Origin of the sequence: Paenibacillus sp. FSL K6-2862 (assembly GCF_038005125.1) — a bacterium.
Classification (GTDB): Bacteria; Bacillota; Bacilli; order Paenibacillales; family Paenibacillaceae; genus Paenibacillus; species Paenibacillus illinoisensis_A.
On sequence record NZ_JBBOSN010000001.1, the window covers coordinates 5,650,580 to 5,708,250 of the forward strand.

Here is a 57,671-nt window from a genome sequence, read left to right on the forward strand (position 1 = left end):
ATTTCACCTCATTATTCTCGTCGAGTATTCCGCCATAGACGAGCGGGGCCTCCTTCATGGTCTTGAAGTGCCATTCTGCCGCAGCCAGCTTCTCCGGCTGGTATTTGGCCAGAAACTTGCCCGAGGAGTCGCCGAGCATGACTGTACTAACCGCAAACACTAGGGCACATACCGTGGTGAGCTTAAGTGCCTTTTTGTAATAAACATGGTCACGCCCACGCAGCAGACTGAACGCAGCAATACCTGCAAGAACACCGGCACTGAGCGTATATGAGGATCCCAGCACATGAGAAACCTTGGTTGGCGTAGCAGGGTTCAACATGGCTGCAATCGGATGAATGTCCTTCATGATGCCGTTAATCAAGGTAAATCCTTGAGGCTGATTCATGAAGGAGTTCACAGTTGTAATGAATATTGCCGAAGCGGATGATCCCAGTGCTACCGGAATGAGCAGCAGCATGTGTGTGTATTTCTTCTTGAACCGATCCCAGGTATACAGGTAAATTCCCAGAAAGATTGCTTCCACGAAAAAGGCGAACGTCTCCATAAACAGCGGCAGGGCAATCGCCTGGCCCGCGACCCGCATAAACATTGGCCACAGCAGGCTAAGCTGCAGACCGATGGAAGTTCCGGTGACGACACCTACAGCCACGGTGATGACAAATCCCCGTGCCCATCTGCGTGCCAGCAAAGTGTAATGGATATCGTTCGTTCGCAGCCCCCGCCATTCGGCCAGCGCAATCATTAGCGGAACGCCTACGCCGATGGAGGCAAATATAATATGTACAGCCAGGGTCAGACCGGTCAGAATCCGGCTGAGCAGAACAGGGTCCAGCGATGACATGGGTGACACTCCTCTTCATCATGATTTACAGCTTCATGTATCTGCTTGTCCTAATAGCTCAATAACTCATGATACGCATGATACTTTTCACAACGGCATACAGTACGACCACTGCTGCGACCAGGCAGACAATAATGAGCGTTTTCTCCTGTTTGCGAAACATATACCTGCCATCCTCCTTTTGATCCGATGCAAATTATGGCGCTATAGACAGTTTGCAAAAGTTCATGGTTTTTTATCCTGAAAATTTGAAAAACAAAAAAAGCCTTTATCCTTCAGTACATGGTTCACTGAAAAATAAAGACTTAGTGATGTGTATTCCGGCAATCAGCTACATGGCACCTCTGAACAACTCCCCTGCCTAGAGGAGATCCTCCTGCTTGGGCAAACGTACTTTGAAGGTACTTCCTTTGCCAACTGCGGATATAAACGTAATGGTTCCATGATGATCTTCGACAATTTTGCGTGAGATATACAGTCCAAGTCCGGTTCCACCGATCTGTCGGTGATCTGAGTTATCCACACGGTAAAACTTCGTAAACAGCTGGTCCTGCACATTCTCCGGAATGCCGATTCCGTAGTCGCGTACGTCAATGCATATCCACTCATTTTCTTCCCACATGGTAATGTCTATCCGTTCGGTTCCTGGCGAGTATTTCACTGCATTGCCAATCAGATTATGAAGCACCTGGGTCATCCGATTCTGGTCTGCATAAGCAAAGAAATCGCCGTTAAAGGCATGTACATAGATACGCTGGATGGATTTGATATTCCATTGTTCGGCAACACCTTCCACTAATTCCAGCAGCGGTACATAGGTCATATGATAAGTCATGCCGTCGTTGTCCAGACGCTGGATGTCCAATACATCCTCAAGCAGGCTGCTAAGCCGGCTGCCCTCCGACGAGATCGTTTCCATAAACTCCTGTCGCTGTGAAGCAGGTAAATCATACATCATCATTAATTCTACATAACCCATAATGGTTGCTACTGGGGTCCTCAGCTCATGGGACACCACGCTGATCAACTCGTTTTTCATTCGATTCAGCCGTTCTTCTTCCGTACGGTCACGGAACACAAGCAGGAACCCATGGTTTTTGCCAGGCACATCCACTTGTTTAATGTAGAGGGAAAACACACTCTTCTCCTTGTTATTGAAACTGAATTCCATCTCCACGAAAGCACGTTCTCCATGCAAAAATGCCCTCGTTTGATCCACCAGATTGAAGTCATCCGTCAGAACAACCTTATCCATGGCTTGGGCAAATTCTTCGATGGATCTGCCCAGGAAGTTACCAAGGCCGAACATTTCCTCGACCCTTCGGTTAACGATGGTAATCATGCCAGAGCGATCGGACATGACCAGCCCTTCCCGAACGGATTCAATAAAGTGTTCACTGATATCGCGCTGTTCCTGAATCGCAATTTTTTCATTAAACAATTCTGCATTCAGTTTCTCGAGCGCGAGTGCATGACGCACACGTTCTTCTTCTGCTCGTGTTTTATCCGTAATATCTTTGATAAACAAGTTATAGAGCTTCTCATTATTGCCGAGCTGAATCTCCACAATTCTGTATTCTATCGGGAAAACCGAACCATCTCTGCGAATGCCTGATATCTCCTCGACATTGGCATGCCGCTTGCCACGGATATATTCGTATCGCTCCAGCATTCCCTTGATTTCCACGCAACTCGCCCCCTGAAAAAGGGACGGAGCATCGGTCTCAAGAACGACCTCTTCCCGTTTTAGCCCAAACATTCTTTCGGCTTCGGGATTGAACTCAATGATCAGTCCGTTGGAATCCACAGCAATAATGGCATCAATAGATGAATCGATGATGGCGCGTTTGATTTCCTCACTATTTTTCAGTTCCTTGGTCCGTGCACGAACCCTGTCCTCCAGTGTTAATTTATCCTGGCGGATCTGTTCGAATTGTTCAAGCAGAACATCTGCCATTTTGCGCAGATTGCCAATCAAAATTTGAACTTCCATGACATGGCTTGTTGGCCAATCCATTTTGCCTTTACGAAATAATAATCTCGGGAGTAAACCAGTCATCCGAGTAAGCCTGATCAGAGGACTCACCACCTTTCGGCTTAATGGAGCAGCCACAACCATCGACGTTACAAAAATGAGAAACAGACTCTGAAGGGTCGTCAGATAGATCCTTTCAATTCGTGAATAATAATTGGCTGAACTTGTCTCCACAAAAACACGGTAAGAAGTATCTGACTCAACATCTGCTTTATAGATAAATGAAGCATGCTTCCAGTAGGTGAGCGCATCGCTGTAATAAGCGTCTCCTGAACGGAAGATAATGGAGGACTCCCCCTCTTTCAGGTAACGATAATTGCTTGTATTTAAATATTCGCCAATGATTACGGTATCCAGTCCGGAAGCAATCACGCGATCATTCTTATCCAGAATAATGACGTTTACATCCAATAGATGATGATAGCGCTCCATGCCCCGCTGCATATTTTGAACCGTCAAGAATCGTTCATCCAGATCCTTCGTCACTGCATTCGCTGCGTGTTTCATATTTAATATAATCGTTTCATGAATTTGACTTAACTGTCTGCGGCTATCAGCTGATAAAAGAAATAGGGAGACCACAACAACAAACACGACCACATATTTAAAAGCAATTCGGCTAAGCGGGATGGTGCCTGTCCTTTTCGATGGAAGCTCGCCGTTGGTGATCCAGAAGTCTACTATGATTCCGGCGATTAGCGCGTTAACCATACTGACCACGGCAATATGCATGTATGCATACTTTACTTCATCCAGATTCATGTTCAGGATATAATGCCCATACCCCAAGACAGGTAATAACATCACGACCCAAAACACGGCATTGGCCTTCATAATGCTTCCGTTCTTCCAGCGCATCTGCCAGCCCAGCATCCAGAGCAACTCAATAAAATGACCAAAGACCATGTAGAGACAATGTGAAGTTGGCCCATTATAAAGCAGATGTATTCCACTAATTGCAGCAAGGGTGATAAAACCATACATTCCGCCATGCAAGCGTAGGGCAACAAGGACAGCAGCACTGCCGAACATCAACTGGACGCCATAAAACAAGGTAAGTGGGTATATGCTTCCAATGGCTCCAAGCACAATAAGAATCACAGTTCCTATCCAAGCGATTCGCAATTTCTCTACAATCCATACCAGCATTTTGGCGGCCATTATTCGAAGCATGGATTACAATCCTCTTGGCCTAGTTCTATATCCGTATTCAACAACAACGTTGGTACCTCCTATAAATGAAAGCCGTTCTACCTACTTTTCTTCCCTCAAATCCCTCTGATACATTATACTGTATATATTAAAAGGTTTTTCTGTTGGAAAAATTTGATTGATCGGCAAAATAGCCACAGCTATGGTAAAATACTGAAGCTCTTCTCAAGTTTGTACTCCCCTACATATACATCCTATATATTGGAATATAAACATTAAAAAATTTGTGGTATTTCTACACTAAACTCAGCTTTTTTTTAGTAATTTCTTAACAAATTCTTTTCATCAGGAGTGTGACCTCTATGTCTATCAAAGTACTTCTTATAGAAGATGAGAAAAATCTGGCTGACATGATTGCTTTCTTTCTTGAGGAGGAAGGATACATAACAGAACGGGTTCATCACGCCCGTGAGGCACTTCAACTATTCCCGCAGTTCGGGCCGGATATTGTTGTGACTGATCTGATGCTGCCCGAAATGGATGGAAATGATCTGGTAGATGCGTTTCGCCAGCATTCCACTGTACCGATTCTCATGATTTCAGCAAGTACAATGCTGAATGACCGGCTCCGAGCATTACATAACGGCGCTGATGATTTTCTATGTAAGCCCTTTAGTCTGAAGGAGCTGGACGCAAGGATCAAGGCACTGCTGCGCAGATCCGCTATTTCTTATCCTGATAAACCAGCAAAAGAGGATAAACCATCAGAACATACGGGACATGTGAGTGTGAATGAATATAGACGGACACTGTTCGTCAACGGGGTAGAAATCGAAGTCACTCATATTGAATTTGAGATTATGAAAGAATTGTACAAATATCCGGGTAAGGTATTTACCCGTAATGAGCTTATGGACCGAATTAAAGGATCGGAACGAGCCTACCTGGACCGTACCATTGATGTTCATATCTCCAGCTTGCGTAAGAAAATCGAACCTGACCCCAAAAATCCACGCTATATCAAGACCGTTTGGGGAACAGGTTATAAGTACGTGACTTAATTCAATATTCCTTAATTAGTGGCTATGCCCTCTCCGTGTGTATTTCTGTATCGACATGACAGAGGGCATAGCTTTTTCTTGATCCTGCAATGTGGAGTACAGCCATTTCTGAATGTCCAAATAAAGCTGATGCGGTTCGCTCTGATTCCACAGCATCATCTTAATGACACCGTTACCTGTAATCTGCTGCACATGCTGTCTGCGAATCGACGATTGGAAATCGGTAATGACCAGCAGTGGAAGCTGTGGCAAAAAGGCACGAATGGCATTGGATGCCGAGACCGCCTGGCTTGCATCCATGTAATCGACAATGCAATAACATGATCGGCCCCAAGTAGACCTTGAACCCAGCTTCTGGTTTTGTTCCTCGCTTCGGATGCGTTCTTCTTGCTCTTCCTCCATCCACTCGTTAAACAATTCGATAATATGCTCATAAGCAATACCACGGCTTCCGTCCGAAAGTACTGTTATACGTTCCATAGTTGTAACCTCCAGTTGTTTCATTCTACTTATTGTGCCGATCTTCATTTAAAAATGTTTGTGATTGAACATGAAAGAAGTGTTAACTATCTTAGTACTTCTCACACAACTATGTAAGGTTTTTCATCCATTTCGCAGTTTGCCTCCATTCATGTAAAATAGGGATATACCCGTTGCTATCACGGGAACTTAAATGATGAATCCGGTACAGGAGGTTATGAACCGATGAATATTGTTTCCATTGAACCAACACCCAGTCCCAATACGATGATGCTTCATCTCGATGAGCGTCTCGAAGACGGGATCCGCAGAACCTACACGCTGGATAATGAACGCTCTGCTCCAGCGTTTATCCGCCAGATGCTCCATATTCCTGGCGTTAAAAGTGTGTTTCATACCACGGACTTCGTTGCGCTGGATCGCAAGGGAAATGCCGACTGGTCCGTCATTCTGGGGGAAGTCCAGAACCGTCTGGGCCAACAAGGAATTGACCTTGACTGGATTGAATCAGAGGATGCGTCAGGCGAGCACTTTGGCGAAGCACAGGTATTTGTACAGTTTTTCCGTGGGGTTCCGATGCAGATTCGGGTTAAGGCCGGTGCAAAGGAAGAACGAATCTCTCTCTCCGATCGATTCGTTAAGGCCGTTACCGAAGTGGCCAGTGCAACGCTGATCAAAGAACGTAAGTTAAGTGATTACGGCGTACGGTACGGCGAACTGCCGGATATTGCCCGTGAGGTTGAGCAGGAGCTGGAGGCAGCCTATCCTCCGGAGCGTCTGAAGCAGGTCATTGAACAGGCCATTGCGCACGGAACCAATACAGAAGAGTTTGTGGAACGCCGCCGCAAGCTGGAAGGTGCCGAGCTGGAAGCGGCACTGAGCAGTGAAGATTGGAATGTACGCTATGCAGCTTTTGACGGTATGGAACCTACAGAAGAGAGATTGCCGCTTATTGCCCGCGCCCTGCATGACAGTAAAATGCAGATACGCCGGTTGGCGGTAGTCTATCTTGGAGATATCAAAACGCCGGAAGCCATGGAATTGCTGTATGAAGCACTCAAAGACAGCTCCCCTGCCGTACGTCGTACCGCTGGAGACACCTTGTCCGATATCGGCGACCCGGCTGCAACCGCTGCGATGACGGCTACGCTCACCGACAGCAGCAAACTCGTGCGCTGGCGGGCAGCCCGTTTCTTATATGAAGTGGGAACCGAAGAAGCAGAACCAGCTCTGCGGAAGGCAGCGGACGATCCTGAATTTGAAGTTAGCCTGCAGGCCAAGATGGCACTGGAGCGAATTGAATCCGGTGAACAGGCAGCAGGTACCGTATGGCAGCAAATGGCCGGACGCAACAAAAAGACGGAATAGTCCTTGTTAAGAGAACATCCAACTTTTGTTATTGCATGATGAAACAAGGAAAGGTATACTGAATGTCTGTTTGAGCAACAGAACATGGTATGTAACGTTCTGCTATTCAATAATTTCATAGACAATAGATACACCTCATCCACGATGATGAGGTAGAGGTCGCGGGTGCGATCAGTAAGCTGAAGGAGGCGCTAAGGAGCCGCTCATGAGATCAGCCGAAAGGTGCACCCGCCGAAGCTTGCTGGACGGTTCCTTATATTGTCCAGTATGGTTGGGGCTGCTGCCGAAAGGTACAGAACTGTCACAGAGATACACACCAGCCCGCATGGGTGGGTATGAATTCTTCTGTGTTGAGCTATCTTATAACATCTGGGACAGGTGCGGACAATGGATAATAAGACCGCAGGCTGAAGCCTGCGGTCTTTTGTGTGTATAGTGCCATTGATCCATATCATCAGTACGCTGAATGAAGGAGTGTTTTCATTGCAAGACCGCAACAAGCAAACAACAGCAGGAAACGGTTCTCTGAAAAAAGGATTGCGTGCACGGCATATGACGATGATTGCCCTCGGTGGGTCCATCGGTACAGGGCTGTTCCTCGCAAGTGGTACCGCCATCTCCACAGCAGGACCGGGTGGTGCTTTGATTGCATATGCCGCCGTCGGTATCATGGTTTACTTTCTGATGACAAGCCTTGGAGAACTGGCTACATTTATGCCTGACTCCGGTTCATTCAATACGTATGCCGCTCGTTTCGTCGATCCCGCACTTGGCTTCGCCATGGGCTGGAATTTCTGGTACAACTGGGCCGTTACCATTGCGGCTGAACTTGCTGCAGCTACAGTACTCATCAAGTATTGGTTCCCTGACAGCTCGTCCATGTTATGGAGCCTGCTATTTCTCGTTTTAATCTTTGCTCTGAATGTGCTGTCTGTTAAAGGTTATGGTGAATCGGAATATTGGTTTGCCATCATCAAAGTGGCTACTGTCATTATCTTTTTGACCGTAGGTGTGCTGATGATCTTCGGTATTATGGGCGGAGAAGCCGTAGGTTTCAGCAACTTTACAGTGGGTGATGCGCCCATCCATGGCGGATTCTTCGCCGTACTGGGTGTGTTCATGGCTGCAGGATTCTCCTTCCAGGGAACCGAGCTCATTGGTGTAGCTGCGGGTGAGAGTGAAAATCCGCGTGAGAATGTGCCTCGTGCCATTCGGCAGGTATTCTGGCGGATTCTGATCTTCTATATTTTGGCCATCACGGTAATCAGTTTGATCATCCCGTATACGCATCCGAACCTGCTCAAAGGTGATCTGAACAATATCGGTGTCAGTCCATTTACGCTAGTATTTGAAAAAGCCGGGCTTGCCATTGCAGCTTCGGTAATGAATGCAGTCATTCTGACCTCTGTGCTGTCTGCCGGTAACTCTGGCATGTATGCTTCAAGCCGAGTTCTCTATGCTCTTGCCCGTGATGGCAAGGCGCCGCGTTTCCTTGGACGTTTGAACAAAAAAGGCATTCCGATGAATGCTCTGCTCGTAACTACAGCTGTCGGCATGCTGGCGTTTCTCGCCTCCCTGTTCGGTGACGGTATTGTGTATACCTGGCTGCTGAATGCCTCCGGTATGTGCGGATTTATCACCTGGCTAGGTATCGCAATCAGCCATTATCGCTTCCGCCGGGCTTATGTTGCCCAGGGTAGGGATTTAAAAGACCTGCCTTATCGCGCACGCTGGTTCCCGTTCGGACCGATATTCGCTTTTGTACTCTGTATCATCGTCATTATCGGTCAGAACTACCAGGCGTTTACGGGCGACCAGATCGATTGGAGCGGAGCGCTTGTTGCCTACCTGAGTGTACCGCTGTTCCTGATTCTATGGCTAGGTTACAAATGGATCAAGAAAACCAAAGTGGTACCGCTGCAGGAATGCGACTTCTCCCCTACGGATTCCTCTGTGCAGTAAACGTATAGAAAATCCCCCTGCTTCTGACCGCTCTCTACGGTTTAGAAGCAGGGGGATTTTGTTTTGTATACCATTAAGGCGTTATTTCATCCGCCTTGATTCATAACGTCCAATTGATCTTCACACGCAGATCAGTTGTATCCTCCATTTTGGACACATAATACGATATTGATTTCATCCCAAGCTGATACAAATTCTGCAAATCTTCAACCAGACTGGTCTCGGTACCTTTGTATCTGAAAGTCAGTGTGGTTCCACCTTCCTTCAGCACACTCTGCACCTTGGTTTCCAGTGCGGAATGTCCACTAACCGCATCTTTCTCGTCATAGAGCGAATATTCCAGCGCATGGTACAGCTTCTGATACGCAGGTGCCTTGCTGCCGCCGCTTTGTATCAAGGTTTGCAGGGCCTCCCGGTAGGGAGCTGGTGCAGTCGGATATTTGCCTTTGCCCGTCCAGATATGATCACGTGCCATCTCGTCGTCGCTGAGCAAATAGTAGTTATGGCTAACTTTCCCTTTGCGGTCAGGTGTCGGATCATCCCAGGTCGTGTCCATGTGGTACCATTTGCCGTCCAGCTTAACGATATTCCACGCATGCAGCTGATCACCTGCCGTACCTTCCACAATCCGGTTCTCAATGCCAACCTGTTCCAGCATGCGGTACGCAAGCAGGGAATATCCCTGACATACGGTGCTGCCCGTGACAAGTCCATCATAGGCCGTGTATTTCTGAAGAGAAGTATCGTAGGCAAGATGGAGAACAATCCAGTCATGGATCGCTTTCACCTTTTCATGATTCGTCATGCCTGGTGTGATAATCTCTTTTAAAACATGGGTTACTTTGCGGTTAACGTAATCGGTCTGTTCCTTCGTCTCCCGGTAGGACAGATTCACATGGACCTCGGCCGAAACGTTGGAACCTTTATAATTAAAAGCATAACTTTTGACGGTATATTGGATATAGGGGTCACTGGTCATTGCTTCATCAATGGAGCTCTGGAGCTGCTTTTTGAGTCCTTTCACATCGCCCTTGTATGTAAATACAAGCTCCTCCGTTCGCTGTGACATGGCTGTAAGCAACGTCTGACGTAAATCCTTGGTTGTGGAAATATCTGATGTGTCCGATGCAGCATACAGTTGATCCAGGTCAACCGCACGAGGTAAAGCCACCGCAATCAGACAGCCTGCCAGCAATATGGTGATCACTCGTTTTCCGTTTTTGCCCATGAAAGGATACCACCTCTCTTTGCAACATTCTCATGCCTCATTGTATCACAAAAGGATCTGACGTCAGGCTTCTAGTTTTGTCGAAAAGCATCAAAAGAGACCTTCCGCAGAAGGTCTCCCTTGTCTTCAGCAAAATAACACATACCCGCTATATCCAGCCTATGACTTACCAGATAGGGTTATGCAAGAATACCTCTTAATACAGACGACTGCCTGTCATAAATGAATCTGTCTTGCCTTGCAGCTTGGCCAATCGCTCCAGCACCTGTGACGCTTCAGCTACAGTCACTTTGCGTGCCGGCATGAAACGTCCTTCAATGGAAGGAAGCAATCCCAGCTTCATGCTAAGAGATACGGCACCTTTATTGGTAATCGAATTCGCATCTACAAGATTCGGCAGATCCGATGGCATGGTGTAGAAACCAGCCAGCTTCTCGTAACGAAGGATACGGACAAGTAATACAGCCAGTTCTTCCCGAGTCATCTCATCCTGTGGATTCAGACTGACCTCTGGATCAGCGCCAGCGAGCCAGCGCTGGTCAATTAATGTACGCACCGCCTGATAGTAAGGGCTATCGGGCGAAATGTCCGCAAACAGCTTGTCATCCCCGTTCACCGTGTAATAGATGTCCAGATTCGGATTAACTGCTCTGGCGAGATAGTTAAACCAATCTCCTCGGGTAATCACCCGATCCGGGAAGACACGTCCCTGCTCATCAGGAACCAGGACGCTATGCTGGGTCATATTAAGAATTGCCTCTTCAGCCACATGACCTGCAATATCACTAGGTGCAGCTTGAGGTGCTGTGCTGGAAGTGTTGTACAAAGACGTCCATTCGCCTGTATTGGCATCAAGTACTTCATAGCTACCGTAGATCGATTGATCATCCCGTGTAGGCATATACGCAAGATTGATCCCCGACGGAGTGACTTGGCCACTGCTCGTACCATGTCCACCGTAACGGGAGTATGCCAGAACCAGCTTGAATTCTTCGAGGTAGGCCGCTTTTGCCTCTTCGTAGCTGATCGCCGGCACCTTGCTTGCAGGCAGCTGCTCAGGCGTTGCAGCAAGATTGGCATAAAATTCGCCTATCGTTCCATCCTTCAGGACCTGTACCTGCACCAGATCATCCTTAACCGCAATTCCATTCAGGTAGCGCTGAAAAATGAATGTACGTGCGTCCTCTACCTCAAGCACGTTGGACAGCTTAAATTGTTCCGTAGCATCCGGCACAAGTGCAATAACCGAATTGATCGCAAGTTTCTCGGCTTGTGTACGGGTTAAGGATTTGCCTTCATTTTTCTCATCCGGTTTCTCTTGTGCGGCATCCGGACCCATTCGCTGATACAGGCTATAGCTGTAAATTTGTCCGGTGGTGGCATCCACTTGTGCTGAAATGTCCCGCATGAACATATAGGACATATTCGCGTTTCGGTTGCTCCAGCTCAGACTCCAAACCTGATTGTTTGGACTCCAGTAGCTGCCTTTATTTAACTGGCTGTAATCCAGCTTGTATCCTTCCGGAATGTCAAAGCTCTTTTTCACCAGGCTCTCTGCCTTCTGAGCATTCAGTCTCAGTCCTTTCGCTGGAACAAAAGCGGCCACACTGCCTTTCAGCGGTTTGTCCTGTTGTACGGTATCCTCGGTAATGACTTTTCCAGTCATAGCGTCGAACCGTTCCAACGTATTTGCCTCAAGCGGAACCATGCTGGAATCCTTCGGCGTATATCCAAGATAATACTGCTGACCTTGCTTGGAAGACAGGCGGTTTTTCGAAATGTAGGCGAGTTCTACATCGAACTGGTCTTCGAATTGCTGCCTTGCCTTCTCTGCAGACACAGCCGGTTTCGATGAAGGATATTCCGCCGCAGTCGTCATTCGTGAATATCCTGTGACCAGGCCACTTTGATCCACACTTATGTAAACCGTCTCCGCCTCAGATAACAAACCGTCATGCTTCAGTTGGTATGCAAATTGATATTCGGTTCTGCCGAACAACGATTGCTGTCCCGCCGTTTGGTACAGGTCTCCCAAAGATGCGTATGCGCCTTCCTTCAAACCAGGGATGGCCTTGTACAGAAAGTCCACAGCCTGCTCTTCCACTTCATCCTTGGTCAGTTTGGCTTCTGACCCAGATAACTGCTTATCCAGTAAATCAGATGGCAAATGTACACTCAGGACTTCCCCTGTCCCTGCATGTACAGATGCGCCGAACCCCATGGAATGATTCCCCTCGGTAATCTGAAACCCGATATCCCATGTTTTGTACTCCAGCGGAGGAAAACGGTTGTTCGGATCAAATTGCGACGAGGTGATGGTCGCTTTTTTCAACATCGGAAACAGTTTCAATATATTCTCACTGGCTTGCTTGGAGGAGATTTTAGCCCCCTCAGGCACGTCATTGCTAGTCACGTCTAGTTGTTCATTTTCCCCCGGTACAGCTTCTGTTACCTGTTCTGCTTGTGCTGCCGACACGCTGCCTGCAAACCCTGGAGTCTGCGATGCCAGAAGCAATGCCGCCATGGCTGCTGAAGCAGCTCTGGCTGTCATCATTTTGAATCGAATCTGAAAACTCAAATCTGGACCTCTCCCTTCAATTTCATACATGGATGCATGCGAAATAACCCTGCATGAATATTGCCAGTCTATTCTATGATACCATAAGCTTCCTTTTTAATCGTCGTTTTCCCAACAATTTTACAAATGAGAATTTTTGCATAATGGTTAGAACAGACCAAAAAACGCCAACCTGGTTGGCGTTTTCACGGTTAGCCCGATTGTCATGCAGGCTGACGGTTATTTAGATTTATTAGAGGTTATGTCCGAATTGTGCGGTGGAGCCTGAACCTGAACATGTTTTTTCAAGAAAGGAATGACGGTCTCCCAGAAGACAGGGTCTTCTTCTGAGCAGCTGTGTCCGCCGCTATTCACCCACAGATGTTCTACAGGCGGGTCAGCCTTGGACATGAAGTATTCCAGCTCACTTGGCGGGATAAAATTATCTCCCTTGGAATGCACCATAAGCATTGGCAGCTGCATACCCTTACGCCGTTCATTCAGCAGCAGGACCGGATCGCGCTGGCGGTACGTTTTCAGTGATTCACCGAGCCTCCAGAACCAGATTCGCGGAATCAACTGCGCCAGTGGGAACAGCGGCAATCGCCGACGTTTCAGCTCCGAACTGACGATTACTTCAAACTGGGATGGCATCGAATCCGTGATGACTGCCGATACCGGAATATGTTCTGTTACCGCCATGATCGTTCCCAGACCTCCAAGGGAATGGCCGAGCACACCGATGGCACCCGGATCGATCTCCGGCCGAGAGGTGGTGTAGCGTAGTGCCGAGAGCAGATCGTCACGGAACAGATAGGCAGACGCTGCTTTTACCGGATCACTGGCCCCATGACTCCGGACATCATACATGAAGAGAGCATATCCGGCTTCCCAGATGGGACGTGCGTAACGGAGCACACGTGATCGGTTGGAACCCCAGCCATGGGCGATAATGATTAGCGGCCATGGTTTGGGAACATGGGCGCCAGCCGGAATAAACCATCCATGAACCCGTCCTCCTCCACTCTCGAAGGTGACATCTTCGAATGGCATGGGCGGAGTAATCGTGATGGGGATCTTTTTGGGTGTCTGACTCTTCACCGCTGCCTTCCATAAGCCACCTGCCGTTACGGCAGCAACCGCAATAACTCCACCAATCATCGTTCTGGCTTTCACTGTGCATTTCTCCTCTCCGGCCTTTGTCATACACCTATTCTACGCCAACACCATTAACGCCCTGTTAAATAGCTACATCTTTTATATATACCCAAATATACATATTGTTGATTGAGTTTTTACTTTTTGACTCTCGCTGCTTCCACAAATGCATGTGTACATGCTGCAACCTGTTCGTGATTCCCTGCAGCCAGTGCCTCTCTCGGCAAAAGTGCACTGCCAAGTCCTACAGCTGCTGCACCAGCAGCAAAGTAGTCAGTAATATTGTCCAGATTAGCTCCGCCCGTTGCAAGCAGCGGGATATGATTAAGCGGTGCCTTGATCTCCCGTAAATACGGCAATCCCAGACTCGCCATCGGAAATAACTTCACCACACGTGCGCCTGCTTCATAGGCAGCAACAATCTCGGTTGGTGTCATGGCTCCCGGCCAAATTTCCACCCCATGTTCTACAGCATATTCAATAACGGACAGATCGACATTGGGCGATACCAGAAATTGAGCACCTGCAGCCACTGCATCCTTGGCCATCTGCACATTAAGAACCGTTCCTGCTCCAACATAAGCCTGTCCTTCATGCCGGGTCCGCCAGTCTCCGATAATCTCATGTGCCCCGGGTGTATTGAGCGTTACTTCCATCAGACGGATTCCTCCGTCTGTCATGCCTTTTCCTGCTGTTATCGCTGCTTCCCGGCTAATGCCGCGAACAATGGCAACCAGCCTCGACTCCAGTAGTACTTCCGTCAAATTCATGCGAGCTTCCCCTTGCTTCATAGATTCGGCAGCCGAAGACAGTATTATTATCACCGCTTTTCCGTTAATTCATATTGTAAAACGAATTTATCCTTGATGAAATACACAACCCAAAAAACCTCTCTTATCAGCATGGACGAATGTCGGTGGATAACACCCATTCAACCCATGACTATAAGAGAGGTTTTGCCGGAATCAATCCTCTTCCAGTACACTTTCCTTTTCCAGATCCTTGAAATATTGATCATTGTACAGCATGCTGGGGTGTGTAGGATGAAATGCCAGAGCAATATCATTGTGCTCCTTCGCCTTGGCACGATTGCCCAGCCGGTCATAACATACACATAGCTGCAAGTGGGGCATCCATGTCCAGGCTGCTTCGTTCAGCACGACCATCGGATCGGCAGGACGAACAGCATGGGTCGCCTGTTCATACCAGAATACTGCCTTGCGATAATCTCCTCGGTCCGCGAAATACCCCCCCAGGCGGCAGCAGATCTCTGCTCTCGGCAAATCATAGGCAAACGACCTTAGAAGCGCTAAAACTTCCTGTTTTGAGCGCCCCAATGCTGCTTCGCAATCTGCAATTTTTTGGCAGGCGGAAATCTGATCCTCCACCCAACCAAGACCCGTATTTAGAAACTTCCCGTAGTATGTAATCGCATCCTCATGCTGTCCATGATCTTTCAGTTCATTACCGAAGTAATAGAGATCCCGGGGAGTAAAATGTTCGCCTGCTTCCTCACGCTTTCGGTAAATCCTCAGGTTACGGTCAGTGTACTCCTTGTCTTTCTTATGGGTCACCGCAATATCGCTATGCAGCAAATTGCCGCCAACTTCCAGATATTCATGCACTGCACCAATCCAGCGGAAATTCCGATCCCGTCGCACCAGTCGATTCCTTCTCAAACTGTAGGCAACCTTCCCATCTGGAGTGAATGACAGATTATAGTCCATAGTAACGCTGTCCACCCCAGGATCAAGAGAGTGTTTCAAACCGATAAGCTTCTCCCGGTCAATCGGTTCGAACACATCGTCAGCATCCAGCCAAAGTATATATTCTGCGGTTGCCTGATCGAAGGCAAAATTGCGTGCAGCTGCAAAATCATCGATCCATTCAAAATCTACGATTCGATCTGTATATTTGGCCGCAATTTGGCGTGTGCGATCGGTTGATCCGGTATCCACGATTACGATCTCATCGGCAATGCCCTTCACCGAATCCAGGCATCTGGCGAGGGAAGCCTCTTCATTTTTCACAATCATACACAGCGTAATACGAATAACCTCTTCTCCTCGTCTGACCCTGCGATTGTACGCAGCAGCACCGGGAAGTTCTGATAATCGGTAGATATGATAGGCCGGAAGATGGGTATCCACGTATAAACGAAAACCGAGTGCCTGGGCTCGAATGCAAAAATGACGATCCTCACCCCAGAACGATACATTCGGAATCTGGTCGAAGGAAACCCCACCTTCCAGAGCATTCTTGCGAATGAGCGTGCATGCACCAAGCCCACCAACTTCGTAACAGCCTGGCACTCGCAATTGGTTTAGAAAGGCATCGGTTTGCGTATTCTCATCCAGAATTTCCTTACCCGCTTCGGATTTCCTGCCTTTTCGGTACAAAGCGTACTCATCCTGCAGCCATACCTGCGGCATTTCCCTTGTACCCGGCTGCCAGCGCGTCCAAAAAATATTCGATACAATATCCTTCTGCGTGGAAACAAGCTGTTCCAACGTGCGGGGATGCAGCACAAGATCGGAATCAATCAGGAAAACAGCATCGTAATTCTGTTCGCGGGCGTATTGCAGGATGCGGTTTTTCAATCCGGCTACCCGCCAAATCTGTTCGTCGCGCCAATAATGACCTCCCTCATCCCTGCTGTATGTCCCTTTTCCCTGAGCAGTTCCATCAGCGTTATCTGATTCAAATACGGTTCCTTCATGTTGGAAAGCAAAATCACGAAGGATATTGGAAGATGCCTCCTCTTCATTATCGTCTATAAACAAATAGTCCGTCTCCACCGTCGTTCGCTCCAAGAAAGTCAGAGATTCCAAAAATTCACGGAGCACTGCTGCGGTTTGACGAACCGGACTGGCAATCAGCACCTTCTCCTTCGGTTTTACCTTATTCAAGTACAGGCCCCCCTTTCTTATTCCATCCAGGGCAGCAGCCTTGGATCTGTATCCAGAATGGATTCATACTGTTCTCTCCAGCCGTACCTTGCATCTGGGTCCAGTGCCTGATAACGTTCGAATTTGCGGATGCGATCCTCCTCGCGAGCCCAGCCGTAATGCTTCACACGAGGCGCATGACATCCATAGGCAAAATGCTGAATCGTAAGAGGGAAACGTCCGCAGTGCTGCGGGGTTTCCTTCCACTCATAAGTCAACCCGGGACGATAACGGACGAGAAAAGGACGGTAATATGCATGTGCCTGCCAATATTGATCCTCCCGGTAGTGCGTATCACTCCACATATCAAACAATCTGAAGTAGATCGCGTCCTCGCTACTTCCCAGGAGTTGATTGCGCTGCATGCCAAAGTCAGCCGTCAGAATCTCATCGGCATCCAGATTCAGAATCCATTCAGGTCCAGTAGCTATCGTTGCCTCCCATTGCTGCTTGCGCAGACTCACTTCATCGGCGAACCGGGAAGCCCGATTTTGCACCATGACCAAGGGAACCCCTTCAAGCAGCTCTCGACACAGGGTAACCGTATTATCGGTGCTCCCATCATCTATGATGACCGCACGATCAATCCAAGGCCGGTGCGTTTGCAGCGCCTGTCTTAGATATCGCTGTTCTTCATTGCGTACGATCATGGACAGCGTAATATGTGGTCTTTCGTCTTCCTCACGGTCATTCAAAGCCTCACCCCCGCGTCTTAAGCTGACTTTTATTATCTCTCAAGGTTTTGCTATCCGATTGCAGATAAGAAAGGGTTATAGGACTGGATCGGAGCCTATTTACAGGCTTAAGTATTCATCAGATAAACTTTCATCTTGACCAATTATCGGTCTCATCTTGTCGTTTAGCTTCTTCGCTTATGCCAATCCTCTATATTCAATCTATGCATATCCGGGATGGGGTTATGTCTGGGAACTCCCCTCTCGCTGCTCACCCGTTACTGTGATCCGGTGCTCTTAGTTGCTGTCGTTGTACAACAAAAAAAGCACTCGCTTCCGCGAGTGCCTCGGTTAACCTTTGTTACATATATTGGATGATTCACATTATGAATTAACGGTACTCGGCCAGACGATCATTCAGGCTGCGTGTCTGACCATATACTTCCTGATACAGTGCAAAGAGTCCATTATACACGGCTACCGTTTCCGGGTTTGGTACATAGGATTTGGCAGGACGAATGAACGCTGCCGCACAATCCTGCAGGGAAGGGAACCAGCCGCTGCCATATGCTGCAAGCATTGCCGCGCCCATTGCTGGGCCCTGCTCACTCTCAAGTTTAACAATCGTAGCATCAAAGATATCCGCCTGCATTTGCAGCCAGGCTTCATTTTTGGCACCACCTCCGATGGAGATGACCTCATTAACCGTTTTGCCTGCACCACGCAGAATATCGATCGATTCCCGCAGGGAGAACGTAATTCCTTCCATGACTGCACGCCCAAAGTGCTCCAGCTTATGTCCAGCATCCATGCCGATAAAGCTGCCGCGAATGTTCGCATCTGGATGAGGCGTTCGCTCTCCAACAATATAAGGAGTGAATAACAAGCCGTTGCTTCCCGCCGGAACCTGATCAATCCCCTGCAAGAGCACTTCAAATGATTTGTCCGCTGCAAACGTATCCTTAAACCAGGACAGGCTGTATCCAGCGGCAAGCGTTACCCCCATAATATAGAAGGCATCCTTCTCCCCATGGTTGAAAAAGTGTACTTTACCTTCAAAATCGAGATCTTTGCGTTCTTCGTAAGAAAGCACCACTCCAGACGTACCGATGCTGCACATCGTCTGTCCTTCACTCAGAATGCCTGCGCCGATTGCCCCGCATGCATTGTCGGCTCCGCCTGCAAATACTTTGGTTGCAGCAGCAAGACCCGTTTGATCTGCGATCTCTGGAAGCAATGTGCCCACTTCTTCAAACGATTCCACGAGACGGGGACACAGTGAGATCGGCAGTTCAAAAGCTTCCGCAATCTCCTTGCTCCACTGTTTGCCAGCAACGTCCAGCAGCAATGTACCTGCTGCATCCGAATAATCCATGGCATAATCGCCAGTCAGGCGATAACGAACATAGTCCTTCGGCAGCAGGAACAAGGATGCTTGCTGCAGCAGCTCCGGTTCGTTTTCCTGTACCCACAGGATTTTCGGCAGCGTGAAGCCTTCCAGCGCACGGTTCCGGGCGATGCTTAATAATTTATTGTCCAATACTTTCTCAATGCGGCGGCACTGAGCCGTCGTACGTGTATCATTCCACAGAATGGCATTGCGCAGTGGTTTCCCCTCTGCATCTACCAGAACGAGTCCATGCATTTGCCCTGAGAAGCTAAGCCCCTCGATTTCGGAAGGCTGTACGCCGGATACTTCCAGCAATTTGCGCAGGGAGACAATGGTCTGTTCTACCCAATCTTCCGGATTCTGCTCACTGTAGCCAGCCTTGGGCTGGTGCAGCGGGTAAGCTTCGGATGCTTCAAATGCCACTTTTCCTTCGCGGTTAACCAGCACCGTTTTGACTGCGCTGGTTCCCAGATCGACACCAATTACGTAACTCATGAGTTAACTCCTCTCGTTTATCACAGGTTATATCCACGAAAAATCCATGTAGACATGAAAGTCCCTCCGTGATCAGAAAACCCTCGGATCGCCGTTATCCCCGGATTTCCTTTATTCCCTTTGAAAAGGGAGAAATCCAGGGATAAATGCGAACGCTCCGCTTCCTCGGGTCCTTTCTGCTCACTTCGTTCTGCATTCAATATCATGGACACACATGGTTATGAAACGAGTAAAACGTACTCGTTCTTATAACGGAAAGATTGATCCAGTGACTTTGATTAGTCATTGGTTATAAATGAAACGTCATCAATTGAACATGTAACCAAGTGGTGATTAGAAAACCTTTAAAGATCGCTTTGTTTGGTAGCAAAAAACCGCCCCCGCCTTCCCAGGGGAAAGTCGGGGACGGTCCGAATGTCATGCCTGTTCAACGTCCATGATACAAGCTCGTGCATATATGGACTGTGTCCCTAGCCAAGCTTATACAAGTTGATTCCAGTTATTAGTCAGCCAAGATGTATTGGTTGAGTTTTGCTCTCAGCAATTCTTGACGACCGGATTGGTTTTTGCGTGGGCTTTCGTTGTTCAGTGCGTATTCTGCAAGGGAAGCCAGAGTCGCTTTGCCTGCAACAACCTCAGCACCGATACCTTCTTTGAAGCTGCTGTAACGTTTTTCGATGAAGTCATCGAATACGCGATCTTCGATCAGTTTCGCAGCTACTTTCAGACCTTTAGCGTACGTATCCATACCTGCGATGTGAGCCAGGAACAAATCGTCTGCTTCGAAGGATCCACGGCGTACCTTGGCGTCGAAGTTCACGCCGCCACGGCCGATACCGCCGTTTTTCAATACTTCGTACATCGTCAATGTTGCATCGTACATATCCACTGGGAACTCATCCGTATCCCAACCGATCAGCATATCGCCTTGGTTGGCATCGAGGGAACCGAGCATGCCGTTTGTACGGGCAACACGGATTTCGTGATCGAATGTGTGACCAGCCAGAGTTGCATGGTTTGCTTCCAGGTTCAGTTTGAAGTGTTTGTCCAAACCGTATTTTTGCAGGAATGCAATGGAAGTCGCTGCATCATAGTCATATTGGTGTTTCGTTGGCTCTTTTGGTTTAGGCTCGATCAGGAATTGTGCGTCAAAGCCAATTTCCTTCGCGTAGTCTACAGCCATGTGGAACATGCGGGCAATGTTGTCCTGCTCCAGCTGCATGTCTGTGTTCAGCAATGTGTCGTAACCTTCACGGCCGCCCCAGAATACATAGTTTTCAGCGCCCAGACGTTTACCCACTTCCAAACCTTTCTTGATTTGTGCTGCTGCATGTGCGTACACGTCAGCATTGCATGTGGAAGCTGCACCAAACATGAAGCGCGGGTTGGAGAACATGTTCGCCGTGTTCCAGAGCAGTTTTTTGCCGCTGGATTTCATGTGGTCTTCAATCAGGTCAACGATCGTGTCGATGTTGCTGTAGAACTCACGCAGGCTGTTGCCTTCTGGTGCGATGTCCACATCGTGGAAACAGAAGAACGGGAGATTCATTTTTTCCAAAAATTCAAAAGCCGCTTCCACGCGCACTTTCGCGAGGTCCAGACCCGAGTATTTATCCCAAGAACGAACAGCTGTCTCTGCACCGAACGGGTCACTGCCGCCTGCAGTTAATGTATGCCAGTAAGCCATGCCGAAACGGAAGTGCTCTTCCATCGTTTTGCCGGCAACAACTTCTTCCGGATTATAATGTTTGAATGAAAAAGGATTGGTGGAGTCTTTGCCTTCAAATGCGATTTTATTAACGGATTCAAAATAGGCCATGTAAAATGCCTCCTCAATAGTTTTAAAGAAATCGTTTACACCGTTATCCTATCACATCGGTTATACTTTGTCTATTGGTTAAACAAAGTAAAATAAAATTGTTTTTTCCGGGTTTGTTTACGCTATAATAGTCGAATAGCTTGAGCACGGGATGAATGATTGAACCCTTTTATATACAGAATAGGAGTGCCTGATTGTTATGAAAATTACCGGAGACCAGATGCTGGTCAAAAAAATAAACAAGTCCATCGTCCTTGATACCATTCGCCGTCATGCCCCTCTTTCCCGCGCAAGAGTATCCGAAGTTACGGGACTTAACAAAGCAACCGTGTCCAACCTTGTTGCCGATCTCATCAGCGATGAGCTTGTCCAGGAAATTGGTCCAGGTGAGTCCAGCGGTGGCCGCAAGCCGCTCATGCTGCTGTTTCGAGGTACGGCTGGATATGCAGTTGGTCTGGAGCTGAGCGTAACACACCTGAAGGGTGTGCTTACCGATCTGGAGGGCCATATCATAACGGAGTATGCCATCAAGCTGCAACAGCATGATGTGCCTTCCGTATTGGAACAGTTGAAACGTGCAGCGGAACATCTGATTCAGTCTGCTCCTCCCTCCCCACATGGTGTAATTGGTATTGGCATCGGGGTACCTGGGATGGTAGATGAGGCTGGCACAGTGCTGTTTGCACCCAACCTGGGTTGGGAGAAGGTCGAGCTTCGCTCCATGCTGGAGGAGATGTTTGAGCTTCCTGTAACGATTGACAATGAGGCCAATGCAGGGGCTCATGGGGAATTGAATTTTGGCAGCGGCATTGGGGTACGTCATCTCATCTACATCAGTGCAGGGATGGGTATCGGATCGGGAATTATGGTAGACGGTGAATTGTACAAAGGTGCCTGGGGCTACGCCGGTGAGACAGGTCACATGTCAATTGAAGCTGAAGGCAGACCCTGCTCTTGCGGCAATCATGGCTGCTGGGAGCTCTATGCTTCCGAAAAAGCCTATGAGCACCCTGACCACCAGCTTCATTTGCCAGCTCACACCACCCGCGAGCTCGTAGAACATGCCCAGCAAGGTCATGAGGCAGTATTGAACTTATACGAGAACATCGGCCGCAAACTGGGCGTGGGCATCACGAATATCGTTAACAGCTTCAATCCCGAACGCATCATCATTGGCGGGCCACTCTCCGAAGCAGGTCCATGGATTGAAACAGCTCTCAAGCAAGTCGTCGAAGAACGTACACTGCCCTATCATCGTCGCAGTTTGCAAATCGAATGGGCAGCGCTGGGCAGCCGATCTACCCGTATTGGTGCCGCTTACTCAGCGATTTCCCAGTTTCTAGGTAAAATAAGAGTATCGGTCTAATAACCGTTGAAAATTGACATCATTTCGCCCCATTTCCTCCCTTTTTGTTAAAGAAATCCAGAGTTATAATGAGGATATGTGATTTTTGTCATGGCGAGATGATTGCCGCTGTGTTAATTCCTATAACGAAACGGAGTGAAAACCCGTGACCTACGTGGATACTTCAGATATCTCGGCGCAAATGTTTGTCACCGTACTCCTGTTCTTGATTGTGCTTGCGCCGCTGTTCAGCCTCGGCATACTTCGATTGTTTCAGAGCAAAAAGAAGGCTGGGTTCATGTATATGCTGTCAGGCGTATTGGTGTATGTTGTTTTTCAGACGTTTATGAGCATCTTTTTTTAGATGAAATACCTGGTTTAAATGACGAAATCCCCTTCGCAGTGAATCTTGAGTTCATGTTACCATGTGCTCCTAATCACTGGCGCAAGGGGATTTTTGATTTCAAATAATAACGTAATTCCAACAAAAGAAGCCTTCGTCCAGAACAGGACCAAGGCTTCTTTCTCTATATATTCAAACGGCTCGCGCGAACCGGAATAGCTCAGGTTCAGCTTGTTTTCGTCCCGGGCGGGGGACAATTAAGCGTCCAGTGCTTTTGCGAATTGTGTTTTGTTCATACCCAGGATGCGGTGTTCACCAATAACAGTCAGAGGCACTGCACGAACGCCCATATCCCATACTTGTTGTGCAAACTCGTCACTTGTCTCAATATTACGCTCTTCATAAGAAATTCCTTTTTCAGCCAGGAACGTCTTCACCGATTTGCAGTTCGGGCAGTTGGTCGATGTGTATACAATTACGTTTTCCATTATTCATTCACCTCATATAGTTTATATATAGTTATAACGTTAATTTACCCATTTAAAAGAGATACCTTACAGTGCTACTGCGCTATGCTCCAGGCTTTCGATGAATTTCTCTGCATCCATTGCAGCCATACATCCGCTGCCTGCCGCTGTAATCGCTTGTTTGTAGCGTGTATCTTGAACGTCTCCACAAGCGAATACGCCTGGAATGTTCGTTTCAGAAGTACCTGGTGTGGTCATAATATACCCATGTTCATCTGTTGTAATCTGTCCACCAAGGAAACCAGTGTTTGGTGTGTGACCGATCGCTACAAATACGCCGCTTGCCGGAAGAATTTCTTCTTCGCCCGTTGCGTTGTTCAACACTTTCAGTCCAGTTACCCCATGATCACCAGCAATGACTTCGATCGGTGTACGGTTCAGAGCCATTTCCACTTTTTCGTTGCTGCGTGCACGGTCTTGCATGATTTTGGAACCGCGCAGCTCCTCACGACGGTGTACCAAAGTTACTTTGGAACCGAAACGGGACAGGAAGCTTGCTTCTTCCAATGCAGAGTCGCCTCCGCCGATAACGATGATTTCTTTATTGCGGAAGAAGAATCCGTCACATGTTGCGCAAGTGCTGACACCGCGGCCCACGTTTGTTTCTTCTCCAGGAATACCAAGGTATTTAGCAGATGCACCAGTAGACAGGATTAAGGTTTCCGATACCAGTTCACCCATGCCCTCAACCTGAATTTTGAACGGACGCTCACTCATATCGACGTTGTTTACCCAGCCTGTGCGGAATTCAGCGCCAAAACGTTCTGCTTGTTTACGCATGTTGTCCATCAGTTCAGGACCCATAATGCCATCAGGGAAACCTGGGAAGTTCTCCACTTCCGTCGTTGTTGTCAGTTGGCCACCAGGTTGTGGTCCTTCGATAACCAGTGGGTTAAGGTTGGCACGAGCCAGATAGATTGCTGCTGTCAGCCCTGCTGGGCCTGTTCCGATAATAATGGATTTATACATGTATAGTTCCTCCCCCGAGTTCTGCAAAAAGGTTGGGCTCACTAGCATCAAAAGCAAATGCCCTTGCATACACTAGATCGATATAAGCCTAAATCATGTCCACAAGACCTGCCCAATTTGACAATTGCCCTATGCAGAAATGGAATTCTAATTTATAATCATTCTAATCTGTTGTTCATTATGATCTCTTTTAAGTACGGTGTCAATGCTCGGCAGCGATTATGAAGAAGTCTTCATCAGGAGGGAAAATGGAAGCATGAACGATGCACTCATTGGCAGCTTTATCTCAGCCATGTCTACCGGCCTTGGGGCCGTACCTATTCTATTTATGCGGAAAGTAACACACCGTTTGCGTGATATCTTGCTTGCTTACGCAGCAGGCATCATGACCTCGGCCTCGGTGTACAATCTCATTCCCGAAGCGCTGGGGCAGTCGAACCTGTTCGTGCTTGCTCTTGGGATTATGCTCGGCAGCATGGTTTTGCTGGTACTCGAAATGAAGATCCCCCATGTGGATCTGGAGAATCCAGAGAAGGTGCCATTTAAAATTGAAGCCAAAGCCTTCATGATTATTGCGGCCATCACCATGCATAACCTGCCTGAAGGCTTATCCGTAGGTGTCAGTTACGCCAGTACCGATGCCAGTCTGGGCAACCTCATTGCCTTTTCGATCGGTTTGCAAAATGCTCCCGAAGGATTCCTGGTTGCTCTGTTTCTCGTGAATCAGAACATCGGCCGCTTCAAGGCGCTTGGGATTGCAACCTTGACAGGAGCCGTCGAAATTATTACCGCCATGATCGGCTACACACTTAGCAGTCTCGTCGCAGGACTTGTTCCTTACGGGCTTGCGTTCGCCGCAGGTGCGATGATGTTCATTGTATACAAAGAGCTGATTCCCGAAAGTCACGGAGATGGCAACGCACGTGTAGCTACCGTTTCATTTTTGCTGGGACTCATTACGATGATTGGTTTGACTGAGCTATTCTAAGCAAGACTTTTCCGTAGATAAACGTACATCCCAAAGAACCTGAGGACAGATCATTCTGCCCTGCAGGTTTTTTTTTTGGTCACAAATGAAGATTACATGAAATTGATGGGAAACTTTGTAAGACTGGCTGAATACATCCCATCAGGATGCATAGAACGGTTTCCTACAGGTCAATTTTCGGATATTAACGCAGCAGTCTTAAACCATTGAGTATAACCAGGATCGTGCTGCCTTCATGCCCAACAACCCCCAGTGGCAATGCCACCCCTTGCAGAAAATTCCCCGCAATCAGTGCCAGAATAACCGTAATGGCAAAAAACATATTCTGCTTCACGGTCCGTTGTGCTCTTCGCGCCTGCTCAATCACCCAGGCAATTTCCTCGATATTATCATTCATGAGCACCACATCAGCCACCTCGAGCGCTGTCCCGCTCCCCGACATTCCCATGCCCATACCCACAGTAGCCGCTGCAAGTGCAGGAGCGTCATTCACACCATCACCAACCATGAGCACCTGTCCATACTCTTGACGCAATGCCTGTACCTGTTTCACTTTATCTTCGGGAAGCAAATCGGCATAGACGAGACCTACTCCTGTTTCCCGTGCAATCACAGCTGCAGATTTATCCCGGTCACCTGTCAGCATGGCCACCTTCACGCCCATCTCCTCCAGCTTCTTCACTGCTGCTGCAGCTTGTGGACGAACGGTATCCCGCATGGCGATCAGGCCAGCAAAATGGTTATCCGCCATCACGATGGATACCGTTTTGCCTTCACGCTCAAGTCGGGCACGTTCGTCGTGCCAGTGTGGATGGGTATCCAAGTGCATTTCATTCGTTTTCCCAATCTTCCAAAGAACACCGTGTACGTACCCTTCAATGCCCCAACCTGTCAGTGTTTGTACCCGTTCAGCTTCTTGAGTCAATATACCTTCACGCACTGCCTGATCTACAATGGCACGAGCCAGCGGGTGCATGGACAAGTTCTCAATTGCAGCTACTGCAGACAGCAGTTCGGCGCGACTTATGCCCTCGGTTGTTATTATATCTGTAACTTGGGGAGTACCCATGGTCAATGTTCCTGTTTTATCAAAAGCCACGACCCGGGTCTGAGCCATATTCTCCACATGGGCCCCTCCCTTGAACAGAATACCGCGACGTGCACTGCTGGACATCGCAGACAGCATGACTGGCATGATGGAGGAGACCAGTGCACAAGGTGAAGCTACAACGAGAAAAACCATCGCTTTATAAAACGCCTCATTCCAAGTCCAGCCCAGCAGCAGTGGAGCTCCGGCGATAACCATCAGAGTTGCACCCACAACCACTCGTGCGTAAATGCCTTCGAATCGCTCAATGAAACGCTGTGAATCCGGTACTTCGGCTTGCGCCTCTTCGACCAGCTTAATGATTTTGCCAAACAGCGAACCTGCAGCTGACTTCGTTACCTCTACATACAAAGCACCTTCGCCATTTACCGTTCCTGCATAAACCTCGTCACCCTCAGCTTTATCCACCGGCAGGGATTCACCCGTAATGGAAGCCTGATTAATGAATGAACTCCCGCGATAAACGGTACCGTCTGCCGGGATTAATTCCCCAGGTTTAACCAGCAGCAGGTCACTAGGCTTCAGCTCATCAATGGCGACAAGGTTCATCTGTCCATTCTCGATGCGCAGTGCTGTCTCCGGCTTAAGTGCCATCAGTGATGAAATATCCTTATGACTCCGTTCCGTCGCATAACTTTCCAGCGCACCACTTAACGCAAAAATGAAGATCAGCATCGCGCCTTCATTCCAATATCCAATAGCTGCTGCACCCAATGATGCAGCAATCATGAGCAGATTCACATCCAGATCGCGGTCCTTGACCAGTGTCTCCATGCCCTCCTTGGCCTTGGTCCATCCTCCGATTGCATAAGAGACGATGTACAGCATGATAGATATCGCATTGAAATAGGGTGAAGTTCCCCATGCAACAAGCATTAATAACCCGCTGCCGAGAGCCGCCTGCATCTCCTTATTCCGGAGCATGGTGCGAAAATTAGGTTTACGTCCACGGTTCGGGTTAGGTGACTGGGCGGAGTTCTGTTCTGCTTGTGCCTGGGTGGGTATAGGTTGATGTATCGCTTGCATGTGAATCACGATCCTTTCTTGTTTCGTTGATTTAAGTAGCGTCGTATTGAGAATGAGAGCCATTGTTAATGCCCTAAAAATGACACATGCTGCTGCGGGAATCCCGCAGCAGCATGGTTTTCGAATGAGAATGATAATCATTTTTGTACTTATGCAATTATGTTTACCCAATACAACTTTAAGTATATTATAGGCCTCGATTTGACGTTTGTAAATGGGCAGTTTCCTGATTATAGGCTGCTGAAACGCAAAAAAAGCCGCCCGTCCTAAAGGAAGGCGGCTTTCATATGATCCCTTTGGTTACGCTCCAACACTTGCTCCCTGACTCGCCTTGATGGCCTGTTCCAGGTCATACAGGATATCCTGTATATTCTCCGTACCGATCGACAGACGGATAAGTTCAGGGTTAACGCCTGCTGCGGTCTGCTCATCTTCTGTCAGCTGCTGATGGGTTGTGCTTGCCGGGTGAATGATCAGTGACTTGGAATCACCCACGTTCGCAAGGTGTGAGAACAGCTTCACACTTTCGATCAGCTTGCGCCCTGCATCTACACCGCCTTTAATACCAAATGTCAGGATTGCTCCCTGCCCTCTTGGCAGATATTTTTGTGCGAGTTCATAGGAGGCATGACTTGGCAGACCCGCGTAGCTCACCCACAGCACGTCCTCGTGCTTCTCCAGATATTCTGCAACAGCCAGCGCATTGGTGCTATGGCGCTCCACACGCAGATGCAATGTTTCCAGTCCTTGCAGAAGCAGCCATGAATTAAATGGCGAGATGGTTGCGCCCAGGTCGCGCAGCAGCTGCACCCGTGCTTTGATAATGTAGGCAATCGGTCCAACGGCTTCGGTGTATACCACACCATGGTAACTGGCATCCGGCTCTGTCAGACCCGGGAATTTGCCGCTCGCTTTCCAGTCGAATTTTCCGCTATCGACAATCACGCCACCAATGGATGTACCATGACCGCCAATAAACTTCGTCGCCGAGTGAACCACTATATCCGCTCCATGTTCAATCGGACGAAGCAAATATGGGCTGGGGAACGTGTTATCCACGATCAGAGGAATACCATGCTCATGGGCAATCGCCGCAACAGCTTCAATGTCCAGCACGTTTCCTTGAGGATTACCGATCGTTTCCGCATATAAGGCTTTCGTTTTCTCTGTAATGGCTGCCCTGAAATTCTCGGGATCACTGGAATCAACGAACTTCACATCAATACCCAGCTTCGGCAATGTGGTTGAGAACAAATTATACGTACCACCATACAAGCTCGCCGAGGATACAATTTCATCCCCTGCACCTGCGATATTCAAGAGAGAAAACGTAATGGCTGCCTGCCCGGAAGCTGTAGCCAGCGCCCCGGCTCCTCCCTCCAATGCCGCAATCCGCTGCTCGAACACATCGGTTGTCGGGTTCATTAGACGGGTATAGATGTTGCCAAACTCTTTCAGACCAAACAGATTGGCAGCATGTTCCGTGTCCTTGAAACCATAAGATGTGGTCTGATACAAAGGCACAGCACGTGCATGAGTCGTTGGATCAATCTCCTGACCTGCATGAATTGCCAATGTTTCAAATGAAAGCTCACGTTCGTTTGACATAAATCTGAATCCTCCCTTGGATTATACGTTTCAAGATCCTGGTGTCCTCACATGGTGGCGTATGTTTTCCATATTCTCTCACAAGATGTCGTGTTTGAAAAGAGTTATTTCCGATTTATCCGATAAGAAATATTTTATATGTATTGTTGGCAAGGTTATACCAAAAAACCTTTGCGAGGGCAAAGGTTTCCTGGCTATTTCAATATCGCAGAATGAGCTTATCTTCAGCCCATCTCTACACTCTCACACCATTCCATACTTCACGCAAATGCTTGGCTGCAGGAACCGCCTCTTCTGCAGTTACACCCTCCAGTGAGATATCGATATGTGGCTTATACGTTTTTAACAGTTCGAAAAACAGCGGATAATCCAATATGCCTGCACCGGGTACTGGATTAATCTTCTCGCCCTGTGCATTGAAGGCCACATCCTTCGCATGAATGACAATGATTCGCTGGTATAGCGTCTCCATTACATCACGCAGGAAAGCACCCTGGCCGGCAACATGCGGCTGTTTGATCAGATTGCACGGATCAAACAACATGCCTAGATTGGAGGAAGGGATCTCTTCAAACAAACGAGTCATATGTTCACGTGTATGAAGTGTGTGGGTAGACACAGGCTCAATGGCCGCATGTACGCCCCACTTTTCCGCTTCCTCCGTGATTTCCTCCAGCGTTTCCCGCAGCACGCTCCAGGCTTTTTCTTCATACCCATCTGGATGGGTGGCTTGGTAGGTGTCCAATCCTCCCGTTTCTGTTGCAACCATGCTGCAGCCAAAATCACGGGCATACCGCAGATGTTCCTTGAAACGCTCGATGTCTGCCCTTCTGCGTTCAGCATTCGGATCAATCGGATTAATATAGCAGCCCAGAACAGCGATCTTGACTCCGCGGCTTGCAAACTGGTCCCCAATTTCATTCGCCAGTCCCGGACTGAGTTTGCCGTTAGACGAGTCAACATCCGATAGGGCTTTTGCAAGTGCCAGCTGAACCGAATTGAATCCATGATCTGCGATCGTCTGTGCCAGCTGGGCTGTAGGCTGCTGGCCAAACGTATGTGCCAGAATACCAAGTTTCATGTCACTGCCTCCTTCACCATTGATAGCAGAGCAGATTAACGAGCCATCCAGCCGCCATCTACATTCAGTACATGACCATTCAAATAATCTGAAGCAGACGATGCAAGAAACACGACCGGCCCTTTCAGATCTTCCGGAGTTCCCCATCGTCCTGCCGGAATACGAGCTGTAATATCCCGATACCGGTTTTCATCCGCACGAATCTGCGTGGTATTATCCGTCTCCATGTAACCTGGTGCGATCCCGTTAATTTGTATGCCTTTGCCTGCCCACTCATTGGCAAGCGCTTTGGTCAAGCCCGCAACCCCATGCTTACTGGCTGTATAACCCGGGACGTTAATACCTCCCTGGTAGGACAACATGGAGGCGATATTGATGATTTTGCCGCTACCACGTTCAATCATGTGTCTGCCCGCCAGTTGGCTCAAGAAAAATACCGTGTTCAGGTTAAGCCCGATCACATCGTGCCAGTCCTGCTGTCCGTGGTCAGCCGCAGGTGTACGTCGAATGATCCCCGCATTGTTAACGAGAATATCAATTTTACCCTGGAAAGCTAATGCCTTCTCAAATACTGCCGGCAATTCATCTTCACGACTTAAATCGGCTTCAATGATATATGCTTTGCGCCCGAGCGCTTCAATCGCACCTGCCGTCTCGGATGGTTTTGAATAGGAAACGAGTACCACATCTGCTCCGGCTTCCGCCAGACCAATCGCCATTCCCTGCCCCAAACCACCGGAAGTACCGGTTACAAGCGCAACTTGTCCGCTTAGATCAAATGGATTCATGAATGATTCCTCCGCATGTTATGAGATGCAAACCTATAAGTGATGCCAATCAACTTTTTGGATATGCTTAGCGATTCAGAAATTAAATGCTTCTGTGCGTTTAGCTTTGATAATCGACTTTGACACCGATTTGGTTATACAGTGCAGCAGTCTCTTCACCCAGATGACTGTCACTGATAATACAGTCCAGCTCCGAACAATGTGCGAAGGTCCGCAGCGCAAATTGCCCGAATTTATAGTGGTCCACCACGCCGAAGACCTGCTGAGAGGCAGAGATCATCGCTTTTTTTAGTGGAACCAGATCACCTGTATAGATGGAGAGTCCGAACTCCGGATGTAGTGCAGTGGTAGAGATAAATGCTTTGTGGATATTAAGACTGGAGATGAAAGCCGCCGTGTCGTCTCCCACCAGCATATTACGGACTCTCGCCCCACCAGGCACGACCAGCCGGACCTGCTCCTTCTTGGTCAGCTCGGCAATAATGAAGAGATCATTGGTTACGACAGTGAGCGGCTGATTGTCCATCCGCTTCGCCATCTCAAGTGTGGTGCTCCCTCCGTCCAGCGCAATGATTTCATGGGGACGTATGTAAGCGAGCGCACGCTCGGCGATTTCCGTCTTCTCCGAATGATGCTTCTCAGTGGCTCCTCGGCTCGTGAGGATACCATACTGGTCATTCTGAGCCAGCATGGCTCCTCCGTGGACACGTACAAGCAGTCCCATCGCTTCCAGCTTGTCGAGATCCTCCCGAACCGTCTTGCCTGTCACCTGCAGCAGTTCGCTCAGATCATTAACGGTAACTTCCTGGCGCTCCAGCAGAGCCTCCATAATTTTCTCATGTCTTTTCAATGGATTCATACAATCAACTTCCTGTTTCTTGGAATTTACTCGTTTATTTCAGATCTTTCATTGCCACGCCGTCCATATCCTCAAACGTTTGGTTCTCACCAGCCATGGCCCAACAGAAGGTATAACTGCTTGTGCCAACGCCGCTGTGAATGGACCAGCTTGGAGAGATAATCGCCTGACGGTCACGCACAACCAGATGCCGTGTCTCGTTCGGCTCGCCCATCATGTGAAACACTACTCCGTCTTCGGGCAGATTCCAATACAAATATACTTCGGAGCGGCGGTTATGGGTATGTGCAGGCATCGTGTTCCACATGTTACCCTTGTCAAGCTCCGTAATGCCCATCACCAGCTGACAGCTCTGAATGCCGCCCTCTCCCTGATGGATGTAGCGATAGATGGTCCGTTCATTCGAACTTTCAATGCTGCCCAGATGATTCGGCTGAGCTTGTTCCTGGGTAGCCTTTTGCGTAGGATAAGCGTGATGTGCCGGTGTGGATACAAAGTAGAACTGAGCCGGCTGCTCATTGCCATTACTTTTAAATACGACTTCTTTTACACCTTTTCCGATATAAAGGCATTCTTTGGCACCAATCTCGTAACCCTGTCCATCTGCAGTGACCGTTCCATGTCCTCCGACATTGATGATACCGATTTCACGACGCTCCAGAAAAAAGTCCGTTCCAATGTCCTTCAGGTTCACTTCAAGCGCAATGTCCTTGCTCTGAGGTACCGCAGTTCCTACAATATAACGGTCCACATGAGAATATACAGTAACCAGCTCGTCTGTTGCGAACAATTGCTCCATTAGAAATTCTTCACGCAGGCGAGACGTATCATAATTTTTCACTTCATTGGGGTGTGCAGCATAACGATTTTCCATCATTAATCCATTCCCTTCGTCAATTGAGTGATGTTTGAGATGATTTGATTATAAAGTTCATATAAGTTCATTTTAGTTCATTATGTACCATTTGTGTACCTTTTTTTGAAAATAAACTGATTTTAATTAAGCTATACTTTGGCTTTCCACTTAAGTGAAAACAAAAAAAAGGATCTCCACCGTCTGCAGTGCAGACCGGGAGATCCTCTTTATTCAAAACTTAATGTGCAACGGCATTGTTCAGCATGATCCAGATTGAACCAAGAACGATGGTCAACATGATCAGCAGGCCGAAAATCAAAGCCATGACATTCCAGCGTGGTTTTCCTGTTTCACGAATATGCATGAAGAAGAAGAGTTGAACCACAAACTGTAGTGCGGCCGTTACGAGAATAACAACCATTGTTCCTGTTCTGCCCATCATATCATTCAGTACAACCACCAATGGGATGATTGTGAGGACGATGGACAGAATGAAGCCGATGACATAGGACTTCATGGAGCCATGCTGTTCGTGAGCATGGGAATCATGTGAGTTATGCTCTGCCATCTACATCACCCCCATCAGATAAACGATCGACAGGAGGAAGATCCAGACGACGTCCAAGAAGTGCCAGTACAAGCTGATTACGTTGATTTTACCGCGAGTCACATCGGTAATACCACGTTTTTTCAATTGGAACATCAATCCGATCATCCAGATCAAACCTAACGATACGTGAAGTCCGTGAGTTCCCACGAGGGTGAAGAATGCGCCGGAAGCAGCACTCGTCGTGTAGCTGAATCCTTCGTGAATCATCTCAACAAACTCGGTTACTTCAAGTGCGATAAAGGCTGCACCGAGAACAGCTGTAACTGCCAGCCAGCTAATCAGTTGCTTCACTTTACCTTGGTTCATCGCAAGAACGGCAAGTCCGCTCGTAAATGAACTTGTGAGCAAGATAAATGTCTCGGCGATAACGCCAGGCATTTTGATCAGCTCAGACAATATTGGTCCGCCCGCCGTATTGTCACGCAACACAATAAAGGTTGCGAACAATACGGAGAACAGGATAACGTCGGATATCAGGAAGAACCAGAAACCGAGCAATTTCAATTCTTGTGGATCATGGTGACCATGGTCGTGACCGTGATCGTGACCATGCTTAGCGGCTGCTTGAGCCATTATACCGACCCCCTTAACGACGCTTCGGTACGCTTAATTTCGTCGACCGGAATGTAATAATCCGTATCGTATGAGAATGAACGAGCGATCATACAGATCCCTACGCCAGCGAGTCCGAGAATCGCCATCCACAGCCATCCGAATACAAAGCCGAAGCCGGCGATGAACCAGAAGACAGACATGATAAACGGAATTGCGGAGTTCTTAGGCATATGAATCGGTTCGAGCGGCTGCTCTGGTGGGTAGATGCCTTTGGCACGACGTTCTTTCTCTTCCCACCACTCATCAATATCATCACCGCGCGGTGTAATGGCAAAGTTGTACTCAGGAGCTGGTGAAGGAATCGACCACTCGAGTGTACGACCATCCCATGGATCGCCGGATGCTTTGAGTGTTTTGTATTTGCGAATACCGTCTGCAATTTGTGCAACCTGGAACAAGAAACCTACACCCATCAGGAATGCCCCGATTGTGGATACGAAGTTCAGTTCCCACCAGCCGGTATCCCAGCCGTAGGTGCTCAGACGACGTGTCATACCCATCAAACCTACAGCGTACTGCGGCATGAAGCAGACATAGAAACCAATATTCCAAGTCCAGAACGCCCATTTGCCCAGTTTCTCTTCAAGTTGGAAACCGAACATTTTTGGCCACCAGTAGTACAGACCTGCGAAGTATCCGAATACTACACCACCGATCAATACTTGGTGGAAGTGGGCAATCAGGAAGTAACTGTTGTGGAACTGGAAGTCAGCTGGTGCTACGGAAAGCAGAACCCCCGTCATACCACCGACGATAAAGCATGGAATAAATGCGATTGTCCATAACATCGGGGTGGCCATGCGGATCCGTCCGCGATACATCGTGAACAGCCAGTTGAAGATTTTAACCCCTGTCGGAATCGCAATCAACATCGTTGTAACAGCGAAGAATGCATTAACGTCAGCTCCCGAACCCATCGTGAAGAAGTGATGCGCCCATGTGAAGAAGGACAGGAAGCTAATGATCAACATCGCAAATACCATTGATTTGTAACCAAACAGTTTTTTCTTCGAGAACGTACTTACAATCTCGGAGAATACACCGAATGCCGGCAAGACGACAATGTATACCTCAGGGTGGCCCCACATCCAGATCAAGTTGATATACATCATTGGGTTACCGCCCATATCAAGCGTGAAGAAATGCGCCCCGCCGAACCGATCCAGGAAGAGCAATGCAAGTGTCACAGTCAGGATTGGGAATGCAAACAAGATGATGATACAAGTGGAGAATACCGACCATGTAAACATCGGCATTTTCATCCATTTCATGCCTGGCGCACGCATTTTAATGATGGTAACCAGGAAGTTGATACCGGTAGCCAGGGAACCGATACCCGAGATCTGTATACCCCATATATAGAAGTTCTGTCCTACCCCCGGACTGTGTGACAGCTCCGATAGAGGCGGATAACTCAGCCATCCTGCATCAGGTGATCCACCGATAACGAAGGATAGGTTGAACAGCATTGCTCCCAGGAAGAATAACCAGAAGCTTAAAGCATTCAGGAACGGAAATGCGACGTCCCTTGCCCCTATTTGTAGAGGCACAATTACGTTAAACAAACCGAACATAAATGGCATCGCCATGAACAAGATCATGATGGTACCATGAGTCGTAAAGACTTGGTTATAATGTTCTGGATGCAAGAAATCCATGTTAGGCATAGCTAGCTGAAGACGCATCATCAGCGCATCGACACCACCACGGAACAACATGATGATGGAAGCAATGATATACATAATACCGATCTTTTTATGATCGACGGTTGTTAACCAGTTACGCCAGAGCCAGCCCCATTTTTTGAAATAAGTCAGCACCGCTACGATGGTAATCATCGTAATACCGATGGCCACGTCCGCACCATAAATCAGCGGGTCACCGGTAACGAAAAACTCCGATGCAAACTCCTTAAGTCTCTCTAACATTGGGGGCCTCCTTTCGAATCTTTAGTTAGCACTCTTGTCCACTTTCGTGGACGTATTTTCTTGGGCGCCTGAAGCTTCTTCCGAAGTTCCATGGTTATGAGCGCCTGAACCTTCAATGACATACTTGGTCACGATGTCTTGGAACAATCCTTCAGGGAAGGAAGAATAATAAGCAACATTGCTAGTTCCCGGTTCCGCCAGTGTGTTATACGTCTCTTGCGTCAGCGGTTGGGATTGTTGTTTTACTTCAGCCACCCATTGATCGAATTCTTCATCCGATGTTGCGTTGACGTCGAATCGCATTTGGGCGAAATGTTCGCCAGTAAAGTTGGCGCCAGAACCGAAGTAAGTTCCTTCGTGATCTGCTTGCAAATACAAGGTCATCGCCATACCCGACATCGTATAAATTTGTCCACCAAGCTGCGGAATCCAGAACGAGTTCATCGGTGAATCCGCGGTGAGCTCAAATTTCACGGGCCGGTCTGCCGGAATATTCAACGTATTGACCGTTGCAATGCCTTGCTCAGGATACATAAACAACCATTTCCAGTCCAGTGAAGATACTTGAATGGTAATGGGTTCTTTCTCAGAAGCCAGTGGCTTCGAAGGCTCCAAATCATAGGTGTAGCGAACAGTTACGATCGCAAGCAATCCAATGATAACAATTGGAACCGTCCACCAGATAGCCTCAGCTTTGGTACTATGCGCCCAGTTAGGCTCATAAGCAGCTTTATTGTCCGGCTTGTCGCGGTAACGCCAAACGATTACAGCAGACAAAATCAACACAGGTACGATAACGATCGCACAAAGAATTGTCGAAATGACAATCAAATCTCTCTGCGAAGCGCCAATAGGTCCCTTCGGATCCAGAACAACGTACTGCCCGCCTGCCAGCATTGGCCAGACAATCAATGCAATTGTAACCAACGTCAGGACAACCGGAATGATAATCCGGGTAAGCGACCTAGGTTTCTTGTTCATCTTGATCCCCTCTCCTTAAATTCGCTCATACTGAAAAATCAGTATACTACTCTCTTCCTTCTAAAGATATCAGAAATGAGCAACTTTTTTGGTCTTGTTAACAAATTTGTCGATTTTACACCTTAAATGTGTGAATTTTTTCTCACAAATCACTTGCACACTTGATATTTTTCCATTGTAATCATTACACTTCGAGTCACAAAATAAAACCCTTTGCAGTCCCGTTGAACAGTCTCAACGAATCCGCAAAGGGCTTTATTGACTGGATTCCGGGTACTTATCCAGTCTTATTATGAACGAAAGATCGCCAGATTATAATTAATCCGCTCCTTCATCTTCCCGGCGTGTATGAACAAGACCAATTGATTTGGCGATTACATAAATAAACACACTACCTACCAGAAAACCGATGCCGACCATCAAGCCAAGATTACGGTCATTAAAATCATTCAGGTTAATCAAACACATGACCACCCCAGTAATGAGGGCGATCCAGGCCAGAACTGTCATCGTCAACACTGCGCGCCGCATATTCTTATCTTTACGCTCCAATTGGCTTACCATTGCTGTCTTCGATGCCATAGTAAACACTTCCTTTTCCCTTTTTGTAAGTGCTTTCCTTTTACCAATATACCACATCAGTATGATTTTTAGTCAACAAATGTTCAAATTTATTTCGAAATTTGGACACTTTATTTTGATTTGGACTGTTGACAAACACTTGATTTATCCTCTTGTTATGTATAACCCAAAAACGCCCTCTTCATAACAGCAATAGGATTTAACCTTTTGAACGCTTTATGAACATGTCTCCTTTCCCTGAAAATCGTCACAAAAAAAACGGCGGTTCGGATAAACCGAACCCACCGTCTTGTTTCGAATCTATATTATGCATGGATAGCTCCAACTAATTACGCGTCTCCAGCCAGTTGTTTTTAATGACATTCTGGTACCAGTAAAAGCTTTCCTTCGGCGTTCTTACCAGTGAACGATAGTCCACATGAACAAGACCGAAACGCATCCGGTACCCTTCCGCCCATTCAAAGTTATCCATCAGAGACCAAGCCATGTATCCCTTCAGGTTAATGCCATCGTTAATGATACGGTGAATTTGGGCTAGATGCTGTTCGTAATAGGAAATCCGGCGATCATCATTAATTTTCCCATTCTCCAGATCATCATTGATACAAGCACCATTCTCGGTGATGTAGACATCGACGTTGCCATACTTTTGCAAATAATGCATGAACTCATACAGCCCACGGGATTCAATCGGCCAGCCAATGTCGGTCTTCGTCAGGCCCATATCCACTTCTTCAGACTGCAGTACCCCTGCCTCCGGATTGAAACGATTAATGCCCATCGTATAATAGTTGATCCCCAGCAAATCAATCGGTTGCGAGATAATCTCCATATCACCTTCCTGGATTGGCACTGTGGCACCCGCTTGGGCAAACCAATCCACCATGAATTGCGGGTAGGAACCTTTATAGATCGGGTCCAGGAACCAGTCTGTGTTGAGTGCGATAGAGCGGGTTCATGCCGCCTGATCTTCCGGTGACTTGCTGTATGGCTCAGCCCAGCACACGTTAGGTGCAATACCAATTTGTCCCGTTGTGCCAAGGCGCCGGAAGGACTGTACCGCTTTACCATGAGCGACAAGCAGTCCATGAGCCACATTAAGGGAGGTCTGAAGGTCTCTGTTACCCGGTGCATGGATTCCCAGCAGGTTGGACAGGAACGCAATACACCATGGTTCGTTAAACGTCAGCCAGAACTTGATTTTACCCGTGAATTCCTTGAAGATAACCTCTGCATATTTAACAAAGGCATCGACGGTTCTCCGATTTCCCCAACCTCCGTCATCCTCCAACACTTGAGGCAAATCCCAGTGATAGAGCGTGCAAAAAGGTTCAATACCTGCCTCAAGCAGCTTGTCCACGAATCGGTGGTAAAAGTCCAGGCCTTCACGATTGATCTCGCCATCCCCGTCCGGGATAATGCGTGGCCAGGCAATGGAGAATCGGTAGGTGTTGATACCCAGCTTCTTCATCAGCTCAATATCTTCCTCATAACGGTGGTAGCTATCACAAGCTACATCCCCATTATCCCCGTTAAAAACTTTGCCTGGTGTCCGTGCAAACGTGTCCCAAATGGATACACCGCGTCCACCTTCCTGTGCTGCTCCTTCTATTTGATAGGAAGCTGTTGCTGTACCCCAGCGAAAATCCTGCGGAAATTGAAAAATTGTCATTGCTTTCTCCCCCGTCTCCTTATGATACGCGGACTGTCTGTCCTGCGGTCATGGATAAAGTAATTACATAATCCCCTTGTGGTGTCAGTTCAGCCTGATGCTGCTCCCCACTTTCACCTCGCAGCGCGTGTGCACTTCGAATGGTCACCGAACCATCCCGCTCAGCCTTGATTACGGCAGATACCAATTGGCTGTCCTTCCACTCCATGGATAGGGTATAGCCTCCCCGTGCACGTAAACCAGTTACGCTGCCTTGTGTCCATTCATCTGGCAGAGCCGGCAGTAAATGCAGTTCATTCAGATGGCTCTGCAGCAGCATCTCTGCAATGCCGGCCGTGCCCCCGAAGTTGCCATCAATCTGGAACGGAGGATGATCATCGAATAGATTAGGGTGGGTGGACCGGGCAAGCAGTGTACGTACAAACTGATGCGCCTGGCCACCGTCAAGCAGACGCGCATACAGATTGATTAACCATGCACAGCTCCAACCGGTATGCCCGCCCCCTTGCGATATGCGCCGTTCAAGCGATACACGTGAAGCTTCTACAAGCTCCGGAGTATCCATTCGATTGATCTGTTCCCCCGGATACAGGCCATACAGATGGGAAACATGGCGATGTCCTGGCTCCGATTCGGCGAAATCCTTGAACCATTCCTGCAATTGACCTTCACTGCCAATCCGGAACGGATATAATCTGCTCAGGCTGTCTTCCCATTCCGCAACCAGTGCCTGATCGACCTCAAGAGTCCCCGCTGCCTCAATACATCTGGTGAACAATTCACGAATCAGTGTCATATCCATTGTCGACGCCATCGAAATGCTGCGTGCTTCTCCTTCACCTGTCAGGAACTTGTTCTCCGGTGAGGTTGAAGGAGCAGTAACCAAATATCCATCCGGTCCTTCAATCAGCCAATCCAGACAGAAAAGTGCTGCCTCCTTCATGACCGGATATGCACGCTCCTCGAGAAAACGCTGATCTCCGGTAAAGAGGTAATGTTCCCACAGATGCGAAGTCAGCCAGACACCACCCATCGGCCAAAATGCCCAACTGGCATCACCGCCCGTAGGTGTAGTCGTTCTCCAAATATCCACGTTGTGATGGGTTGTCCATCCACGAGCACCGTACAATATGCGAGCGGTTCTACGCCCAGTCTGACTGAGGTCCTCCAACAGATCGAATAGTGGTTCATGGCATTCGCTCAGATTACACACCTCAGCTGGCCAATAATTCATTTCCGTATTGATATTGATCGTATAATCACTGTGCCACGGCGGCTCAACCTGATGATTCCATATGCCCTGCAGATTGGCTGGTTGTGTGCCTGGGCGCGAGCTGGCCATTAATAGATATCTGCCATATTGAAAATAAAGAGCTTCGAGCCCGGGATCTTGAACCCCACTCTGGTAGGATTGCAGCCGCTCATCGGTAGGCAGCTCTGCGTTAGAAGTAGATCCGAGATCAAGACGGACCCGAGAGAATAAAGACTGGTGATCAGCCTCATGCCGAATACGCAAACTTTCATGCCCTAATGTCATGGCTTTGGTGATGACATCTCTGCACTCTTGCTCAAGCAATGGTCCATCCTTTACGGGAACAATCTCATAGCTCTCAAAAGCAGTAGCTACAGCCAAGTAAAATACAACCTGTTTGGCTCCCTGAACATGAAGCTTGCCATCCTCTGTCGATATCTTCGCCTCATTTCCGGTCACCGTCACGGCAAAACGAACAGCATATGGGGTCCCCCGGTCTTCTTCATAGATGACCGATTCGGGATGGTCTCGGAAGTAGTTCGACTCCACATGGCTCGGACAACGGCTGAACATAGTCACGCCATCTTCGGAAAGTTGGGTTGTATACGGATGCGGGCTATCCAAATGAGCAGTGATGTTAACTGCCCCGTCCCTGTCAGCCGTTAGCGTACATATCATCAGATCATCCGGTGTGCTGGTGTAGACTTCGCGAATATAACGAACGCCTTCATAGACATAGCTTGTCTTCGCTATACCGGATTCCAGATCAAGTTCACGTTCAAACTCTTCATAATTCAGTGCAAGAAGTCCTTCCTGCTGCAGGATGAAGTGTCCCATCGGCTGGTAAGCTTCCACATCACGGCCCAACATTTCACGGTTGAGCAGCTCTTCAGCTTCACTATATTGTCCCGCCATGATTAGTTCACGGGTGCGCTTCAAGTACCTCTGGCTGCTGTACTGAATGGTATCGCGTGGGAAACCTGACCACAGGGTGTCTTCGTTAAGCTGAATACGCTCTTCTGCTGCACCACCGTACACCATACCGCCGAGACGACCGTTCCCAATAGGCAGCGCCTCTTCCCATCGAGTAGCGGGCTGGCGGTACCATAGACGATTGATCTTTGCTTCCTCATTAAATGGGGACATAAAATAACTCCTCTTCATTGATCATCTATTATTTTACTGGAATAACTAAAACGTTTTCGAATACATCAAAAACAGATGCAATTGTCATGTATTCATTGGATCTTCTTGCACCTTAATATAGTTCTCTAATAACACTAAGGTGAAAGTGCTTTCAGTAAGAAAAGTATATTGGATTTAACATTCTTCGTCAACGTAAAACATCACAAGACAAACAAGAAGAGACCCTTGTTCAGGGCCTCTTCTATACTATGGATGAACCTCCATCCATGCTTGATTATTTTACATCTTTGCCAGTCCAGAGGGATACACGGTCTTTAACCCAAACCGTATATTGTTTCTCCATTTCCACTGCACCTGCTTTATCCAGCTCAGCGAGCATGTCATCATACACTTTATCGAAATTCGCTGGCGTCGTCAGAACTGCTTCTGGAATCCTTTTACGTACGATATCCTGAGTTTTTCTGAACGTTACGTCATAGTCTGTACCTGAAGGTACAGGCATGTTGTATGCCGCTCCCCATTCTTTGAGAGGAAGTTCCTCTTCGGATGGGTAGAACTCTTTCCATGTAGTAATGCCATAGGCTTTGAGCGTTTCTTTCTCAGCCGCTGTATAACCAGCCACAATCTGCTCAGGGAAGTTGGTTGTGTAATAGTTATCTGTAGAATCCTTCACACCATCACCATATCTTGCACTGAAGATATTGTAGAGACCAATACCTGTTTCTTTACTGAATGCAGAGTTGTCGTTGGTTTTACGATCCTGAACTTCGTCAGGGATAACACGTTTACCATTCTCTACATTATAGTGTTGACCTTCAATTCCCCAGTTTCTCAGCACTTGACCTTCGTCAGAAGCGAGCCAGTCCATAAATTTAATGATACGAACTGGGTCTTCCGCTGCAGTGGTGATTCCAATTCCGTAACCGTCGAATCCAGTTGGCTGGAATGTGTGGTCCACGATATCCTCGTTCAGGGATACAGAGAAGTGAGCGTATGTGCTATCATCCTTGCCTGCACCTTTCAGTGCATTTTCAGCTTCTTGATAGTTCCATTCCTGGTCAATCAAGCCGAGTACACGGCCGCTGGCAATTTTGGATTTGTATTGGTCGTCTTTTTGAACAAAGGTATCTTTGTCGAGCAGTCCTTCATTATACATTTTGTTCAACCAACGGAAATATTCTTTTTCTTCCGGACGTTTGTAGTGCAGCATCGCTTCATACGTTTCCGGGTTGATATAATATTCACCGTCATCCGGTGCACCTGTTGCCTGGAACGCCGGGTTGGTTACGGTAATCATGATCTTCCAGTCATCCGCATTCAATGTCAGAGGAATGGTTGGCTGGCCGTCAATCGTTGGATGTTTCTCATAGTAGGCTTTGAGTACATTCTCGTAATCCTCAAGTGTTTTCACCTCAGGGTAGCCTAGCTCCTTCAACACTTTTTGCTGAATTTCAAAACCGCCTGTTGCGTCAAATGTCATATTATCTACACCCATATTAGTTGGAATTGTGTAGATGGATGGATCTTCCGTGCTGTATTTCAAACGATTCATCTGATCGCCATAGATTTTCTTCAGGTTTGGTGCATGCTCCTCAATCAGATCCGTGAGGTCAATCATCGCGCCAGCATCTACAAGCTTAGACAAGTTACCTTTTGGGAAAATGATATCAGGATAATCACCACTGGCAGCCATGAGACCAATTTTTTGATCGCCACCATTGTTTACATCGTATTCTGCTTCAATTGTAACGCCAGTTTGCTTGGTAATTTCCTTACCAACTGCATCTTGCATCTTGTTCCAAGTTGGACTTGCATCAGCACCAAAAAACGTAAATGTAACCGGATCGGTACCGTTTGAATCTTCAGAAGCACTTTTGCTTCCCGAATTTCCGCAACCAGCAGTAACCAACAGCGCACTTGCGAGCATCAACATTGCAAAAGTCTTAGGTGTATTGCCTTTCATTTTGCCTCTCATTGTCTAGTTCCCCCTATTATTATGAAGGTTTTATCTGTATAACAGGCTAAGCCTGCGAATACCACTTTTGGAGCGCATTTCTGTATGCGCTTACCATAAGAACAATCCATACTTTTTGTAAGCCTAAAATATATTGTATGGCCAATTCATTTTAATGCTTCTAACAATCGTAAAACGTTTTCGAAGCTTACTTTAAAACGCTTACTGAAAGTGCTTACATCAATGATTATATGCTATCCTACCCGTCCCGTCAACAACAAAAAAAGGCCTTTTTTCAAGGCCTCTTTCTATAGAATAAAAGCTTTAAATAATATTCCGATTTTCTGAAATTTTCAGTTATTTCACATCTTTACCAGTCCACAGGGCTACACGTTCCTTCACCCATACGGTGTACTGTTTCTCCATCTCTACTGCCCCTGCTTTGTCAAGTTCAGCCAGGAGGCCGTCGTAGACTTGATCGAAGTTTTCAGGCTTCGCCAGAATAGCTTCAGGGATCCGTTTGCGGATGATATCCTGTGTTTTCTGGAATGTTACGTTGTAGTCTGTATCCGATGGAACCGGCATATTGTACGCAGCGCCCCAGTCTTTCAGCTTCAGTTCATCTTCGGATGGGAAGAAATCCTTCCATGTTGTAATACCATATGCTTTCAGCGTTTCCTTCTCAGCTGGAGTATAACCCGCTTGGATCTGTTCAGGGAAGTTGGTTGTGTAGTAATTGTCCGTAGAATCTTTTACCCCGTCGCCATACCTCGCGCTGAAGATGTTGTACAGACCAATACCAGTTTCTTTGGTAAATGCTGAATTGTCGTTAACTTTGCGATCCTGAACTTCGTCAGGAATGACACGTTTGCCGTTTTCAACATTATAGTGTTGACCTTCGATTCCCCAGTTTCTCAGCACTTGACCTTCATCTGAAGCAAGCCAATCCATGAATTTGATGATTCGTACCGGATCTTTGGCCGTTGTTGAAATCCCGATTCCGTATCCGTCGAATCCAGTTGGCTGGAATGTGTGGTCCACGATATCCTCGTTCAGGGATACAGAGAAGTGAGCATACGTGCTGTCATCTTTGCCCGCTGCTTTGAGGGCATTTTCAGCTTCACCATAGTTCCAGTCCTGGTCAATCAAACCGAGTACGCGGCCGCTGGCAATTTTGGATTTGTATTGGTCGTCTTTTTGAACAAAGGTATCTTTGTCGAGCAGTCCTTCATTATACATTTTGTTCAACCAACGGAAATATTCTTTTTCTTCCGGACGTTTGTAGTGCAGCATCGCTTCATACGTTTCCGGGTTGATATAATATTCACCGTCATCCGGTGCACCCGTTGCCTGGAATGCCGGGTTCGTTACCGTAATCATGATCTTCCAGTCATCCGCATTCAATGTGAGCGGAATGGTTGGCTGACCGTCAATCGTTGGATGTTTCTCATAGTAGGTTCTTAATACGTTTTCGTAATCCTCAAGCGTTTTTACTTCTGGATATCCAAGCTCTTTCAATACCTTTTGTTGAATCTCAAATCCGCCACCAGCATCAAATGAAACGTTATCTACGCCCATGTTCGTCGGAATTGCATAAATGGCTTGATCTTCGAGACTGTATTTCAAACGATTCATCTGATCGCCATAGATTTTTTTCAGGTTTGGTGCATGTTCTTCGATCAGATCGGTAAGGTCGAGCATAGCACCTGCGTCAACAAGCTTCGATAAGTTCCCTTTAGGAAAGATAATATCTGGGTAATCACCGCTGGCAGCCATCAAAGGTATTTTCTGATCCCCGCCATTATTCACATCGTACTCTGCCTCAATCGTAACACCTGTTCGTTTGGTAATCTCTTGGCCGACTGCATCCTTCATATTGTTCCAGTTTGGACTTGCATCTGCACCAAAGAATGTAAACGTGATTGGACTGGTTGTATCCCCTGTATCCTCTGGTGTTTCTGAAGCAGTAGTACCTCCTCCACAGCCTGCCGTAATGGCAAGAGCACTTGCGAGTAGGAGCATTGCGAATGTTTTTGGTGTTTTGCCCTTCATGTGTAATCCCCCTTATGGATAAAATGAAGCTTTCTATTGTATAACAGGCTGGCCTGCACATACCGGAAAGTGAATGATCTTGATGTAAAACTTTAGTTTTTATTACTTTAAAAGCGCTTACTAAATGAGTTGATAATTACCTTTTTAAAATTAATAAACCTGATATATTCCTTTATTTCAGACTTGAAGGGAAAGCCGTTAATGTCTGTCATACCAGTGATGTAAGTGCTTTCATAATTGAATAATAATCGCTCTCTAAGTCCTTGTCAATAGTGAATTCACAAATTTGAAAACGTTTTTCGGAAAACGTTTTAGCACAAAAAGAAGAACCCAGGTTTCTGGGTTCCTCTCTTCAAAAAAATGAATGATAAACGATAAGCAATTATTGAGCTTCACCATTCCACAATTTAACGCGATTTTGGACAAGCTCGGTGTATTGTTGCTCCATTTTTTCTGCTCCGGCCTTGTTCACTTCTGCAATCATCGCATCGTAGATGCCGTCAAACTGATCCGGGGAACTGAGAATAGCCTCCGGGATTCGTTTACGGATAATATCCTGCGTTTTTTGGAAGATAACGTTGTAATCGGAGTCACCTGGCGTTGGCAAATTGTAAGCCGCTCCCCATGGCTTAACCGCGAACTCATCTTCATTTGGGTACAAGTCCTTCCAGGTTGTAACACCATATGCTTGCAGTGTTTCTTTCTCTGGTTCGGAATAAGCTGCTACGATCTGTTCAGGGAAATTCGTGGTGTAATAGTTATCCGTCGAATCTTTAACCCCGTCTCCGTAGTGACCGGACATATTCGTGTAGAGACCAATCCCTGTCTCTTTTTGGAATACGGCAGCATTGTTTGTCTTTTGGTCCAGAACATCGGCAGGAATGACACGCTTGCCATCCTTCACTTCGTAGTGCTGGCCTTCAATTCCCCAGTTCATCAGCACTTGACCTTCTTCAGAAGCCAGGTAATCGAAGAATTTAATCGTACGAACCGGATCCGGATTCGTCGTTGTAATACCTACACCCCAGCCGGATACGAATCCCGTGTCCTGATAGGAATGGTCCTTGATGTCCTCAGACAGGGTCACCGGGAAGTGTGAATATGTTGCTTCAGGCTTGCCTGCTGCTTTCAATGCGTTTTCAGCATCGGAGTAGCCCCAATCCTGGTCAATTACACCAAGTACACGTCCACTTGCGATTTTGGATTTATACTGATCCGTTTTTTGTACGAAGCTGTCCTGATCAAGCAATCCCTCGTTGTACATTTTGTTCAACCAACGGAAGTACTCTTTTTCCTCTGGACGTTTGTAGTGAAGCATTGCTTCGTACGTTTCCGGATTGATGTAATATTCACCGTCATCCGGTGCACCTGTTGCGAGGAAAGCCGGATTCGTTACCGTGATCATGATTCTCCAGTCATCCGCATCAAGTGATAAAGGGATCGTTGGTTGTCCATCAATCGTCGGATGTTTCTCTTTGTATGCCTTCAGCACATTTTCGAAATCCTCAAGTGTGCGCACCTCAGGGTAGCCAAGCTCTTTCAATACACGGTGCTGAATACCGAATCCGCCGCCTGCATCAAAGTACTTTTGGTCTACCGCGTAATACGTTGGCAGCACATAAATGGCCTGATCCTCATTACTGTATTTCAACCGGTCCATGTAATTACCATACAGCTTCTTCAGATTGGGAGCATACTGGTCAATCAGATCTGTCAGATCCAACATTGCTCCTGCATCCACCAGCTTGCTAAGTTCTCCTTTGGGTGACACGATATCGGGATAATCCCCGCTCGCTGCCATTAAGGATATTTTGTCCTGACCACCGCTGACGGCAAATTCACCGTTAAGTGTTACTCCTGTTTTCTCCGTGATAACCTGGCCAACCTCATCCTTCATGCCATTCCAGTTTGGACTGGGATCGACGCTAAAAAAGCTGAATGTGAGCGGAGTCGTTTCACCACTTGTGTCTTTAAACGACGTTTCGCCGCCAGTTCCTCCACCGCCACAACCTGCGAGCAAAGACATCGCAAGTACAGGAGCCAGTGCCCCTTTCATTTTAAAACTTGCCATAATGGTAATCCTCCCTGTTTCATATGTCTGTCTTATCCGGGACTTTTTTGTCCCTGTCTATAGCTTCATGAATGCCGCTCCGCAGCCCTATACGGTGAGGCGCAAACCAATGGGTCACGCCTCGGGCATCTGATGCTTTTTTTAGTTTACGGCTGCTCTTTTTGGCAGCTCTATAATATTAATTATTATGCTTTTACTGCACCCAGTGTCATACCGCCTACAAAGTACTTTTGCAGGAATGGATATACAACCAGGATTGGAACGGTAACAACGATCGTAATGGCCATCTTGATGGACTCTGGTGAAATCTGCGTCATCTGCTGTGCCATGTCATTGGCATTCCGTCCAGCACCAGAACCTTGCTGTGTACTTTGCAGTACTTTCATCAACTCATACTGGAGCGTTGTGAGATGTGCCTTGGAACCGTTGTACAGATACGTATCAAACCATGCGTTCCATTGGCCTACTGCCAGGAACAATGCAATCGTTGCAAGAACCGGTTTACAGAGTGGCAGGATGATTTTGTAATAAATCTTAAAGTCATTGGCACCGTCCAGTTTCGCCGATTCTTGAAGCGCATACGGCAGTCCGTCAATAAAGGAACGAATAACGAATACGTTGAACGCACTAATCATACCTGGCAATACATACACCCAGAACGTACCGATCAGGTTCAGGTCACGCATCAGGATGTAGACCGGAATCAGACCCCCGGAGAAATACATCGTAAGTGCAAGTGCAGTTGATACGAATTTTCTCAATTTGAAGTCCGGACGAGCCAGTGTAAAGGCAATCATCGAGGAACTGATCAGACCGAGCAGTGTACCTACAATCGTACGCATAATGGAAACCTGCAGACCTTGCAGCAGCCCGTCATATTGGAAGATCGTTTTGTAGTTTTCCAGTGTAAATTCCCGCGGCCACAAGTAAATTCCGCCACGTACCGTATCTGTTGAGTTATTCAAGGAGATCGCAAGCACGTTCAGGAATGGATACAGCGTCACGATCAGTACCAGCGCCATAGCAATGATATTGAATATATCGAACAGTTTATCGCCCCGTGTAGCATTGAATGATTTGTTCGCCATAGTGTTCCCCCCTCCCTACATGATGCTTTCTTTGGTGAATTTCTTAAACAACCCGTTCGCTGTAAACAGAAGGATGATACTGACAACGGAGTTGAATATACCTATTGCTGTACCGTATGAGAATCGTCCCATGTTCAAACCATAATTGAGTGCGTAGAGATCGAGAACTTCCGAGTAGTCTAATACCAGACTGTTTTGCAGCAAGAACTGCTTCTCAAAACCGATACTGATCAAGTGTCCGATGGACATGATGAATAGTACGGAGATTGTCGTCCGAATACCTGGCAGTGTAATGTGCCACATCTGTCTCCAGCGGTTCGCACCGTCCACTCGGGAAGCTTCGTAAAGCTCCTGATCAATACCGGTAATGGCCGCCAGATAGATGATGGCATTCCAGCCGGTTTCCTTCCACATATCTGAAGCGGTTACAATGTACCAGAACAGGTTCCCCTTCGCCATGAACTGGATTGGCTGATCGATAATGTTCAGACCTACCAAAATGTCATTGATGATCCCGCCATCGGTGGAAAGCATCTTGGTAATAATCCCTGCAACTACGACCCAAGATACAAAGTGAGGCAGATATGATACCGTTTGCACTGCACGTTTGAAGAACATGCCTTTGAGCTCATTCAAGAGAATTGCAAAGAAAATCGGCACGACAAAACCGACAACCAGCCCCATTAAGCTCATTGCAAGTGTATTTCGAAGTACCAGATAGAACCGCTCATCGCTAAACAACTCTACAAAGTGTTTAAAACCAACCCATTCTTGGTCGCTGAACGATCTGGCTGGTTTGAAATTTTGGAAAGCCATCGTCCATCCCCATAGCGGCAGATAGTTAAATACAAAAACCCAAACTACGAATGGCAGTGACATGAGATAGAGATATTTCTGCTGCTTGATGCTATCCCAAATTCCGTTCCGCCGTTTGTTCGTTGGCGGCTTGGGGTTACTGCTTCTTTTCGCGGAAGCGGATTTTTTTGTTAGCGTTTCCATCTCCGTTCCCCCTCCTCTGTTTTATAGATCCATCATAACTGATAGAGCGTTTTCAAAATACCATCTGGATTTTAGAGAAAATCATATAAAAATTAGATATCCCCCCACAGAATTCGACATTATCTGCTCAAAATCAGGTATTTTAAAGCCTTTCATCTACAATTTACGCCATAAAAAGGTAGATATAATCTAAAATGCTAAATACCGAAAACGTTTTATAGAAATCGTTTACCTTCATTTTTAGAGAATAGAAAAAGGACCTGGTCAGGTCCTCTCATTCATAATGTGAACTGAATGGTCTGCAGCTTGACGATGCCAAGCAATTCAGCCGTAGATATCGTGGCAACAGGATCGAATTGATCTCCCAACAAGTACCCGATCATCTCCTGAAACAGGAAGGCCGCTTCAGGACGCTTCATCATGGAAACATTGGCAAACGGCAAAGACGATACTAGCAGTTTCCCCCGCCCCACTCTGGCCTCAAAAGCATATGCCAATCGTTTGGCTCTGTGAAAATGATCAATTACTTCAATAGAGGGACGTACTCCATGCAGCGAATCAAGGCATATCGCAGGAGTACCATTCACCAGGTGGTACCAATGCCAATCCGAAGCCTGATCATGTGGGAAACGGCCCAGCAAAGGTACCTTTTCCTGCAAATTCATTCCCATTGTTGCTCCAGACTGTGTTGCAAACATGAGATAATTCCAGAATACAGGCAGATACTTGGTGTCTACAGCATCATATAGTTCATTCGGTTTGGCCTGAAGCCAGACATGGCCACCATTCATCAGATAATCAAGTACATTAGGCGTAAGTGAAGAGATGATTACCAAGTCTATCTGACTTTGGCTGATCAAGTCTTTCCCATCCAGATGGTCCACCTGACGATGGTGGGAATCCAGTAAAAATGGTTGCAGCTCACCCACGCAATTGCAGATCCGATGAGATCGGTCGTGAGGATGATAATGCGGAAAAGACCAACCGTGCCAGACGTTGTCTGCAACGAGCTCCGAATGGCCTGATCTGATCTCAGCTTCAATGACAAAGGCAGCAGCCCCATGCTTAGGTGCCTGTATGGTTAGACGCCCAAGCGAAACAACAGAGCCACAGCTGATATCTCCATGTGCCCATTCACCCTCATCCTCAATGATATGATTACGGATTAGCTTCCAATGGATTGAGGCATCTACAATCGGCTTCTCTCCATAATGAGATATGCTGGCTTCAATATGGATGGGTTCACCAGCATAGTAGGTCCGCTGTCTGCTACCCAGCAAGAGCACAATGCTTTCGTTAAACTGCTTGAATGCTGCTGGTTCCACTATTCCCTTGCTCTCCCAAAACACGTCCAGAACTCCCGTGGTCGCATGTCCTTGTCCAGGAAAGTCCCGGATATCAAGCAGCTGTATGCCCGCTGCATCTGGTGTGCGGCGAACTCGCTCCATTGCTTCCTTTAAGGACCGCATCAGATGTATGCCACTTGCGTGCTGAAAATCTTCCACATCATCTGCCAGGCCTCTGCGTCCAATGGACTCTTCAATGGACTCCAACCAGCTTGGGCGCAGGACGCCTGTGTACTTCTCCCGCTCCTGAGGGCGTACGTACATGGTGAACTGTGCATGTTCATGCCCAACGACCGGATTATTTGTAAGCCGGGTGACATCATGGTAATCCAGCGTGGTGTCCGGTACGGCAGACAGCTCGGATTCCAGTGGAGGATGCCAGTTCAATGACTGAATATAAAAGTCTGCATTTCGGCCTTGAGCCGGCAGCTGACCAAAGCCCGTATTATCCGTATATAACCGTGTGGGGTCAAGTGAACGAGCGAGTTCTACCAAATCATTCAATTCAGGATGTCCGTTAGGCCCAATCAGTTCATTTCCCAACGAAAACATGACAAAGGAAGGATGTGTGTGCAAGGAATGTAATAATCCTTTTAATTCCCGGGTTAAAAATAGCCTGATCTCTGCCGGTGCCTTCACGTCACGATTCTCAAACCACCGTGACCAATGCGGAAGTTCCGCCTGGACAAGCATGCCTTCTTCATCTGCAGCCTCCCAGAACGGCCGGGGTGCACTCCAGCCATGCAGACGTACATGATTGAATCCGTAAGACTTTGCCGTACGGAACTGCTGTACATAATGCTGCTTGTCCCAGACCGGATAACCCGTTAATGGGAAAATGCAACAATCCACGTATCCGCGCAAAAATACTGGCACACTGTTTAACTCAAGCTTTTTTCCATTCGCTCTGAACGAACGCATGCCGAATGTCCGTTCCACCCGATCCAGCTCTCGTCCCTCATTCTGCAAGGAGACAACGACCTGATATAACCTCGGAGATCTATCCGACCACAGGGCAATGTCCTTCTCCTGGCCAAGATCAAGATCCCACTGCTCCGTGCCATAACTCCCTTCAAATTGTTGGTCCTCATTCGGAAGAGACATTGAAGCAATGGTGCGGCTCTGCCTCGGAAGCCAGCTTCCATCAGGGTGCCTAATATCCACATGAAGTTGACATGTACTGGATAGGGGTGACTCGCTAGCGCTTACATCATATCGGATCGTTACGATCCCGTTCTCGGCGTCAGGCTGGATATGCAATTGCTTGATTCGGGAAGACGGTAGCTGATCCAGATAGGCTCCGCCTGTAATTCCGCCCCACGCTGTTGCCGTATGGATGGAATGAATATGACTTCCAGCCAAAGGCAGCTTCATCGTATTGTCCACACGCAATTCCAGCTGGTTTTGCCCTTCCGAATGGATTAGGGATGTAATGTCCCATTCGTGCGCCACAAGCAGACTGTCACGCTGTCCGGCATGATGTCCATTTACCCAGAGATCTGTTGTCCATCTGACTCCCTCAAGTCTCAATACATACTCGCAGTCCGGCTCTGACACTGGAAGATCTACTATGGTCGAGTACCAGGCAGTACCCTCGTATTCACGTATTTTGGTCCATGTATCCATCCTGTGATAATCCGGCTCGTTTCCATACCCCTGCTCTTCCCAGGAACCTGGAACCTGAATCGTTCCCCATATGGATTCATCAGAAATTGGCGGTCTCCCGCCATTGGCAAGGTCTGTTTCGAGACAGAACTTCCAGGTCCCCTTCAGGTCAAACGTATGGCGAACAGCTTGTATATCCGATGGTCTCATCTGATTGTCTCCTTGTCCGGAATTAGATACTTCCAGTTTAAGACGTACCAATGGAAGTCACCATTGTTTATATAAGGAAGACGATGGACTATATCATGATGCAAATAAGACATGAAGCAGTATCGAAAACGTTTTATATCATAAGAAAAGAAAATTAACATATAAAAGCAAAGCTATTTTACCTGAACTATACGCCGTCAGGCTCTTCAGGCTGATCTTTAGATTGGGATCTGGCATGTTTGTACGCGGAAGGAGACTCTCCTACATATTTCTTGAATTTGCCGTGAAAATAATCCACGTTAGCATACCCTACTCTTGCAGCGACCTGATGAACCTTTAACCCTTCATCAAGCAGTTCTTTCGCTTTTTCCATCCGAACCTTGTCCAGGAATGCGTTGAAATACTCCCCTGTGTGGTTCTTGAACAGCTTGCCCAGATAACTGCTGTTATAGTTAAACACCTCAGCTAGAACCTCCAGCTTGAGATTCTCCCCGGGATTACGCCGAATAAAATCGATCATTTGTTTTAGTGCCGTATCTTTACTGCCACCGCCCATACGTTGAATAAGACGGCTTAGATGGCCTTCTGCCATTGCCTTCAGATCAGATACCGTTAATTGATGATATACTTCGTTAATCAGGACAGAATGTTCCTGCATAATCGACTGCATATGCTGGTTCGAGGCAGCCAGTTTGTTGATAGCCATGGAGAAAACCTGAGAGAACGCTGTTTTGATTGCCTGCTCTGTCCGGTGGTAAGGGACAATTCGCTCCTCGATCTCACCCAGCACCCGTATTACAGATTCCATACTGCGTATGTCGAGTGCATAATACAGCTTGTCTGCCAGTTCCGATTCTTCAGGCTCGTCGCTTTCATCTTCGCCGATCATGGAAGCAGCTGTTCCTTCAGCAGCAAGCTCTTCATTCCACAACATAATGCGTTGTTCGGTAAATAGAAAACGTTCTGCCAGCAGTCCGTTCGCCTGTTTATAGGATCTGACAATTTCGGAAGTGGTATGGGCCGGTTCGCCTGCTGCCCCGTACATCGTAATGTTCCATTCACCGAGGAGCCGCTTCAGCTCATCATATAAATGCTCGGCAGATGAAGCTGATGTGATTGGATCCTTGCACAATAAGGCAAGACCCGAATGATAAGAGAAGACGATTCCCCGATCCTTTTGATCAAAAGCCTCTGCCAGTTTGCGTTTAACTACACCTCCACGCTGCACATCAGGTGCGGTATGCATCTCTAACAGCACAACCTGATATTGCGGCCACTTCAACCCTAGGGCATCCTCTTCGATGGGACCGACGCCTTCCAGATTATCAAACAGAAGTGCCTCGATCTGATGCTCCCGATATGCCGTATCTTCACCTGCATGACGTGCCAGTGCTTCCTGCTCACGTGTAAGCACTGCAGCAATACGCTGAAGCTCACCGATGATCTCCTCTTCATCCACAGGCTTGAGCAAGTACCCATCCACACCGAAGCTGATTGCTTTCTTGGCATAATCAAAATCGGCATACCCACTCAGAATGAGAAAATGTGATCCCGGATGTTGTTTCCGCACCTCTTCGATTACGTCCAATCCAGTCATGCCCGGCATACGGATATCGATAATGGTCAGATCCGGTTTAAGCTCATCAAATCGAGTAATGGCCTCCCGTCCACTGGCTGCGGTAGCAATCACCTCAAATCCATACTCGGCCCAATCTATGATCGTTGTCAGTCCTTCGCGTATGCTCGGTTCGTCATCCACCAAAAATACTTTATACATGCGGTTCCCCTCCTGAAGGTAATTCAAAAACAATCTCTGTTCCTTCCCCATACACACTCGTAATCTGTAATCCGTACGGTTCACCGTATGTCAGCGTTAACCGTTGATGCACATTGCGCAGCCCAATCCGGCTCTTCTCTTGCTCCTCCGGTCCGCGGATAAATTGCATAACCTCTGCAAGACGCTCCGGTGTAATACCGGCACCATCATCATTGACGCGAACCTGTACCACATCATTGACCAGACGAATATCTACATTGACATGGACCGTTCCCTCTTTATTCTCCAATCCATGCACAATGGCGTTCTCCACCAGAGGTTGAACGATCAAAGGCGGAATATATATTTTCTCTGCTCCGGGATCGATATGAATCTGAAAGGCAAGCCGATCCCCGTAGCGGAATTTCTGTATCTCCAGGTAGGAGCTAACCATCTCGAGCTCGGCCTGGAGGGTCGTTTTGCCACTCCCGATTTCAAGGCTCTTGCGCATCAGTTTGCCGAGCAGTCTGACGATATTCGCAATCTCGGCCTCCCCTTTGATATGAGCTTTCATGCGAATGGACTCCAGGGCGTTAAACAAAAAGTGAGGATTAATCTGACTCGCCATCATTTTCAGTTTAATCTCTTTCTGCGCGATTTCCAATTGGTTGTTCTGCTCGGTCGTTTCAACGACCTGAGTCATTAGTTCGTTTATGCTTTTAACCATGTAATTGAATTGTCTCGATAATTGTCCAATTTCATCGTCTCCGTCGATTCTGGACGTCACATTCAGATCCCCAAGGGCCAGCTTGTTCAGATGCTTGCTAAGACGAAGCAGCCTGTTCGAAGTAAGGAATGAAATAATATATACAAGTAAGAGGGCAATGATTAAGACAAGGGAGATAAAGAGCATACCGATCAGACTGATCTTATTGGCATCCTTGACGATATCTTTGGTCTCGAAGACAGAGATCACCTTCAAGCTGTTCATACTCGACACAGGGCGCAGCTCATCAATAACAATATTGGACGGCTCTCCCTGAAAATCAGCTTCCAGGGTTCCCTTGGCCTGATTCTGTAAATCGACGCCAAAATCCAGCTCGTCCAGCGTTTTGCCCACCAGATCCGTATTTTTGGCAGCCACAACATAACCCTGCTCATCTGCAATCAGTGTTTCAAAGGGTTCCTGTCGAAGCAATTCGTTGAGCTCATCCTGATTGATTTCAATCAGCAGTACGCCCTCGGTGCGATATTCAGGGAAAGGCACTTTGCGCACCAGGCTGAGTTTGTGAACCGGATTATCTTCCTTGTCCGGAATGTAGAACCATCCCGTGTTCGTCGATAACAGCGCTTTTTGATACCAATAGCTTTGCTTCGTCTGCTCGTTCAACGGGATAAACTCCAGATTATTGATCAGGGTGGGGTTATCGGAATAAAAACGAATGCCTGCCACCTCACGGTATTGTCGCTTGTATTCCTGGAAATCCTTATAGGCCAAATAAGCAGAAGTGAGTTCCATTACGCTGGAATAGCGTTTGTTCACAATCTCCTTCAGTTCGTTATTGAACATCAGAATATCGGAAATATCCGTCGGCACACGCAGTAATGTGGCTGTCTGGCTCTTGATCTTGTCCACGTTGTTGATTGTCTGCCCGATCGCATTATCCAGTGCCTGCTGCCGGAAATATCCGGTCACGGCAAGACCTATGATCAGAACCGGAATCATGACGACAAGTACATAGGAAATCAGCAGTTTATGCTTCAATTTGAGATTGTTCGATACACGTATAAACCTTCTTAACATATCTGCACCTTCCGTTGTCTATATAAGCGCTTACATATAAATGGCAAGATCAATCAATTCCTGCATTTCCACTTATCATACCATACAACCCGTATAACCTCTTATATTTCCAGGTTTGTGATCTCGGCAATTATTCCCTTAGATTAGCATACATTCCCGCTCAATTGCAGTGACCAATTGATGTATTCGTGTTACAAAAACAATAAAAAGGCCGCCATGGGCATGGCGGCCGGGCTTGCAGATATGCTGCATCGCGAATAGATGGCGATATGAACGCAAGACCCTTTTGCTGAAGCTATTGATCAATTAAGGACGGGGTGTCTCTACCCCATTCAGAATCAGTTTAGGATGAATATCCGCGCTCAACGAAGCCGATACAGCGCAGTATTTTTCTTCAGCCATTTGGATGGCTTTCCAGATACGATAATCCGGGATATCTCCGTCGACTTTGAAGATCAGGTCAATGGATGTAAAACCTTTGGGCATCCCTTCACTGCGTGTACCCTGAGCTTCAATCTCAATTCCGGTGATTTTGTCCAGGAAGGCATCCAAAATCATCGTAATATCGATCCCCATGCATCCTCCAAGACCTGCAAGCAACAGTTCCATCGGTGTAGCACCCTTGCTGTCACCACCATAAGCAGCCGTGGCATCCATGCCTACAGCATAACCAGAGGGTCCTTCGGAAGTAAACGCGCGTTTGCCTTTCCATACGGTTGTTACATTCATGTTGTTATCCTTCTTTCTTAGAATAGTTTACAATCTGCACATATCCGTGAAGACTTAGAATTCAGTAATTTGCTGCAAAAATCTTCGTGTTCGTTCCTGTTCCGGATGTTCAAAAAATGCCTGTGGACTGGCTTCTTCCACGATCGAACCATCTGCCATAAATACGATCTTATTGGCCACATTCCGGGCAAATTTCAATTCATGCGTGACCACCAGCATCGTCATGCCTTCCTGTGCCAGCTCCTTCATGACCGAAAGAACCTCGCCTACAAGTTCCGGGTCAAGGGCTGAAGTCGGCTCATCGAACAGCATCACTTTCGGTTCCATGGCAAGTGCACGAGCGATCGCAACTCTCTGCTGTTGTCCACCTGACAAGCGGGATGGGAAAGCATCCTCCTTGTCCGACAATCCTACACGATCCAGCAGAATACGTCCGCGTTCGGCCGCTTCGTCGCGCTTGATTTTCTTAACCGTCACTAGGCCTTCCATCACATTTCCCAGTACTGTTTTGTGAGGGTACAGGTTGAATTGCTGAAACACCATACCAGTCTGACGGCGGATCTCAAGCACTCGTGAGCGCTGAACTCGCAGCGGATCATTGC

The 57,671-nt window shown here is 47.5% G+C and carries 41 protein-coding genes, 1 pseudogene and 1 riboswitch (2 of these 43 running past the window's edge); of the genes and pseudogenes, 6 read left to right on the forward strand and 36 right to left on the reverse strand.

Annotation, left to right across the window (positions count from 1 at the left end; genetic code table 11):
- Together MHB82_RS25625 and MHB82_RS25630 are read right to left on the reverse strand one after the other, a co-directional pair.
- A protein-coding gene (locus tag MHB82_RS25625) for a cytochrome ubiquinol oxidase subunit I (protein ID WP_095361773.1) crosses the window boundary here: on the reverse strand, positions 1-844 show its 5' portion. Its footprint begins 503 nt before the window's first position; only the first 844 of its 1,347 coding nucleotides appear in the window; the start codon lies at positions 842-844; its stop codon lies beyond the left edge, outside the window.
- Positions 845-1,205: 361 nt separating this feature from the next.
- Positions 1,206-4,052, reverse strand: a complete 2,847-nt coding sequence (locus tag MHB82_RS25630; protein WP_341176161.1) for an ATP-binding protein — start codon at positions 4,050-4,052, stop codon at positions 1,206-1,208.
- Between the two features lie 341 nt (positions 4,053-4,393).
- Between MHB82_RS25630 and MHB82_RS25635 the strand changes: the two genes are divergently transcribed.
- Complete coding sequence (locus tag MHB82_RS25635; protein ID WP_095361771.1) at positions 4,394-5,092, forward strand: response regulator transcription factor; 699 nt, start codon at positions 4,394-4,396, stop codon at positions 5,090-5,092.
- 15 nt (positions 5,093-5,107) lie between these two features.
- Here MHB82_RS25635 and MHB82_RS25640 read toward each other — a convergent pair whose 3' ends face one another.
- The gene (locus MHB82_RS25640; RefSeq protein WP_341176162.1) at positions 5,108-5,572 is read right to left on the reverse strand and encodes a hypothetical protein; all 465 of its coding nucleotides are present in this window, start codon (positions 5,570-5,572) and stop codon (positions 5,108-5,110) included.
- A gap of 225 nt (positions 5,573-5,797) precedes the next feature.
- On the opposite strand from MHB82_RS25640, the gene MHB82_RS25645 reads away from it, so the two are divergent.
- Positions 5,798-6,940, forward strand: coding sequence for a virulence factor (locus tag MHB82_RS25645; protein ID WP_153979971.1), 1,143 nt, complete (start codon positions 5,798-5,800; stop codon positions 6,938-6,940).
- A 145-nt stretch (positions 6,941-7,085) separates the two neighbouring features.
- A riboswitch (Lysine riboswitch) is annotated at positions 7,086-7,306 on the forward strand.
- 117 nt (positions 7,307-7,423) lie between these two features.
- Positions 7,424-8,902 (forward strand): amino acid permease, encoded by a 1,479-nt coding sequence (locus MHB82_RS25650; protein ID WP_110821715.1) that lies wholly within the window; start codon positions 7,424-7,426, stop codon positions 8,900-8,902.
- 100 nt (positions 8,903-9,002) lie between these two features.
- On the opposite strand, the gene MHB82_RS25655 is transcribed toward MHB82_RS25650, so the two are convergent.
- The 8 genes from MHB82_RS25655 to xylA form a co-directional block, all read right to left on the reverse strand.
- A complete protein-coding gene (locus MHB82_RS25655) occupies positions 9,003-10,130 on the reverse strand; it encodes a transglutaminase domain-containing protein (RefSeq protein WP_095361767.1) in 1,128 nt (375 codons plus the stop codon).
- Positions 10,131-10,326: 196 nt separating this feature from the next.
- Complete coding sequence (locus MHB82_RS25660; RefSeq protein WP_341176163.1) at positions 10,327-12,708, reverse strand: S-layer homology domain-containing protein; 2,382 nt, start codon at positions 12,706-12,708, stop codon at positions 10,327-10,329.
- A gap of 219 nt (positions 12,709-12,927) precedes the next feature.
- The gene (locus MHB82_RS25665) at positions 12,928-13,863 is read right to left on the reverse strand and encodes an alpha/beta hydrolase (protein ID WP_341176164.1); all 936 of its coding nucleotides are present in this window, start codon (positions 13,861-13,863) and stop codon (positions 12,928-12,930) included.
- Positions 13,864-13,982: 119 nt separating this feature from the next.
- The gene (locus MHB82_RS25670) at positions 13,983-14,615 is read right to left on the reverse strand and encodes a bifunctional 4-hydroxy-2-oxoglutarate aldolase/2-dehydro-3-deoxy-phosphogluconate aldolase (protein ID WP_341176165.1); all 633 of its coding nucleotides are present in this window, start codon (positions 14,613-14,615) and stop codon (positions 13,983-13,985) included.
- A 195-nt stretch (positions 14,616-14,810) separates the two neighbouring features.
- Positions 14,811-15,881 (reverse strand): glycosyltransferase family 2 protein, encoded by a 1,071-nt coding sequence (locus tag MHB82_RS25675; protein WP_341176698.1) that lies wholly within the window; start codon positions 15,879-15,881, stop codon positions 14,811-14,813.
- A gap of 890 nt (positions 15,882-16,771) precedes the next feature.
- Positions 16,772-17,488, reverse strand: coding sequence for a glycosyltransferase family 2 protein (locus MHB82_RS25680; protein ID WP_341176166.1), 717 nt, complete (start codon positions 17,486-17,488; stop codon positions 16,772-16,774).
- A 370-nt stretch (positions 17,489-17,858) separates the two neighbouring features.
- A complete protein-coding gene (gene xylB, locus MHB82_RS25685; RefSeq protein ID WP_341176167.1) occupies positions 17,859-19,352 on the reverse strand; it encodes a xylulokinase in 1,494 nt (497 codons plus the stop codon).
- A 502-nt stretch (positions 19,353-19,854) separates the two neighbouring features.
- On the reverse strand, positions 19,855-21,171 hold the full coding sequence (gene xylA / locus MHB82_RS25690; protein ID WP_095292400.1) for a xylose isomerase: 1,317 nt from the start codon (positions 21,169-21,171) through the stop codon (positions 19,855-19,857).
- 199 nt (positions 21,172-21,370) lie between these two features.
- On the opposite strand from xylA, the gene MHB82_RS25695 reads away from it, so the two are divergent.
- Both MHB82_RS25695 and MHB82_RS25700 read left to right on the forward strand, forming a co-directional pair.
- Positions 21,371-22,537: an ROK family transcriptional regulator gene (locus tag MHB82_RS25695; protein WP_341176168.1), complete on the forward strand. Its 1,167-nt coding sequence runs from the start codon at positions 21,371-21,373 to the stop codon at positions 22,535-22,537.
- A gap of 145 nt (positions 22,538-22,682) precedes the next feature.
- Entirely contained in the window at positions 22,683-22,880 is a 198-nt protein-coding gene (locus MHB82_RS25700) for a hypothetical protein (protein ID WP_053779005.1), read from the forward strand.
- A gap of 236 nt (positions 22,881-23,116) precedes the next feature.
- Here the strand turns inward: MHB82_RS25700 and MHB82_RS25705 are convergent, their stop codons facing one another.
- A complete protein-coding gene (locus tag MHB82_RS25705) occupies positions 23,117-23,347 on the reverse strand; it encodes a glutaredoxin family protein (RefSeq protein ID WP_095361761.1) in 231 nt (76 codons plus the stop codon).
- A 66-nt stretch (positions 23,348-23,413) separates the two neighbouring features.
- The gene (gene trxB, locus MHB82_RS25710; RefSeq protein ID WP_095361760.1) at positions 23,414-24,355 is read right to left on the reverse strand and encodes a thioredoxin-disulfide reductase; all 942 of its coding nucleotides are present in this window, start codon (positions 24,353-24,355) and stop codon (positions 23,414-23,416) included.
- A gap of 256 nt (positions 24,356-24,611) precedes the next feature.
- Here trxB and MHB82_RS25715 point away from each other — a divergent pair, with 256 nt between their 5' ends.
- Complete coding sequence (locus MHB82_RS25715) at positions 24,612-25,343, forward strand: ZIP family metal transporter (RefSeq protein WP_095292393.1); 732 nt, start codon at positions 24,612-24,614, stop codon at positions 25,341-25,343.
- A 184-nt stretch (positions 25,344-25,527) separates the two neighbouring features.
- Here the strand turns inward: MHB82_RS25715 and MHB82_RS25720 are convergent, their stop codons facing one another.
- From MHB82_RS25720 to MHB82_RS25830, 23 genes and pseudogenes are all read right to left on the reverse strand, one after another.
- The gene (locus MHB82_RS25720; protein WP_341176169.1) at positions 25,528-27,477 is read right to left on the reverse strand and encodes a heavy metal translocating P-type ATPase; all 1,950 of its coding nucleotides are present in this window, start codon (positions 27,475-27,477) and stop codon (positions 25,528-25,530) included.
- 300 nt (positions 27,478-27,777) lie between these two features.
- Positions 27,778-29,085, reverse strand: a complete 1,308-nt coding sequence (locus MHB82_RS25725) for a homocysteine synthase (protein WP_110821709.1) — start codon at positions 29,083-29,085, stop codon at positions 27,778-27,780.
- Between the two features lie 235 nt (positions 29,086-29,320).
- Positions 29,321-30,166: a sugar phosphate isomerase/epimerase family protein gene (locus tag MHB82_RS25730; protein WP_341176170.1), complete on the reverse strand. Its 846-nt coding sequence runs from the start codon at positions 30,164-30,166 to the stop codon at positions 29,321-29,323.
- A gap of 35 nt (positions 30,167-30,201) precedes the next feature.
- Positions 30,202-30,954, reverse strand: coding sequence for a 2-dehydro-3-deoxy-D-gluconate 5-dehydrogenase KduD (kduD, locus tag MHB82_RS25735; RefSeq protein WP_095361756.1), 753 nt, complete (start codon positions 30,952-30,954; stop codon positions 30,202-30,204).
- 100 nt (positions 30,955-31,054) lie between these two features.
- Positions 31,055-31,813, reverse strand: coding sequence for a DeoR/GlpR family DNA-binding transcription regulator (locus MHB82_RS25740; RefSeq protein ID WP_095361755.1), 759 nt, complete (start codon positions 31,811-31,813; stop codon positions 31,055-31,057).
- Positions 31,814-31,847: 34 nt separating this feature from the next.
- Positions 31,848-32,687 carry a 5-dehydro-4-deoxy-D-glucuronate isomerase gene (gene kduI, locus MHB82_RS25745; protein WP_095361811.1) on the reverse strand — a complete coding sequence of 280 codons (840 nt, stop codon included), beginning with the start codon at positions 32,685-32,687 and terminating at the stop codon, positions 31,848-31,850.
- Between the two features lie 220 nt (positions 32,688-32,907).
- On the reverse strand, positions 32,908-33,237 hold the full coding sequence (gene cyoD / locus MHB82_RS25750) for a cytochrome o ubiquinol oxidase subunit IV (protein ID WP_095292387.1): 330 nt from the start codon (positions 33,235-33,237) through the stop codon (positions 32,908-32,910).
- Entirely contained in the window at positions 33,238-33,852 is a 615-nt protein-coding gene (gene cyoC / locus MHB82_RS25755) for a cytochrome o ubiquinol oxidase subunit III (protein ID WP_095292385.1), read from the reverse strand.
- Positions 33,852-35,822, reverse strand: a complete 1,971-nt coding sequence (locus MHB82_RS25760) for a cbb3-type cytochrome c oxidase subunit I (protein WP_095361754.1) — start codon at positions 35,820-35,822, stop codon at positions 33,852-33,854. The genes cyoC and MHB82_RS25760 overlap by 1 nt, the downstream gene beginning before the upstream one ends.
- A gap of 21 nt (positions 35,823-35,843) precedes the next feature.
- On the reverse strand, positions 35,844-36,803 hold the full coding sequence (gene cyoA / locus MHB82_RS25765; RefSeq protein WP_110821706.1) for a ubiquinol oxidase subunit II: 960 nt from the start codon (positions 36,801-36,803) through the stop codon (positions 35,844-35,846).
- A 318-nt stretch (positions 36,804-37,121) separates the two neighbouring features.
- Positions 37,122-37,385 (reverse strand): hypothetical protein, encoded by a 264-nt coding sequence (locus MHB82_RS25770; RefSeq protein ID WP_024631414.1) that lies wholly within the window; start codon positions 37,383-37,385, stop codon positions 37,122-37,124.
- Between the two features lie 325 nt (positions 37,386-37,710).
- A pseudogene (locus MHB82_RS25775) lies at positions 37,711-39,057 on the reverse strand (GH1 family beta-glucosidase).
- Positions 39,058-39,076: 19 nt separating this feature from the next.
- Positions 39,077-41,455 (reverse strand): glycoside hydrolase family 95 protein, encoded by a 2,379-nt coding sequence (locus MHB82_RS25780; RefSeq protein ID WP_341176171.1) that lies wholly within the window; start codon positions 41,453-41,455, stop codon positions 39,077-39,079.
- Positions 41,456-41,729: 274 nt separating this feature from the next.
- Positions 41,730-43,430, reverse strand: coding sequence for an ABC transporter substrate-binding protein (locus MHB82_RS25785; protein WP_375335127.1), 1,701 nt, complete (start codon positions 43,428-43,430; stop codon positions 41,730-41,732).
- A 336-nt stretch (positions 43,431-43,766) separates the two neighbouring features.
- Positions 43,767-45,461, reverse strand: a complete 1,695-nt coding sequence (locus MHB82_RS25790; protein WP_110821703.1) for an ABC transporter substrate-binding protein — start codon at positions 45,459-45,461, stop codon at positions 43,767-43,769.
- Between the two features lie 382 nt (positions 45,462-45,843).
- Complete coding sequence (locus MHB82_RS25795) at positions 45,844-47,532, reverse strand: ABC transporter substrate-binding protein (protein ID WP_341176172.1); 1,689 nt, start codon at positions 47,530-47,532, stop codon at positions 45,844-45,846.
- 185 nt (positions 47,533-47,717) lie between these two features.
- Positions 47,718-48,620 carry a carbohydrate ABC transporter permease gene (locus tag MHB82_RS25800; protein ID WP_095292355.1) on the reverse strand — a complete coding sequence of 301 codons (903 nt, stop codon included), beginning with the start codon at positions 48,618-48,620 and terminating at the stop codon, positions 47,718-47,720.
- Between the two features lie 15 nt (positions 48,621-48,635).
- Entirely contained in the window at positions 48,636-49,619 is a 984-nt protein-coding gene (locus MHB82_RS25805; protein ID WP_095361739.1) for an ABC transporter permease, read from the reverse strand.
- 278 nt (positions 49,620-49,897) lie between these two features.
- Entirely contained in the window at positions 49,898-52,780 is a 2,883-nt protein-coding gene (locus MHB82_RS25810; protein WP_341176173.1) for a glycoside hydrolase family 2 protein, read from the reverse strand.
- A gap of 187 nt (positions 52,781-52,967) precedes the next feature.
- The gene (locus MHB82_RS25815) at positions 52,968-54,557 is read right to left on the reverse strand and encodes a response regulator transcription factor (RefSeq protein WP_341176174.1); all 1,590 of its coding nucleotides are present in this window, start codon (positions 54,555-54,557) and stop codon (positions 52,968-52,970) included.
- Complete coding sequence (locus MHB82_RS25820; RefSeq protein ID WP_095361736.1) at positions 54,550-56,340, reverse strand: sensor histidine kinase; 1,791 nt, start codon at positions 56,338-56,340, stop codon at positions 54,550-54,552. The genes MHB82_RS25815 and MHB82_RS25820 overlap by 8 nt, the downstream gene beginning before the upstream one ends.
- 306 nt (positions 56,341-56,646) lie before the next feature.
- Positions 56,647-57,069 (reverse strand): OsmC family protein, encoded by a 423-nt coding sequence (locus MHB82_RS25825; protein ID WP_076311998.1) that lies wholly within the window; start codon positions 57,067-57,069, stop codon positions 56,647-56,649.
- Positions 57,070-57,123: 54 nt separating this feature from the next.
- On the reverse strand, positions 57,124-57,671 hold the 3' portion of the coding sequence (locus MHB82_RS25830; protein ID WP_341176175.1) for an amino acid ABC transporter ATP-binding protein. Its footprint extends 199 nt past the window's final position; only the last 548 of its 747 coding nucleotides appear in the window; its start codon lies off the right edge, out of view; it ends in the stop codon at positions 57,124-57,126.

Excerpts from the sequence above, each read along its gene's own strand:
- MHB82_RS25630 (WP_341176161.1), bottom strand. The coding sequence starts at position 4,052 with ATGCTTCGAATAATGGCCGCCAAAATGCTGGTATGGATTGTAGAGAAA.
- MHB82_RS25635 (WP_095361771.1), top strand. The coding sequence starts at position 4,394 with ATGTCTATCAAAGTACTTCTTATAGAAGATGAGAAAAATCTGGCTGAC.
- MHB82_RS25640 (WP_341176162.1), bottom strand. The coding sequence starts at position 5,572 with ATGGAACGTATAACAGTACTTTCGGACGGAAGCCGTGGTATTGCTTAT.
- MHB82_RS25645 (WP_153979971.1), top strand. The coding sequence starts at position 5,798 with ATGAATATTGTTTCCATTGAACCAACACCCAGTCCCAATACGATGATG.
- MHB82_RS25655 (WP_095361767.1), bottom strand. The coding sequence starts at position 10,130 with ATGGGCAAAAACGGAAAACGAGTGATCACCATATTGCTGGCAGGCTGT.
- MHB82_RS25670 (WP_341176165.1), bottom strand. The coding sequence starts at position 14,615 with ATGAATTTGACGGAAGTACTACTGGAGTCGAGGCTGGTTGCCATTGTT.
- MHB82_RS25675 (WP_341176698.1), bottom strand. The coding sequence starts at position 15,881 with ATGATTGTGAAAAATGAAGAGGCTTCCCTCGCCAGATGCCTGGATTCG.
- xylB (WP_341176167.1), bottom strand. The coding sequence starts at position 19,352 with ATGAGTTACGTAATTGGTGTCGATCTGGGAACCAGCGCAGTCAAAACG.
- xylA (WP_095292400.1), bottom strand. The coding sequence starts at position 21,171 with ATGGCCTATTTTGAATCCGTTAATAAAATCGCATTTGAAGGCAAAGAC.
- MHB82_RS25695 (WP_341176168.1), top strand. The coding sequence starts at position 21,371 with ATGAAAATTACCGGAGACCAGATGCTGGTCAAAAAAATAAACAAGTCC.
- MHB82_RS25705 (WP_095361761.1), bottom strand. The coding sequence starts at position 23,347 with ATGGAAAACGTAATTGTATACACATCGACCAACTGCCCGAACTGCAAA.
- trxB (WP_095361760.1), bottom strand. The coding sequence starts at position 24,355 with ATGTATAAATCCATTATTATCGGAACAGGCCCAGCAGGGCTGACAGCA.
- MHB82_RS25715 (WP_095292393.1), top strand. The coding sequence starts at position 24,612 with ATGAACGATGCACTCATTGGCAGCTTTATCTCAGCCATGTCTACCGGC.
- MHB82_RS25720 (WP_341176169.1), bottom strand. The coding sequence starts at position 27,477 with ATGCAAGCGATACATCAACCTATACCCACCCAGGCACAAGCAGAACAG.
- MHB82_RS25725 (WP_110821709.1), bottom strand. The coding sequence starts at position 29,085 with ATGTCAAACGAACGTGAGCTTTCATTTGAAACATTGGCAATTCATGCA.
- MHB82_RS25730 (WP_341176170.1), bottom strand. The coding sequence starts at position 30,166 with ATGAAACTTGGTATTCTGGCACATACGTTTGGCCAGCAGCCTACAGCC.
- kduD (WP_095361756.1), bottom strand. The coding sequence starts at position 30,954 with ATGAATCCATTTGATCTAAGCGGACAAGTTGCGCTTGTAACCGGTACT.
- MHB82_RS25740 (WP_095361755.1), bottom strand. The coding sequence starts at position 31,813 with ATGAATCCATTGAAAAGACATGAGAAAATTATGGAGGCTCTGCTGGAG.
- kduI (WP_095361811.1), bottom strand. The coding sequence starts at position 32,687 with ATGGAAAATCGTTATGCTGCACACCCCAATGAAGTGAAAAATTATGAT.
- cyoD (WP_095292387.1), bottom strand. The coding sequence starts at position 33,237 with ATGGCAGAGCATAACTCACATGATTCCCATGCTCACGAACAGCATGGC.
- cyoC (WP_095292385.1), bottom strand. The coding sequence starts at position 33,852 with ATGGCTCAAGCAGCCGCTAAGCATGGTCACGATCACGGTCACGACCAT.
- MHB82_RS25760 (WP_095361754.1), bottom strand. The coding sequence starts at position 35,822 with ATGTTAGAGAGACTTAAGGAGTTTGCATCGGAGTTTTTCGTTACCGGT.
- cyoA (WP_110821706.1), bottom strand. The coding sequence starts at position 36,803 with ATGAACAAGAAACCTAGGTCGCTTACCCGGATTATCATTCCGGTTGTC.
- MHB82_RS25770 (WP_024631414.1), bottom strand. The coding sequence starts at position 37,385 with ATGGCATCGAAGACAGCAATGGTAAGCCAATTGGAGCGTAAAGATAAG.
- MHB82_RS25780 (WP_341176171.1), bottom strand. The coding sequence starts at position 41,455 with ATGTCCCCATTTAATGAGGAAGCAAAGATCAATCGTCTATGGTACCGC.
- MHB82_RS25785 (WP_375335127.1), bottom strand. The coding sequence starts at position 43,430 with ATGAGAGGCAAAATGAAAGGCAATACACCTAAGACTTTTGCAATGTTG.
- MHB82_RS25790 (WP_110821703.1), bottom strand. The coding sequence starts at position 45,461 with ATGAAGGGCAAAACACCAAAAACATTCGCAATGCTCCTACTCGCAAGT.
- MHB82_RS25795 (WP_341176172.1), bottom strand. The coding sequence starts at position 47,532 with ATGGCAAGTTTTAAAATGAAAGGGGCACTGGCTCCTGTACTTGCGATG.
- MHB82_RS25800 (WP_095292355.1), bottom strand. The coding sequence starts at position 48,620 with ATGGCGAACAAATCATTCAATGCTACACGGGGCGATAAACTGTTCGAT.
- MHB82_RS25805 (WP_095361739.1), bottom strand. The coding sequence starts at position 49,619 with ATGGAAACGCTAACAAAAAAATCCGCTTCCGCGAAAAGAAGCAGTAAC.
- MHB82_RS25810 (WP_341176173.1), bottom strand. The coding sequence starts at position 52,780 with ATGAGACCATCGGATATACAAGCTGTTCGCCATACGTTTGACCTGAAG.
- MHB82_RS25815 (WP_341176174.1), bottom strand. The coding sequence starts at position 54,557 with ATGTATAAAGTATTTTTGGTGGATGACGAACCGAGCATACGCGAAGGA.
- MHB82_RS25820 (WP_095361736.1), bottom strand. The coding sequence starts at position 56,340 with ATGTTAAGAAGGTTTATACGTGTATCGAACAATCTCAAATTGAAGCAT.
- MHB82_RS25825 (WP_076311998.1), bottom strand. The coding sequence starts at position 57,069 with ATGAATGTAACAACCGTATGGAAAGGCAAACGCGCGTTTACTTCCGAA.